We start from the raw sequence: 57671 nt of genomic DNA on the forward strand, positions 1-57671 counted from the left end.
CGCCTCGGTCTCCAGCTGGCGGAACGCCTGCTCGCCCTCGAGCTCGAAGATTCGGGAGACCGACAGTCCTCGCCGCCGCTCGACAAGCCGATCGGTATCGACGTAGCGTCGATTGAACAGCATGCCGAGATTCCGCGCGAGGGTCGATTTTCCCGCGCCGAGGAATCCGACGAAGAAGATGTGGTCACACCCCCGTTTCATCGTGCCCGTCATGACCGCCTACTCCTCGCACGTAAGATCGCGCAGCGCGCGACGCTCGAAGATGCGGAAGATCTGCGTGTACCACAGGTCGACCTCGGTTTGCGGCTTCACGAGAATCGTGTCCACGCCGGCGAAGTTGCCGGCCCAGACATCGGTATACAGCTGATCGCCGATGAGCACGGCCTCCTCGGCGGTGCGGCCCATGCGCCTGAGCGCCGCACGCAACGCGAAGGGGGCGGGCTTCATGGCATGGCTGATGGCATCCAAGCCGAGCTCGGACGCAGACCGCATGACCTGATCGCGATGCCAGTTGTTGGAAACCATGTAGAGCGCGAACCCCTTGTCGCGAGCACGATCGAGCCATGCGCATATCTCCGCAGGAGCCGTCTTGCGGTCTCGGGGAACCAGCGTGTTGTCGCGATCGAGCATGATGGCCCGCTTGCCCTGAGCCCAGAGCTCATCCAGGTCGATGCGGTCGACAGAGGCTACGTAGCGTTTCGGTGAAAAGATCCTCATTGCAGCGACTCCGCGTATTCCTCGCTGTCGGCCTCGAACTGCTCGTAGTCGGAGCTGAACTTATGGGACCCGTCGCCTGCGGCCGAGGCCACGTAGTACAGGTAGTCGGTGTCATCGGGGTTCAGCGCAGCCGAGATGGAGGAGATGCTCGGGCTGCAGATGGGACCAGGGGTCAGGCCGTAATTCGTATAGACGTTGTAGGGGGAATCGATCTCAAGGTCGCTGTAGGTGACCGGATCGCTGCCGCCCCCGCGCGCATAGACGATGGCCGCATCGATCTGAAGCGGCATATCGATGGCGAGACGGTTGTAGATGACGCTCGCGACCGTGGGGCGCTCGGACTCCACGGCGGTCTCGCGCTCGATCAGAGACGCCATCGTGACGATCTGCTGCGCAGTCAGGCCCGAGGGGCCCGCGTTCAGATCCAACGACGAGGTCTCGGTCACGAACTGATCGAGCTGCGCCCGGATGATCTCATCGGCGGTCGGGACATCCGTGAAGGAATAGGTCTTGGGATACAGGTACCCTTCGAGCGAGTCGTCGTACGCGCCCTCCAAAAACGGGTAGTCAGCCGCGTAGTTGGACGCCTTAGCCTGAGCGATGAACTCGTCGGCGGGGATGCCGAACGTCTCCTCGACGCGCGCCGCCGTCTGCGCGACGGTCAGGCCCTCCTGGATAGTGATCTTGTTGCCCTCGACGTTGGGTCCGTCGACAAGCTGCTGGACGACCTCTTCGGGATCCTGGCCGGTATACAGGATGTAATCGCCCGGTTTGAGCGACATCGATGCATCGAGCCGGTTCACGGCGGCGTAATAATCCTTCGGGTTGTCGATGATGTGGTTCTGGGCGAGGATGGCGGCGATGTCGTCTCCCGATGCGCCCTCAGGGATCGTGAGCTGCACCTCCTGCCCGGCCTCGACGGCAGGCTGCCCGCCCCCGAGAAGCTCGGAAACACGGGGGACGACCACGAACACGAGGGCGGCGACCGCGGCCAGGGCGACGACGATGCCGACGATGACCTTGATCGGCGATCCGCCTCGGCGCGCAGAGGACGACTGAGCGGCGTATCGGGAACGCGTCGCAGGCTGCACGGGACGCGGATTCGGCCGCGCCTGAGTCGGGGACGTGCGGAACCTAGTTCCAGACGCCTGCTGGCGATTGGCGGCGGCAGGCTGGGCGCCCGCAGAGCGGAACCGCGTACCGCCCGAGGCGGGACGGGCCGCTCGAGGGGAGCCCGGCTGAGTATGCGTGCGACGACGCGAATCGCCGGAATTCTCGTTAGGCACAGTCGTCCTTTCCGTTCTGGGCATCGAGCCACGCCTGCAGGATCAGCGAGGCGGCGACCATGTCAACCTTGCCGCGCATCTTTCGCTCCGAAAGGCCGTTTTCACGCAAGATGCGCTTGGCCTCGCGCGAGCTCAACCGCTCGTCGGCAAAGACGAGGGGCAGGTCCAGGGCATCGGCGATCTGGCGACCGACCGAGATAACGCGCTCGGCTTGGGGTCCGTCCTCCCCCGCCATCGTCTGCGGACGGCCGCAGACGATGATATCGGGTTCGTGATCCTCGACGATCTGCCTGAAGCTCCGGGCCATCGAGGTGACCTCGATGGCCGGAAGGACCTTGACGGGCAGCGCCACGCGACCGCTCCGGTCGGACACGGCGATGCCGATACGGACCTGCCCTATGTCGAGCGCGAGCGCGACCATGGTCTACAGGCCGAGCTGGGCGCGAGCCGCATCGAGCGCGGCCTGGATGCCGGATGCGTCCTTGCCGCCGGCCTGGGCCATGGTCGGACGACCGCCGCCGCGTCCGTCGACGCACGGAGCGATCGCCTTGATGACGTCGCCCGCCTTGAACCCGGCGGCGACAGCCTCGTCGGTGGCGGCGGCGAGAAGCGCGGGCGTGCCCTTCTCGGTGACCGTCGCGAGCACGCATGCGGCAGGGCCGGCGACCTTCTGGCGGATGGTGTCCCACACGTTGCGGAGCTCAGCGCCCTCAAGGCCGCTCAGCTGGGCGATCACGAGCTTGTAGGAGCCCATGTCCTGCGCGTTGTCCACCGCGGAGCCGATCGCATCGGAGGCGCCGCCGGTCAGCGCGGCTTTGAGCTTCTGGTTGGCGTCGTGCAGGCTCTGCTGCAGCGCGGCGACGCGATCGACGACCTCGTCGTCACGGCACTTGAGCGCAGAGGCCGCCTGCGAGAGCATCCGCTCCTTCTCCTCGAGATACTTCATGGCGCCCATGCTCGTCACCGCCTCGATGCGACGGACGTTGCTTCCCGTCGAGGACTCGGAGACGATGCGGAACAGGCCGATTTCCGCGGTGTTGCGGGCATGCGTGCCGCCGCACAGCTCGCGGGAGAAGGGACGCTCCTCCTCGCCCACGGACACGACGCGGACGACGTCGCCGTACTTCTCGCCGAACAGCGCGACGGCACCGGAGGCGCGCGCCTCGTCGATGCTCATGACGCGCGTGACGACCGGCTTGGCGGCGAAGATCTCGCGGTTGACAATATCCTCGATGCGGGCGAGCTCGTCGGTGGAGACGGCCTCGAAGTGCGTGAAGTCGAAACGCAGACGGTGGTCGTCGAGCTGGGATCCCGCCTGGTTGACGTGATCGCCGAGCACCTGCTTGAGCGCAGCATCAAGCAGGTGAGTCGCGGTGTGGTTGCGGCGGATGAGCTCACGGCGGTCAACGTCGATGGCGGCAAGGACGCCGTCGCCCACCGAGATGGTGCCCTCGCCGACGACGCCGTGGTGGGCGTACAGGCCGTGATGGGCACGGGTATCGGAAACCGCGAGCGCGCACGCGTCGGAGGCGATGTGGCCAGAATCGCCGACCTGACCGCCCATCTCGGCGTAGAACGGCGTGCGGTCGAGCACGACGTCGACCTCCTGGCCGGCGTCCGCATGGGCCACGGACTCGCCGCCGGAAACGATCGCGACGACGCGCGCGTCCTCGATGCGGTCCGCGTCGTAGCCGACGAACTCGGTCTCGGCGATCTCATCGGTGAGCTCGGTCCAGACGTCGTTGAACGTGCCCCACGCGTCGCCCTTGACGTTGGCGCGCGCACGCTCGCGCTGGGCCTCCATCTCGCGATTGAAGCCCTCGATGTCGACCGTATGGCCGGCGCCCTCAGCAATCTCCACCGTCAGGTCGATGGGGAATCCGAAGGTATCGTGCAGCATGAAGGCGGAGGCGCCGTCCAGCGTCTCGCCCTCACCCAGCTTGGCGAGAGCGTCGTCGAGGTAGACGCGGCCGTTGTCGAGCGTCGTGGAGAAACGCTCCTCCTCGGCGTTGACGATGCCCTTGACGAGCGTGACGTTCTTCAGCAACTCGGGATAGGCATCGCCCATGAGCTCGTTCACGCGGTCGATGAAGCGCGCGAGGAACGGCTCGGTCACGCCGAGCAGGCGGCCGTGGAAGACAGCGCGACGGAGCAGGCGGCGCAGCACGTAGCCGCGGCCCTCGTTGCCCGGCAGGATGCCGTCGGAGATCATGAAGTCGACGGAGCGCGCATGGTCGGCGATGATGCGCAGGGAGCGGCTCGCGCCGACATAGTCGTCGCTCACATAAGTCGCGCCGGAGATCTCCTCGCCCAGCTTGATGAGACCCTGCATGATGTCGCCGTCGAAGAAGGAGGTCTTGCCCTGCATGATGGCGCTCATGCGCTCCAGGCCCATGCCGGTGTCGAGGTTGCGGTGGGGCAGCTCGGGCATGGAGCCGTCCTCCTGGCGATCGAACTGCGTGAACACGAGGTTCCAGTACTCGAGGAAGCGATCGCAGTCGCAGCCGGGCGCGCAGTCCGGACGACCGCAGCCCACGTCCTCGCCCATGTCGTAGTAGATCTCGGAGCACGGGCCGCAGGGGCCGGTGGGACCGGCCGCCCAGAAGTTATCGTCCTCGCCGAGTCGGGAGATATGGCTCTCCTCGACGCCCAAGGAGCGCCAGATGTCATAGGTCTCGTCGTCGTCGGTGAAGACGGTGAAGTACAGGCGCTCGATGGGAAGGTGGAACACCTCCGTGGAGAGCTCGAGGGCCCACGCGCAGGCCTGTTGCTTGCTGACGCCACCGAAGGAGAAGTTGCCGAGCATCTCGAAGAAGGACGCGTGGCGGCCATCGCACCCGATGATGTCGATGTCGTTGGTGCGCACGCACTTCTGGCACGACGTGGCGCCGATCTCGTGCATGGTCTTCTTGCCCTGGTAGTACTGCTTGAACTGGTTCATGCCCGCGTTGACGAGCAGCAGGGAGGGATCATCGGGGATCAGCGAAGAGCTGGGGAACAGCTTGCAGCCGCGATCCTCGAAGAACTTGAGGAACGCAGAGCGAATCTCCGCGGTAGTCATGGTGGGAACAGCAGCGGTCATGTCGCATTCTCCTTGGTTCATATGCGTCAGATAGGCGTAAACGCACATAGCTTAGCAGACATTGCACGCATCGGATAAGCTTGGGCCGCAGGGAACAAAAGCACCATGACGGACGGGCGATGGGAACAGGGCGGATCCAAGAAGCTTAGCCCCAGGCATCGATAGCGCCGGCAACTTCGCAGAACGCAATGAGCCCTTGGTATGCAAGCTACCAAGGGCTCATGCTGATACCGCATTCATCCGAAAGCACCCAAGAGGGTCGAAGCCTAATGCTGCGGCCGGTCCTCCTTGTGTTCGGAGTCTTTCTTGTCCGCCAGGTCGTCCGGCATGCCGAAGGGCACGAGCTCAGAGAGCTTGGCCCACGGGTTGTCGAGCTCGGGCTTGGGCAGCGCCGTCGCGTCGGAGATGACGTCGTCGGGAAGCAGCTCGGAATCGGCGACGAAGCTGTCGTCGCCCAGGGCGTCGAAGGCGGGGACGGGATTCCCCTGCTCATCGCGATACGGCGTGCCCTGGAAGATGGCGCCATCGTAATTAACGAGCTGCCGCTTCGTGTTCTTCTCGAAGTAGAAGATGAACAGACCCTTGAGCGCCGCGCACAGAGGAATGGCGATGACCATGCCGAGCGGCCCCATCAGGGCCGAGCCGATCACGATGGCGGACAAGCTCATGGCGGGATGCACCTGGACGGTCGACTGCATGATCTTCGGGCTGAGCACGTTATCGGTGACGTTCTGCGCGATGACGACGAGCACGAGCGTCCACAGGGCCTTCGCCGGACCGTAGAAAAACGCGATCAGCACGGCGATGAACGCCGAGAACACGGGGCCGACGACGGGTATCAGGTGGAACAGCGCCGTCAGCACGCCCATCAACCCCGCGTACGGGTGCCCGATCACGAGCAGCCCCACGAACACGATAACGCCGTTGATGATCGAGGTGATGACCTGCGAGCGCATGTAGCCGCCGACCGAGCGGGACAGGATCGCCACGATGAACCGGTAGTCGTCCTCCTTGCTGTCGCCGAGCGCAAAACCGATCTCGCCGTGGATCTTGGGGTAGTCGCGCGCGAGCCAGTACGCGAGCACCAGCCCGAGGAACACCGTGAACAGCGTGTTGGCGAAGCCGCCGATCGCGGGCATCACGCCGCGACCGAGCTCCGCCGCAAGGTCCGTCACGAAGCTGGTGGCGGTGCTTTGCAGCGAGGAGAGCAGGTCGTTCAGCCCGCTGAACATATCGGAGGACGTGAGCGAGCGGAAGTTGCTGATCAGATCCTGAATCCATGCGGACAGCGAGGAGAAATACCGCGGCATCTGGTTGAGCACGTCGACGAGCTGCTCCACGAGCATGGGCAGAAGCAGCGTGAACATCAAGATGACCGCGGCTATGACGACGAGCAGGCCGATGAGCGCCCCGAAGCCGCGAGGGATCCCGCGGTGCTCAAGGGTGTTCACGATGGGCGATGCCACGAACGCGATCAGGGAGCCGATCGCCAGAAACTCGACGACGGGCCCGAGCACGCCGATGACGTTCAGCAGCATGGCTCCGATAACGAGCAGACCGACCACGGCCCAGATTCTCAGGGCGGCCAGACGGGTGTCGCGCAGGACGCGATCGTCTTGCCCGGGCATGTCGACGTGGGAACTCATCGCTTACCCATGACTCCTTCGGGATCGATCTTGTCCTGGATCTTCTTGAGCGTGCGGCGAAGCAGGCGCGACACCTGGACCTGGGACACGCCGAGCTTCTCGGCGATCTCGATCTGGGTCATGCCCTTCAAGAAGCGCATCTCGATGACCTCGCGCTCGCGCGGCGAGAAGGACTTGAGCGCCTCCTCGATGACCAGGCGGTCGTCGGTAAAGGTCAGCGCGCTATCCTCGGAGGCGTAGCGGTCGAGGACGGACGGCGTGTCTTCGGAATCGGAGCTGCCGGGAGCCTCGAGCGGCACCGAGGTGTAGGCGGAAGAGGACTCCATGGCCTCCAGCACCTCGTCTGCCGACGCACCGAGATAGTCGGCGATCTCGTCGACCGTCGGGGAGCGCTGCAGCTGGGTGGTGAGCGTATCGGTCGCCTGGTTCACTTTCGCGGAAAGCTCCTGCAGGCGGCGCGGGACACGGACGCTCCAACCCTTGTCGCGGAAGTGGCGCTTGATCTCACCCAGGATGGTCGGGGTCGCATACGTCGTGAACTCGAGGCCGCGATCGGGATCGAAGCGGTCGATGGCCTTGAGCAGGCCGAGGTACCCGACCTGCATGAGGTCGTCGAGCGGCTCGCCGCGGTTTTTGAACTTGTTCGCAAGGAACCGCACCAGGTTGAGATGGGACATCACGAGCTTTTCACGGGCGTCCATGTCGCCGTTCTCTTTGTAACGGCGGAAGAGCTCGTGCGTCTTCTCCTTATCCCATGCGGCCTTGCCCGAAGGGGTCTTATCGGCCATTACACATCTGCTTTCAACATCAGGTGTAGCGCGGAGGGGTTCTCGCGCTTCTCGTAGGAATCGCACACCGCGCCCAGGATCAGATCCGCGTACACGGAGGTCTCGGTGTCGACGGAGATCTCATCGAAGGCGACGTCACCGAGCTCGAAGGTCATGGCGACGTGCTCGTCGTCGACCTCGAACGAGATGGGGAGCTCCCCCATGGGCTTCGCCGCGCACGCGTAGATGAATGCCTCCTCGGCGGCCATGCGGATGTCTTCGACCCGGTCGACCGACATGGAGCTGAGCATAGCGACGTTTGCCGCCGTCATGCGTACGAGCCGTGCGAGATGCGGATCGGCGGAGACGGTCAAACGAATAGGCGCTGGCGCATTATTCATTGGTGTCCTCCTGAGTGGATGGGGCGGACGCCGGGGCGGAGCCGTCCGAATAGGTGTAATACTGGGGCACGGCGCGCTTCGGCGACTCATCGTCGACAGCATCACGCTGCTCGTCTGCGCTCGAGACCGCTGCCGGCTCCCCCGTCTGCTCGGTCAAGGTGCGCTCCCCCGTTGCGGGCGGCTCGGCGTTCTTGCCGAAGAACTTGTGGACGCGCTCGGTTGCGGCGGTGGCCACGCTCGACACCGCGTTGGACGCGCTCGACATCCCCGCCGTCACATCGGAGATGTCGCGCAGCACGCCGTTGACCTCGATCAGGTCCGCCGACAGCGCCTCGACCGCGATGCTGCCCTGCTTGAGCAGCGGCTCGATCTGGGAAATGGCGGGCTGGGCCCCATCGAGCGTCTCGTTGACACGATCGAGCACGGGCTTGATCTCGTCAACCGTCACCTCGAGCTTCTTGACGAGCGGCGCCGCGCTTTCAACAGTCGAATCGATATGCTGAATGACGGGCTGCACGTCGCCAAGCGTCTTATCGATGGCCGACACGGTGGAGCGTGCGCGCCTCAACGTCAGCGCAAGCTCGATGACGGCCCAGACTCCCACCAGGGCGAGCACGATCAACACGATCTGCAGAGGTTCCATGATGCCTCCTGTACATAGCGACAAGGTGCCTCGGCCGAGGCACCTTACCTGATACTACCCGACCACGCCGAATCCATGCGCAAGAAGTCGGGGAACCGTCGCGCGACCGGCACAACAACAGACCGGCTCAGTCGACCAGGGGGCCCTTGCCGCTCCGGTCGCGCGCGGACTGCTCGAAGCGGTACTGCTCCCATCCGCGTCCCGCCGGCTTCCAGAACGCGCCGCGCTCAAGGCCCTCGGGAAGATAGCGCTGCTCGACCCAGCCCGCGGGATAATCGTGCGGATACAGATAGGGGCCGTAGGAGTCGGATCCCGGACGGTGCCGATCGCGCAGGTGGCTGGGGACCTCCCGCTGCCCGCTCGTGCGAACGTCCTCCAGGGCCGCGTCGATCGCCGCCTCGCATGCATTGCTTTTCGGGGCGAGCGCGTTGTAGAGGGCGGCCTGGGCCAAGTTGATGCGGCACTCGGGATACCCGATGACCTCGGCCGCCTTGAAGGCCGCCTCCGCGATAAGGAACGCCTGGGGGTCCGCATTGCCGATATCCTCGGATGCCTGGATCATGATGCGGCGCGCGATGAACTTCGGGTCCTCGCCTGCGTCGATCATACGGGCGAGCCAGTAGATCGTGGCATCCGGGTCGCTGCCGCGCATGGACTTGATGAACGCGGAGATGATGTCGTAATGCATGTCCCCGCTCTTATCGTACGAAAGGCCACGGCGAGGGTTGGCCATGCGCACGTCATCGAGCGTGATGGGCACCGGGACCCCGTCCGATGTGGCGGCGTCGGATTCCGGCCTGGTCACGGCGATCTCGCTTGCGAGCTCGAGCGTCGTCAACGCGCTGCGGGCATCCCCCGCGGCAAGCGTGCAGATGGCCGAGACGACCTCGTCGTCGAGCGAGAACCTGCCCGCAAGCCCGCGTTCGTCCTCGCACGCGCGGCGGACGAGCACCGCGACGTCATCGTCGGAAAGATGCTCGAGCTCCACGACGCGGCTGCGGGAGAGCAGGGCCGAGTTGACCTCGAAATACGGGTTCTCCGTCGTGGCGCCGATCATGATCACCGTTCGGTTTTCCACCGCGTGCAGCAGGGCATCCTGCTGGGAGCGGGAGAACCGGTGGATCTCATCGATGAACAGGATCGTGCGACGGCCGAACGCCATGAGACGGCGCTGCGCCTCCTCGATCTCTCGGCGCAAGTCCTTCACGGTGCCGGTGACGGCGGACACCTCGACGAACTCGCTGCGCGTGTGCGCGGCGATGATGTGCGCCAGGGTCGTTTTGCCCGTGCCCGCGGGACCATAGAGAATGACGCTCGACAGCACGTCGTGCTCGATGGCGCGGCGCAGCCACGAGTCGGGACCGACCGCCTTCTGCTGGCCGACGTACTCGTCAAGCGACGACGGCCGCATACGGACCGCCAGCGGCGCATACCTGATCTGCTGCGTGCGCTCTTGTTGCGAAAATAAGGTTTCCATAGCGTCCTAGTCTAGCATGGCATGAACCGGCCGGGACAACCCTACCGTTCGTTGATGTACGTGCGCTGGGGAAATTGGATCTCCGGGAACAGCTTGGAGGCGAGCTCGGCAAAATACCCGTCGGTCATGCTGGCGATATAGTCTACAACCGTCTGATCCAGATCCTTCTCCCACTCGTAGGTGCGGCCGTAATGCGCGAGCGCCGCCTGGATGCGCGCGATATGGTGGCGGAAGATGTAGCTCGACTCGTCACGCGCGCGCAAATCGCCCAGACAGTGCTCGTACATGAGCGAGAAGGCACGTGACAGCACCTCGGCGCGCTCCCCCTCGATGCCGCTTGAACGGTAGATCTTCTCGTAGTTCTCCGCCTTTGCGCGCCGGATCTCCGCGAACAGCTCCTCGCTCATCTCGATGCGGTCCTTGCCGTAGCTGTGTTGGATGATGTCGGCCGAGGCATGGCTCAAGATCCAGGAGTTGTACGCCCCTCCGAGCCCGTCATCGAACGCGTCCTCCGACAGCAGACCGGCCTCGATCGCGTCCTGACGGTCGCGGCCGACATACGCGATGATGTCCGAGATGCGCACGACGCAGCCCTCGAGCGTCATGGGACGCAGATGGCCGATCGCGATATCGCCCGTCTCGTAGCATGATTCGACGATACGGTCGAACTCCTCGAAATCCGAAAGCCCCGACAGCTCGAACACGCGCTGCTCGTACTCGCCGTTATGGCACAGCACGCCGTCGAGCGTCTGAAGCGTGAGATTTCGACCGTACAGCACGTCGAGCACGCGGACCGAATGGACGTTGTGGAAAAACCAGCGGCCGGTGCGCGCATGATACACCTCGTTGAGCGCGCGCTCGCCCGCATGGCCGAACGGCGTATGCCCCAGATCATGGCCGAGCCCGATGGCCTCGATCAGATCGCAGTTGAGACCCAGGGCGTACCCGATATCCCGGGCGATACGGCTTACCAGCTGCACATGGATCCCGCGACGGGAGAGGTCGTCGTTGCTGCGGAAGCTGAAGACCTGGGTCTTGCCGGCATACCTGGTGTAGGCGGGCGTGTGGATGATCTTCTCGACATCTCGGACGAACGCAGGGCGCCAGATGTTGGCGTCGTCAGCGGGACGGGGATCGCGGCGCAGCGCGGACGCGTTATCGCACCGGTACGGGTTGACCCACCCCCGATCACGATCGGACTGGATGCGACGGACAAGATCGTCGCTTAAGGTATTGGGGATTGCATCCATGCGGGCGCGCACGACTTCTCGATCCTGCTGAATATGCTTAAACGCTGACACGACCACGCTCCTTTCTCGGATGTTCTACCCGTATCTTCGCATATCGCGCGGACACCTCGGCAGATGCCGAGGCGTCTGTAAGAATACGTCCGGCAATCGGTAAGGCCGCAGCGGGTTTTCTCGATGCGCGCGCAAGGTGGGCTTGCTCAGCCGATAGCATGGGAGGCGCATCGAGATCGCGATGGAAGGGAGGCGGAATGGATGCGTTGCCCGGTATCGTACATGCGTGCTTCCTGGTGCTTGTCGGGGCACTCATGCTCGTCGCCGCCTTCATCGACGCCAAGACCCGCACCTATCCGAACGGGCTGGCCGCAGCACTCATCTTGGTTGCGTTCATCGGAACGCTCGCTGGCAAAGGCCCTGGAACCGCCATGCACCATGCGCTGATCGCCCTGGTGATCGGCGTGGGCTTTTTGATATTCGAGCTGATCTGGAGATGGCTTCGCGCCTCTCCAGGTCTAGGGATAGGCGACATCAAGTTCATTGCCACCGCAGCCATCATCTCTCCGGTCGGTGCGCTCGCGGGGTGCGCGCTTGGCCTCGCCTGCATGGCGCTCGCGGCCATGGCGAGCCGAGCACGAACGATGCCCCTTCTCCCCTTTCTGGCACCGAGCTGCATGTTGAGTTTTTTGATGCTGTATACCGGTTGACATTGTCAGTGACGATCAGGCATGCATATTGTTACATCCAGCCGTCACCGACCACATGAGGGCGCATGCGGCCTATAATGAACCGACTTGACCACAACGAGAGGCACCTATGAACGAGCCCGATTTCTCTACCGCCTACACGTCGTCGAATCTCGCTCCCACCGATGGGCCCCAACCGGTGGAAAGCGCGAGCGCATCCACTGCGTGCCAGACGAACAGCTCTCGCTTCGCATACGTCCTGACCTTTGGCATTCTAGGCGTCATCTCGCTGATTATCATCGCCATCTCCCTGCTGCTGTTCGCCGCGTTCACGACCTACACCACCGAGGCGCAGAACATAGATGTGTACTCATGGGGCTATGAGAGCGGTGCGGATTCTCATGAATCCCTCGATGACTACGGCTGGTACGGACTGTCGGCCGACTCCCATATGCTCTAACTTCCGCTAGACCACCGCGGATGGGTTGGTTGGGGACGGGTTCGTTTCAACCCATCCCGTCGCCCCGGCCCGGCACGTACTCATGATGAAACCCCCGACATTACACCGTCAATACGGTGAAATGTCGGGGGTTTACTCTAAAAGCCGCTACTTCGCACCGTCCATAACCTGCTCGAGCGTCACTGACACGCCGTGCGGCGTCGGGACCCAGTCGACCTTCAGGAACAGGGCCGCCGCGGTGATAGGGATATAGGTGAACATGAACAGCGGGAACGTGAACAGGTTGGTGAACACCCGCAACTTGCTGGTGCAATGGATATGCTTGCGCTCAAAGACCGTGGTGAACAGCCCGGCGACAAAGAAGGTCATGTACATCGACACCAGGGTCATCATGAGCGAACCGAAGCACATCGCGAGCTCGCGATCGGTAGCCAAAAACCCATGGCTTAAGGAGCCGACGATGATGAACGTGAGGTTCACGAGCACCGAGATGAGGGACAGCAGGTTGCCCGGCGCGATCGTCATGAACAGATCGTAGGCGGCAAATCGCCTGAAAAATGCAATGGACTTGACCAGGTGGGACCCGTACGTGAAGAATACCTGGTAAAAGCCCTTGGTCCAGCGCATACGCTGCTTCCAGGATGCCGGGAAGTCGACGGGCTGCTCATCGTAGAACTCGGCAGGCGCGTACCCGATGCGCACCCCGTGAATCGCGCAGAACGTTGAGAACTGGATGTCCTCGGTGAGCGTATGGAAATCCCAGCCGTGCATGCCCTCGATGATCTTCGCGGAGACCAGATACCCCGAGCCCGAGACCGCGCACGAGGTACCGCAGATCATACGCGCGTTGTTCAGAAACCGCGCTTCGCGCAAAAACCAGGTCGCATATGCGGCGGAGATCCACGAGCTTCCGAAGTTCTTGGAGTTGCGGTAGCTGGTCAGCGCAAGATAGCCCTGGTCAAAGGCATCGTTCATGATGGACACGTAGCTCCGCGAGAGCAGGTTGTCGGCATCGAAGATGAAGAACGCCTCGTACTTCCCGGGATACTCGTTGAGAATCCGGTCGAAGCCGTAGTCCATGACCCAGCTTTTGCCCTTGCGAGCAAGGTCGTTGCGCTCATAGACGATGGCGCCCGCCTCACGTGCGACGCGCGCCGTATCGTCTGTGCACGCGTCGGCGACAACGAAGATATCGATGAGCTCAGACGGGTAGTCCTGGTCCTTGATGGACTTGATGAGATTGGCGATAACGGCTTCCTCGTTATGGGCGGCGATAAAGAAGGCATAGCGATGGTTGCGCTTGGCCTTGGGAATCTTCACCTCGCCGTAGAATATCCCGACGAGGAAGAAGACGACCTGATAGAGGAAGCACAGGACGAACAGCGCCCCGATCACGAAGTTGAAGATGACGATGGGCGTCAAATGCGAGAGATCTGGAAGCATGCGAACACCTTCGGATGCAGGATAAACGACATCCGAAAAGTGTAGCGCAGCATCGCGGGTCGACTCGGAACTGCGCAGTATTTACGTCAATGTCAGCGTGTTCCACACGGGACACGCGGCGAGAGGGCCACGGGGATGTACGCCGTGGCATGCCATTCGCAGCCACGCAAGCCCAAAGGCAGCATTTCCCTATTCGTTCAGGATGAGCGGGATGATCTCGTCGCCAGCCTCGGTGCGACCCATGGAACGCTCCGCGATCTCGTCGTAGGCGGCGGCAAGATCCCAAGGCAGCTCATCGTGCAGCTCGATATCGCGGCCCGTCACCGGGTGGGTGAACTTCACGCGCCACGAGTGGAGAAACTGCCGTGTGAGCCCGAGGTTCGCGCGCTCGCTCCCCTTGCCGTACAGCGGGTCTCCCACAAGCGCGTGGTTGATGTGGCGCATATGAACGCGGATCTGATGCGTGCGCCCGGTATACAGATGGCACTCGACCAGGGTGTAGCCCTCATCGCCACGCTCGGCCTCGAACCGCTCCAGCACCTTGAACGTCGTGATGGCCTGGCGCGCAAAGGGATCGTCGGAGACCGCCATCTTCACACGGTCGCGCGTCGAGCGCGCGATACCCGTGTTGATGGTACCGGAGTCCATAGCGATGTAGCCATGGCACAGCGCGACGTACCGGCGGTCGAGCGTGCGCAGGCGGATCAGGTCCTGCAATGCGCGCTGCGTGTTGTCATCCTTCGCCGCAAGCATGAGCCCTGACGTATCGCGGTCAAGACGATGCACGATACCGGGCCGGTCCTCACCCTGCAGCGTGCCCAAGTGGTCGATGCCGCAGTGATATACCAACGCGTTGGCAAGCGTGCCCGACTCGTGCCCATGCGCGGGATGGCACACCAGGCCGCGCTGCTTGGAGAGCACGATCAGATAGTCATCTTCATATCGGATATCGAGCGGGATGGCCTGCGGCTCGAGCGCACCGGGATCGCGGACCTCGGGAAGATCGACTTCGATGCGATCGCCCTCTGCAACCACCTGCTTTTTGGAATAGCACGTCTCCCCGTTCACGTCGACAGCGCCCGATTCGATGAGCTTGGCGCATGCCGAGCGAGACGGGCACGCATCCTGGTTGCCCAGGAACTGGTCGAGACGCACACCCGCATCAAGCGAGGTCACGAGAAACCGAACGTCGCTCATCGCGAATCACCGCCTCGCGGGGCCTTCTCAGCCCTTTCATCCGCGCCTTCCCTGTTTGCCGGGCTCAGCAAAAAGCCGACAAACGCGATGACGGCACCGCAGGTGATGCCGATGTCAGCAACGTTGAACACGGGAAAGCTGATGAACGTCGTGGCGAAGAAATCCGTGACGAAACCGAACAGCATGCGGTCGATAGCGTTTCCCACAGCCCCTCCGGCGAGCATGCCGAGACCGATGACCTCGAGCCTGCTCACAATCGGGGCGCGCCACAGATACACGACGGTGAAGACGACGACCGCCAGCGCCAGGATCACGAACACGAAGCCGAAACCCTCGCCCAGGCTGAACGCGGCCCCCGTGTTCATGGCAAAACGAAGCTCAAGGATGCCGGGAATGAAGTCGGCCGACGTGAACCCGGCGCTCACCGCATCGCGCATCATGACCTTCGTGACCTGATCGACGATTAAAAACGCGACGAACAGGATGCCCGCGACAGCCGCGCGCCATGCGCGTTCAGGCACAAAGGGCTTGATCTTGTTGTCTGCCACGGGCGACCCCTTTCAAAAGACTGCGGAGACGGGCGTCCGTCCCCTCATGAAGATGCCGCGCGACTTCAGGTTCGCGCGGCATCTCGCTTCAGGTGAGGTGCGACCTTACGCGCCGATCGCCTCGGCGCAGCGGTCGCAGATGTGAGCGTGCTCGCCGTGCACGCCGGTGGACTCGCGGAAGTTCCAGCAGCGATCGCAGCACTCGCCGTGAGCGGCCTCGACGCGGGCGGAGAACTCCTCGCCGGAGGAAAGCTCGAGCTCGGAGACGATGAAGAACTCGGCGAGGTCGCAGGCCTTGTCCCCGGTCAGGAGGGCGTATGCCTCCGCAGGGGCGGTCGCGACCACGCGCGTGGCCTGGCTCTTGGTGAACGTGCCGGCGGCACGGGCATCCTCGAGCGCCTTGGTGACCACACCGCGCAGCTCGAGCGCGGCCTCGAGCACCGGCTTGTACTCGTTGGCGACCTCGAGCGAGATCGGCGCCTGGTACCAATCGAGCAAGGCCGCGTACTCCTGATGGTCGCGGCAGCCGGCGGGCGCGAACGCCATGACCTCGTCGCAGGTGAATGCGAGGATGGGCTGCAGGTCGCGCAGAAGCATGGACAGCAGCTCCGCCGTCACCGTCTGGGCGCTGCGACGAGCCAGCGAACCGACCTTCTCGCAGTACAGGCGGTCCTTCAGGGCGTCGAGGTACACGTTGGAGAGCTCGGTCACCACGAAGTCGTAGAGCGTGCGGTACACGCGGTTGAACTCGTAGTTGGCATACGCGGCGTCGACCTCGGCCTGCACCTGGGTCAGGCGGGCGAGCATCAGCTTGTCGAGCGGCAGCAGATCGTCGAACGCCACGCCATCGGTCTCGGGGTCGAACTGGTCCTCGAGCTCGGACAGCAGGAAGCGGAAGGTGTTGCGGAAGCGACGGTAGGCATCCGAGGTGCGCGCGAGGATCTCATGGTCGATGGCGACATCGGTCGACGTGTCGACCGATGCGACCCACAGGCGCAGGATGTCGGCGCCCATCTCGTCGCAGACCTTGTTGGGGTCGATCACGTTGCCGAGCGACTTGGACATCTTGCGGCCCTGGCCGTCCAGCGTGAAGCCCTGGGAGACGACGGCCTTGTAAGGCGCGACGCCGTTGGCGCCCACGCTCGTCAGCAGCGAGCTCTGGAACCATCCACGGTGCTGGTCGGAGCCCTCGAGGTACACGTCCGCCGGGTACTCGAGCTCCTCGCGGCCCTCGCACACGGCGCGCCAGGACACGCCGGAGTCCCACCACACGTCGAGGATGTCGCGGTCGGCCTTGAGGTGATGGCCGCCGCACTTGGGGCACACGCAGGCGTCGCCGAGATAGCTCTCGGGAGCGTCGGTGAACCATGCGTCGGAGCCCTTCTCGTGGAAGAGCTTGATCACGGCGTCGAGGGTGTCGTCGTTCATGATCTTCTCGCCGCAGTCGGCGCAGGTGTAGCTCGGGATGGGCACGCCCCAGTTGCGCTGGCGCGAGATGCACCAGTCGGGACGCTGCTCCACCATGGCGCCGATACGGTTGGCGGCATGCTCGGGATACCAGCGCACGTGGTTCTGGATGGCGTCGAGCGCCTCTTCGCGCAGACCGGTCTTGTCCATGGAGACGAACCACTGGTCCGTGGCGCGGAACAGCACCGGGTTCTTGCAGCGCCAGCAATGGGGGTAGCTGTGCGTGATCTTCACCTCGGCGACAAGGGTGCCGTGGTCGCGCAGGTACTGGATGATGTGCGGGTTGGCCTCGTCGGTGTCCATGCCGGAGAACGGGCCGCCCGTGCCGAACGTGTCGCCGACATAGAACTTGCCGTCGTCGTCGACGGGCATGCAGATGTCCATGCCCTCCTTCAGGCAGACGTAGTAGTCGTCGACGCCGTGACCGGGAGAGTTGTGGACGATACCGGTACCGTCCTCGGTGCCCACGTAGTCGGCAAGCAGGGCCACGCCCTCGATGTCGTCGAAGATAGGCTGACGATAGTGCAGGTGGTCGAACGTCTCGGCCGGCACCTCGTAGGGCTTGCCGTCGACCATGACCGGCGTGCACTCCCAGCCGGCGATGTCGCACACCTTGGCTGCGAGCTCCTTCAGCATGATCTCGGCGCGGCCATCATGCTCGATGGCGGTGTAGATGGCGCCCGGCTTGAGAGAGACCGCCTGGTCGGACGGGATGGTCCAGGGGGTCGTGGTCCAGATCACGAAGTCCACCGGACCGTCGAAGCCCTCGAGACCCGCCGGCTTGCTCAAAAGCTCGAAGCGCACGTAGATGGACGGCGAGGTCTCGTCGCCGTACTCGATCTCGGCCTCCGCGAGCGCGGTGTGGCAGTGCTTGCACCAGTGAACGGGCTTGTGGCCGCGATAGATCATGCCCTTGTCGAACATGGCCTTGAAGACCTCGATATCGGCGGCGTCGTGCTGATGGTAGAGCGTCAGGTACGGATTGTCCCAATCGCCCAGCACGCCGAGGCGCTTGAAGCCCTCGCGCTGCAGATCGATGTTCTCGACCGCGAACTTCCGGCAGAGCTCACGGATCTTGTCGGTCGGGGTCGCGTTGAACTTCTCGGTGCCGAGCATCTCCTCGACCTTGTGCTCGATCGGCTGGCCGTGGCAGTCCCATCCGGGGACATACGGCGTCTCGTAGCCCTGCATGGCCTGATAGCGCTCGATGATGTCCTTCGAGATCTTGTTCATCGCGTGGCCGACATGGATGGGGCCGTTCGCGTACGGAGGACCGTCATGGAGGATGAACTTGCCATGGCCCTCGTTCTTCTTGAGCATCTGCTCGTAGACATGGTTTGCCTGCCAGCGCTTCAGGCGCTCAGGCTCGCGCTGCGCCAAGGCCGCCCGCATGGGGAACTTGGTCTTGGGCAGGTTCATGCTGCTCTTGTACTCGTTTGCCACGAATACTCCCTTCCCGTCGAATGGGCGCTCGCGTGCATGAAAAAAGCGCCCGTCCCTGCAAGCTGGGACGAAGCGCTCACGGAACGCGGCGATACCGCCGCGATCAAGCTCCTCGCTATACCACCCAGCTTAGGCATGATGCCCGTACTCGGCCGACCACATGACGACGGTCGTCCCGGCGACGTCTACTGAGCGGAACCTTTTGGGACGGGATCGCTTTCCCATACCCGGCTCCACCGTTCGGGTCGCAGCTCCGGGGTGATATTCGCACGGTCGCGCACGCAGGCTTTTCAGCTGCCGCCTGCTCTCTTGAGGTGCACGGTGGTCGGCTACTCGTCCCCTTCACAGCCATTGGGAGGCATGGTACCACGATTACGTGATACTTTGGAGAGGCGAATAAAACCACCATGCGAAGGAAGGCAACAGCAATGAGGATCGGATATCTCGGTGCGGGAAACATCTCAAGCCAGATGGCGGCGACCGTCGCGCGGATGGACGAGGCGGAAAACTACGCGGTCGCCGCGCGGGACGCCGACCGGGCGCGGGCGTTCGCGGACACATGGGGCTTCGAGCGCGCCTACGGATCGTACGAGGAGCTGCTGGCGGACCCCGCGGTCGACCTGGTCTACGTGGCGCTCCCCCATTCCCACCATCATCGTTGGACCATAGCGGCGCTTGAGGCGGGCCATCACGTCCTGTGCGAGAAGGCCTTCGCCGCGAATGCCGCGCAGGCGAAAGAGATGATCGAGTGCGCCCGCTCCCGCAACCTGCTGCTGGCCGAGGCGATCTGGACGCGGTACATGCCCTCCCGGACGATGATCGACGACATCATCGCGAGCGGCGCCATCGGCCGCGTGCTCAACGTCGACGCGAACCTCGGCTACAAGGTCGACATGAACGAGCGCATGGTCAAACCCGAGCTGTGCGGCGGGGCCCTGCTGGACCTCACCGTCTACCCGCTGAACTTCGCGAGCATGGTGATGGGCGACGGCATCAAGGGCATCGACGCGCACATGGTGCCCATCGCCACGGGCGTCGACGGACAGGACTCCATCATGCTCACCTACCGCGACGGCCGCATGGCCACGATGTTCACGACCATGCACTGCATGACCGACCGCCGCGGCCTCATCTGCGGAACCGACGGCTTCATCATGGTGGAGAACATCAACAACCCCCAGAAGCTCTACGTCTACGCGGCAGACGGGCTGAGCTGCGAGCTCAAAGAGGAGATCTCGGTGCCCGACCAGATCTCGGGCTACGAGTACGAGGTACTCGCCTGCAAGCGGGCCATCGAGAGCGGTCAGGTCGAGTGCCCCGAGATGCCTCACGCCGAAACACTGGAGATCATGCACCAGCTCGACGAGATCCGCGCCCAGTTCGGCATCGTGTTCCCCTTTGAACAGGTGTAGGCTTTCCGCGATATGAACGCGACGTCTGCGGCCGACCCTGAAGCTTCACAGGGCTACAATGTGACGCTGACCGCACGTTCCTCACGCCACAGAAGAAAGAAGGCATCATGCGCACGATAGAGATGAGCGACTACACCGTCGGCGAGGATTGCTTCGAGGCGATACCGGAAACGCTGGCCTCCTATGGAGCGTCAAGCGTCGTTCTTGTCGGCGGCGAGCGGGCCCTGGCGGCTGCGGCGCCGGGTATCAAGGCCGTGCTCGAATCGACGGATATCGAGGTACTCGACACGATCGTCTACGGCAAGGACGCCACGCGCACCAACGTGAACAGGCTTCTTGCGAACGAGGGCTTCGCGGCGGCCGACGTCGCCTTCGCGATCGGCGGCGGCAAGGCCATCGACACGGTGAAGACGGCGGCGCTGGAGCTGGACAAGACCGTGTTCTCGGTGCCGACCATCTGCTCCAACTGCTCTGCCGCCACGGCGATCGCCGTCATCTACCATGACGACGGCTCGCTTGAGGGCTATGCCTATCCTCCCTGCCCCAAGCACATCTTCATCAACCCTTGCATCATCGCCGAGGCGCCTGCGGAGTATTTCTGGGCGGGCGTGGGCGACGCGCTCTCCAAGCAGCCGGAGGTCGAATGGGCCACGAGCACGCGCGAGCTCGGCCACACCGCGAGCCTGGGCCTCGCGCTCGCCCATACCTGCACCGAGCCGCTCATGACCTGGGGTGTGCAGGGACTTGAGGACGTGCGCGCCGACCGTTCGACCGAGGCCGTCCGCCAGATCGCGCTCGATATCGTCGTGAACACGGGCTACGTGTCCAATCTCACCAACCAGCCCGACTTCTACTACAACTCGACGCTCGCGCATGCGTTCTACAACGGCTCGACTGGCATCCACCGTCCCGGCCGCACGCACCTGCACGGCGAGGTCGTGTCGTTCGGCGTCCTCGTCATGCTCGCGTATGCGGGCGACACGGAGCAGCTCGAGCGCTATGCGAGGTTCAACAAGCAGATGGGCCTTCCCGTCACGCTCGCCGAGATCGACCTGGACGAGAGTCATCTGGATCGGCTGACCGAGCTCGCGCACAACACGAACGAGTGGAAGCAGGCCAACCCGGTCGCCTTCGACGACGAGCAGTTCATCGCCGCCATCAAGGCAGCCGACGCCTACGGCCGCTCTCTCTCCTAGTGCAAATCGGGGACGAATGCAAATCGGGGACGTACCTTTTCCATGCATGTTTGCACGAAGGGGGCAGGCCTTACCGCCTGCCCCCTTCGTCTTATAGCGAGATGCCGAGCGAAGCCTCTACCAGGACACCCGCTAACAAGACCCCGAACATGTACCCAGAACTGAGAGTGCGGGCCCCGAACAGGGGCCTCACCCGCGTTACTGGGTAGCGTTGCCGGGTGTTCGACACCTCCCGTAAGCGCTCGCCCCGCCTGCCGCGTCGGCAATCCCTATGCAGCGCGACCGTCACGGAGCGACCGAACGCAAAGGGCGGCGGATCCGCACCTCGCTAGTGCTCCTTGACGCGAAGGTAGATCTGCCGCTGTCCGTTCGCACTCGTCGGCTCATCGAATTCATACGCGCCGAGCGACTTCATGAACGGGCTGAGCTTGCGATACCCGTAATTGCGAACGTCGAAATCGGGCAGGCGCTTGGAGAGCTCGTTGCCCATCTGGGCGAGCGAGACCCATCCGTCGTCGTCGGAAAACTTGTCGCAGATGGCGTTCACCGTCTTGCGGATCTTCTTGAGGTGGCGGCGCCGGTCGGCCTTGCTCATCTCGCCGAAGGGAACCTCACCGGAATCCGGCGCATCAGCGAGCTCGGCCAGCTCCGCCTCCTCCTTGCGCCCAGAGCCCTTGCTCGGCTGCTTCCTGCGCGATGACGCCTTTGCGCGCGCCGCGGGTGGCTCGGCGTCCTCCTCATCCTCCGCCTCCTCCTCGGCAACATGGGCCGCATACAGCAGGTCGAGGTACTTGAACGAGTTGCATGCCGAGATGAACGGCTGGGGCGTCTTCTGCTCCCCCATGCCGATGACGACCATGCCGCTCTCGCGCAAGCGCGCCGCCAAACGCGTGAAATCCGAATCAGAGCTCACGATGGCGAATCCGTCGACCGTGCCCGAATACAGGATGTCCATCGCGTCGATAATCATCGCGGAATCGGTCGAGTTCTTGCCATAGGTGTAGCTGTACTGCTGCATGGGGATGATCGAGTTGTCGAGCAGGCAGCTCTTCCAGCTGCCGAGGCGCGGGCTCGTCCAGTCGCCGTAGATGCGCTTGTAGGTGGCGATTCCCGAGTTCGCCACCTCTTCGAGGATGATCTTGATGTACTTCTCCGCAACGTTGTCCGCGTCGATCAGAATCGCGAACCGGAGATCCGAATCCAGCGTATCGCTCATGCTTTTGTCCTTTTCATTCGTACGTGTTCAGTCGTATTGTCGCATGGTTTTCCGTACTCGATAGCTTTTCCAGCTCTCGAACGCGAACACGCTCCCCCGTCCTTTCCGCAATTCATGAAAAACTCCCTCGTCGGGAGTTGCTATCCTGCGGAAACGCGAAAACAAGGCGTGCAAATTCATGAATAACCAGCATGCGACACGAGGAGTCCCGAGACAACACCGCCCCGTTCTCAAGAAAAAGCGGCGGCCCTGCCATTATCGACAGGGCCGCCGCCAAGCGCATATCGTGCGTGCGCGCTACGCCTGAGGCTTGTTCGCGCCGGGCATAAACGGGTTCTCGCGGCGCATGAGCGTCATGAACTCCTCGCCCGTGATGGTCTCCTTCTTGTAGAGATAGCGAGCCAGCTCGTGCAGCTTGAACTTGTTCTCGCGCAGAATCTGCAGCGCACGGGCGTGGGCGTCGGCGATGACCTTCTGGACCGCCTCGTCCACGCGCTCGGCCGTACCCGGGGCGCAGGTGAGCGACGTGTCCTGGTTGAGGTAAGCGTTCTGCACGGTGCCGAGCGCCATCATGCCGAACTCCTCGGACATGCCGAAGCGGGTGATCATGTTGCGCGCAAGCTTGGTCGCCTGCTCGATGTCGTTGGCGGCTCCCGTCGTCATCTCGCCGAAGATCAGCTCCTCGGCAGCGCGGCCACCGCAGTAGACCGCGAGCTTGTCGAGCACCTCCTGCTTGGTGGTCAGGAACTTCTCGTCCTGCTCGACCTGCATGGTGTAGCCGAGCGCACCGCTCGTACGCGGGACGATGGTGATCTTGGTGACCGGCGCGCCCTCCTTCTGGCTCGCCGCCACGATAGCGTGACCGATCTCGTGATAGGACACGACCTGCTTCTCATGATCGGATAGCACCGTGGACTTACGCTGCTGACCTGCGATGACAACCTCGACGGACTCCTCGAAGTCCTCCTGGGTCGCGAGCTTGCGGCCCATGCGCACGGCGCGCAGCGCGCCCTCGTTGATGATGTTCGCGAGGTCAGCACCCGAGGCGCCGGGCGTCGCGCGCGCGATCGCCGTCAGGTCGATGGGCGGCTGGGTCTTGACGTCCCTGAGATGGATCTCGAGGATCGCCTTGCGGCCGGTCAGGTCGGGAAGCTCCATGGGAACGCGGCGATCGAAGCGGCCTGGGCGCAGCAGAGCGGGGTCGAGGCTGTCGGGACGGTTCGTCGCCGCGACGACGACGATGCCCTTCGCGTTGTCGAAGCCGTCCATCTCGGTCAGCAGCTGGTTCAGCGTCTGCTCGCGCTCGTCGTTGCCCGAGAAGCCGCCGCCGTCGCGCTTCTTGCCGATGGTGTCGATCTCGTCGATGAAGACGATGCAGGGCGCCTTCTCCTTGGCCTGCTTGAACAAGTCGCGGACCTTGGCGGCACCGCGGCCGACGAACATCTCGACGAACTCGGAGCCCGAGATCGAGAAGAACGGGACGCCCGCCTCGCCGGCGACGGCCTTGGCGATCAGCGTCTTACCGGTGCCCGGAGGGCCCACGAGCAGGACGCCGCGCGGTAGCTTGGCGCCGATGGCCTCGTAGCGCTCGGGCTTCTCCAGAAAGTCGACGACCTCCTTGAGCGACTCCTTGGCCTCTTCCTGGCCGGCGACGTCCTTGAAGGTCACGCCCACGTCCTTAGAGGCAACGATACGGGCGCCGGACTTGCCCAGTCCGCCACCGCCGAAGCCGCCAAAGCCGCCCGAGAAGTCCATCGAGGGGTTGTCATCGCCCATCGCCTTCTTCATGCGGCGGTTCAGCCACCAGCCGAACAGGAAGAAGATGATGATCGGCGCGAATGTAATCAACAGGTAGAGCCACGTGCCCGAGTCGTTGCTCGGAATGATGACGTTGACATTGGCGTCGGATTCATCGATCTTCTGCGCAAGATAGTTCTCGGAACCCGGCATGACGGTCGCGCGATACGCCACGTCTTCCGAGTCGTTCTTAAGCGTGTACAAGGCCTGCGTGTCCGTGCCTGCTGTGTAGTCCATGTCCTCGACCTTGTTCTCGTCCAGGTCGTCGAGCATGGTCGAGAAGCTCACGCCCGTGATCTGCTGCCTGGTGGTCAGCTGCGGGAACAGCACCTGATTGAGCACCAGGTACAGAGCAAAGGCGATGAGCACGTAGAGGATCATATTTCGTCTACGTTTGTGATCATCCATCTCCATTGGTAACTCCGTCTCGTAAGGTTGCAATGGTACAAGGATACCCAAGTGCGGAAGCGATAGACAAAAAATCGCAGCGAGTAACCTGCAAACACAATCGCCAAGGCGGATTCGCCCGACACGGCATGATTCCACGAATGATGGCACCCGCCGCTCGGCAATCCCCTATCATAGGTGGGCCGCGATTGAAGAAGTGGGTAAGGGGGAATCGATGGCATTCGGAAGAAGATCAGCTCGTCACGCCGGGGCGGCATCCCTGGACGTCACGCAAGGCGTCATCTGGAAGCAGCTACTGCTTTTGTGCGTCCCGATCTTCTTCAGCTCGTTTTTCCAGCAGGCGCACGCCCTGATCAATACCTTCATCCTCGGGCAGTTCGGCGGGAAGCTCGCGCTCGGCGGCGTGCAGGCCACCGCATCGCTCTTCGAGCTTGCCGTCGGGTTCTCCGTCGGTCTCGGTGCCGGATGCGCGGTCATCTCCGGCCAGTTCTTCGGGAGCCATGACGACGAGCGGCTCTCGCGCTCCATCCATACCGCCATGACAATCGCCCTGGTGCTCGGACTCACGATCTCGGCTGCCGGCATCATCTTCATCCCGCACATCCTCGAGTTCATGGGCACTCCCCAAGACCTCATGGGCGAGGCGGTTCCCTATTCGCGCTTCTACGCCGCAGCCATGGTCTGCTCGCTCGTGCTCAACATGGGCTCGGCGCTGCTTCGTTCCGTAGGCGACACGCGCACGCCTGCGCTCATCATCGCGAGCGGATGCTTCATCAACGCCGTGCTCGACGTGCTGTTCGTCGCCGTGCTCGGCCTCGAGGCGATGGGGTGCGGCATGGCGACTGCCATCACCCTCACGATCAACGCGACCTTCATGACGCGCCGCCTCATGAAAGCCGACGGCGCCTGGAGGCTCGACCTGAAGAAGCTCGGCATCGACGGAAAGATCTGCAAGCGCATGATCTCGACCGGCCTGCCGCTTGGCATCCAGTCGTCGCTCTACTCGATCTCGAACATCATCCTGCAGTCAACCGTCAACACGTTCGGGACCGACGCAGTCACCGGTTGGGGCCTGTCGGGACGACTCGACGCCTTCGTGTGGATGGTGACCGAGGCGCTCGGCGTGTCCATGACCACCTTTGCCGCGCAGAACTTTGGCGCTCGCAACTACGAGCGCATGCGCCGCGGCTACCACACGTCCCTTGTGATCACCGTCGCGCTGATCGGCAGCATGTCGGCGCTGCTCGTCGCCTTCGTGGGACCGCTCTCGCGCATCTTTATCGACGATCCCGCGGTCACGAACTACACGACGATCATGATCCACTTTATCGCGCCGTTCTACGCGTTCTACTCGATCGTCGACAACACCTCAGGCGCCATTCGCGGTTCCGGCGAAAGCCTGCGCCCGATGCTGTTGACCATCCTGGGCACCGTCGTGTTCCGCGTGATCTGGCTGCTTGTCGTGGTGCCCGCCCATCATGCGATCGAGACTATGCTCATGGTCTACCCGGTGACCTGGTTCCTGACGGCCGTGCTGTTTGTTGCCTACCACCACTGGGGCCACTGGCTGCGCCACGCCGAGGCGAAAGCGGTCGCATAGCTGAGCGGCAGGTCCTACCCCTTCCTCGCCTTTACGCGCATTCGCCTCACCACGGTACCGCCCGGCGCGAAAGCAATTGATCAATATGCCCCAGGGAACCACCGATCAACGGTGCCGTCCTCCCCTCAGTCGCGTCAGAGGGCCCCAGGGAAGCGCCCTCCGGGAAAGGTGGCTAGAAATTTCTGTTTTGCTGTCGCTGGGTCGGAACGAAGGGATAGGAAGCCCGCCAGGTGGCATCGATGTATCCCGGCAACGCCAAAATCGAGGATTTGAGGCCTCAAAATCCGACTTCGTAACCAGCCAATAACGTCAAGACAGTAATATCAGACATTTCCGTGCGTGCGTCTGACAGCAAAACAGAAATTTCTAGCCACTTTCCCTTGCCGAGCATTTATTTCCGGCGTCATTCATTGATTTTTCGCTTATGCTGTATATGTATTCCGATATGCCCAATTCCCAAAATAACCGCCGAAAGAATCAGCCATAGTACCTTGCCGTAAATACCCAGCAGAATGAAAGCGGCGACTGGCAGTGTTGCGCCTGCAAGAGGTATACCGAGAAATCCACTGTAAAAATCGCTGAGTTTTCGGTTACTGCGAAAATAGTGAGTATTCGTCCGCAGAGAAGCCACTAAATATTGCCAACTGGAGCCGGGGGTATTGCGCGTGAGAGCCGGGCGCGGTGCCGCAGGGAGCCGCGCCCGGCATCAGCTCGTCAGCCGGATCCGCTGCCGAGCTTCCTCCTCATGTTGAGCTCGCCCATCTCGACCCACGCGGTGCCGTGCACGATGCGGTCCATGATCGCGTCGGCGTGCACGCCGCCCCCGAGCCGCGCGTGCCAGTCCTTCTGCCTGAACTGGGTGCAGAGAACCGTCGAGCACGAGCCGTAGCCCGCCTCCATGAGCTCGAGCAGGAAGCCCCGGAACAGCTCGCCGGGGCGGTCGAGCAGCCACTCGTCCAGCACGAGCACCTGGAAGGCGGCGTACTTGCGGGTGAGCTTGCGCTCGCCGCCCGTTCGCTCGCGCGCCTCGCGCCACGCCTCCTCGAGGTCGGGGCAGCGTATGTAGCAGGCGCGCATCCGTCGCTGGCAGGCGGCCTTCGCGAGCGCGCAGGCCAGGTAGGTCTTCCCCGTGCCCGTCGGCCCCTGGAGCACGACGTTCTGGCCGCGCTCGGCGAACCCGCAGGTCGAAAGCTCGGTGACGAGCAGCCGGTCGAGCCCGCGCTCCTCCGAGAAGTCTATGGAGCGCACGTCCGCCTCGGGATAGCGCAGGCCCGCGCGCTTGGTGAGGTTGCGCACCTTGGACGTCAAGAAGGACGAGGGGGTCGTCGTTCATGATCTGCTCGCCGCAGTCGGCGCAGGTCATGCCCATGCACATGCCCTCGTCCTGCGCCGCGAAGGCGTCGAGCAGGTCGGATGCGCCCATGTCGCGCAGCTTGCGCCTGGTCTCCACGGAGAGGTCCATCTCCCTACACCTCCCCGTAGAAGTCCGCGCCCCGGACGTATCCGGCTCGTCCACGCGGTCGGCCGTACCCGGGGCGCAGGTGAGCGACGTGTCCTGGTTGCTCCTGAGTATCGGCTCCACATCCCGGTAGCGCGGTGAGCGCCTCCCCGTCGCCAGCGCCATCTCGCACGCCCTCTCGAGCCGCGGGGCGGAGTACTTGTGCGAGAGCCTCAGCACCGCGAGCGCGGCGTTGAACCCCTGCTCCTCGAACTCCACGGACTGGAATATCCGCTCGACGACGCCGGCGCACGACGGGCCGACCCTCTCCGCCCAGCGCCGGATTCGCCCGGCGTCCCAGTCCGAGTACGACCCCCCGTCCGGCAGGTCGGCCTCGTGCGTCGAGTACCTGTTGCGCGCGTATGCCGGGAACAGCGGGTGGGTCGCGAGCCGCTCTCCGCCCAGGAAGACCTCGACGGTGGACTCAGTGACGCGCAGGTCGACCGTCCTGCCGACGGCGAGATGGGTCACCGAGTAGAAGTTGCGCTTGTACGACACGTGGCAGTTGCGCTGGACCTTGCGCCCGTACACCCACTCGCAGACCTCGTAGGGGACGGCCGGCAGCGGCCTCAGGAGCGGGCGTTCCTGCTCCTCGAAGACCTGCCTCCGCGTGCCCTCCCGTTTGGAGAAGGGGCGGGAGTTGTGCTCGTCGACCTTCTTCCTGACGGCCTCCTTGAGCGCGCCGAAGTCCGTGAAGACCGTTTCGCGCAGCGCCGCTATCACCTCGGTGGCCGCCTGCCACACCTCGTTCTCCACGCTGGGCTTGTCGCGCGGCCTCCTCACGCGCGCGGGCATCACCGCCGCCCCGTAATGGGCTGCCATCTCCCGGTATGCGTCGTTGATGACGACCTCGCCCTCGCGGGGATGGCGCTTGACGCCCGTCTTGAGGTTGTCCGGCACGATGCAGGGAGCCGCGCCGCCGAAGTAGCCGAATGCGTGCACGTGGCAGCGAAGCCATGTATCCTGCTTCATGTCGAGCGTCGGCTCGACCCACGACATGCGGCTGAAGGGCAGGCAGGCCACGAACAGGTAGAACTCGGAGATCTTGGACGTCGCCGCGTCGACTGCCGCCATCGTCGGCCCGGCCCAGTCGACCTCCATGATCCTTCCCGCCTTGTGCCCGACGCGGCTCACGACGCTTTTCCTCACGGTGAACTCGCGGTAGCGCTTGCAGAAGCGGTCGTAACCCATCGACGCCTCGCCCCTCGCGGAGCACGCGTCCCGGTACTCGGCGTGCAGGCGCTTGAGCGTCACCCCGTCGCGGGCGAGCTCCCTGTGGATGCGCCCCCAGTCGGGATCGGGGTAGACGGTGGCCTCGTGCGCCCTCTCGGGGAAAAGGCGGTCGTAGACCTCGCGGTCCGAGAGCGGGCGGGCGTCCTCCCACCCGAAGCCCTCCCGCTTGGCCGCGGCGAGCACCGCGGTCACGCTGTTGCGCGACACGCCGAGGGACGCTGCGATGGTGCGCCCCGACAGCCCGGACCCGTCGAGCCTCAAGATGTCCTTGGCCCTGATTCTATTCGCCATGCTGAAAACCTCCTTCGTCTTGACTCCGACATGGCAAGACGAAGGTAGCAGCAGGCGGCTCCCTTGCGAAATATCGATGGCTCTCTATGCCAATATCTGACGTTGGCCACCAGCGGCTCCCATTCGCAATATCGCATGCTCTGAAGCGGGCGATTACTCAAATAGCGTATCCACCATAGCTCATACAAAACTATCATAAGTGCAGCGGCAATCAACCACCACGACCATACCGTCCATTTATGCAGATTAAAATCAGAAAAAATTAACGCACAGCAACAGGTCAGCACCTCTCCGAGACGTTCAAATGCCAGTAAAATTTTGTTCTCATTCTCCGAAGTATATCCTTGCGGCAGGTTTTTCGTCCAAATAATATTTGGGATCAAGAGCGCCGACAGAAAGAGTAACCCTACATAAGAAAATCCAAGATGACCGTTCATCGGCGTTCCTCCCCGAGAACAAAATCAGCAAGCGGCTCAATATATTCTTTTGAGGTATGGTCATAAGATGTATTCAGAGCTTTCAGCATTTCTTTCTCGTATTCGCTTTTCTCTTTTTTTCGTTTTACCATAGCGGCAAACACCTTCATCATCAGCTTGTCACCGAAAGGCATATTTTCATAGCGCAGTCCGCCCTGCATATAAAAATGGGGAACTTTATCCATCTCTTCTGTTGTAAGATTATTTTTCCAAGCTTCTTCTATCATCTCTGTTGCCGAATTAGGCGTAGCTCCGGTAGCGAAAACAATCAGCTTTTCCGCCGTACTTTTCTCGAAAAGAGCTTTTGCATTTTTCAGTCCGTCCACAAATCCGGCATGAAACCGTCCGCCGAAAATAATGGTTTTGTATTCCGACATTGTCTCTGCGGAAACTTTTTTCAACTCCACGGCGGAGCAGTTCAGCTTTTCGGCAATCCATTCGGCATATTGCTTGGTAAAGCCCGTGACGCTCTTATAAACTACTAAGATCTGCTTATTCATTTCTATTGTCCTCCAATGCTTGTTTCAAAAATGCTTCATAAGCCAGCTCCTGCTGGTTGAAAATTTCAGCTTCGGAAATTGAGGAAGAGGTGACGGAGTAAATTGTTCCGGTACCAATGGTATAAATCAGCATATTCAGGTGCAGCCGCTTTGCCGCAGAAATGGAAATATTTAGATTTTCTGCAATTATTTTTGAAACATTCGGATTGGTTTCCGAACAGTAAATGTCATCAAGAGAGGAAACATTTTTTCGTTCCTGAAACAGATACATTCTGAAAATATGAGGTTCATTTTTTGCAATCTGAATATATGCGTGTCCGGTGCTGCGGAACAGGTCGTTTCTGTCAACGGTTTTTCCGACTTCCGCCAGAATAAAGGTCCTTGCTTTTTCTGCAACGTCATTCTTCAGTCCGTCCATATTTTTGCAGTAGCTGTAAATCGGCTGTACGGAACAGCCCAATTTCTCCGCAATGGTTTTTACAGTCGCTTTTTCAATTCCGTCCTTTCGGGCTATCTCAAAGGCGGCGTCCACTACCATTTCTTTTGTTATCCTTTGCTTTGGCATTGCCGTCCCTCCATAAAAAATAGAGTTATATAAACTTATTATATAACTCTATTTTACATAGACACAGGATAAAAGTCAAGGAAGTTTTTTCAATCTTGCATTAGTACGGTCGCTTTTTGTCCAGCCAGCCTTGCTCTGCCCAATATTTGCCGTCGAGGTATTCGGGATCAGCTTTATGTAAGGACTTTTGCATTTTACGACAGAAAGAAAACTTAAGTTTTGTAATCAAATTTGTATGTGCAGGTTTGGTATAGTCGATGCGTGAAAATTCCCGTGAAAGCTTTTCTATCTTTTTTGTCAGTTCCGTTTGCTTCTTTTGGGAAAGCTTATCCCAGATAATATTACCCATTAAAGCTCCGGTAAAAATACCGATTTTAGAAATGCCCCACCAAGATAAGCTGTGCTTTATATCTTTTGCCGCAGATTTTGCACCGGCACCTAAACACTGTGTAATGATGACCGCACGTTTCCCGAACATTTCAGGAGCAGGGCGGTGCGGCAGCCAGCGGTAAGCAAAATGGTCGAGGAGATTTTTAATTGCGCCGGTTGCGTGAAACACATAAGCAGGAGAGGTCATTACAATTAAGTCTGCTTCCAAGAGCGATCTATCAATTCTTTCGATGTATTCTGCGTCTTTACAAGCCTTTTCGCCCTTTAAGATGCAGTTTGTGCAGCCGACACAGAAATTGGGGCAATCCTTTGGGAGATAGTATTCCGTAATGTTTGCCTTATTTTTAAACTCCGCTAAAAACATCTCTTTCAAGCGGTAGGTTACACCTCGTTTTTCCGTTGCGTTTATAACCGTTATTTTCATTCTGATACCTCCAAAATATCGTGCAGAATTTGCGTGTGCCACGCCTTGCGGTTTTCCTTTTTACTTAAATCAATATCAAGTATTGTCGAGGTCGTTTCATACCGAAGAAATGTCTGCTGCATAACCGAAATCAAGCAAAAAGTCTTTCTTTTTACGGTGCTTTCGTCCCAATCAGGACGGCAGGCAGCGACAAGAGGAAGATATGCGGCATAAGTTCTGTGTGTGTTATCATTTGGTTTTGGATTTTTCATATCGGTAAGCACCGATATTTTTGAAACGGCATAATGCTCAAATAAAAAGTCAAGAGTCATATTGCCGAGATATTCCAGTTTTTCAAAAGGTGGTAAGTCCTTTGTCTTTTCTCGAATACTCTGAAAGTTCTCGACAATTCCGTTTATAATGCGCTCGACGCATAGTTCAATCAGGTTATCCTTGTTTCCAAAATGATAATTGACAAGCCCTAATCCAACGCCTGCTCTTTTGCATATCTCACGGACTGTAACTTCTTCTAAATGTTCCCCTTTTTCCTCAATGAGTTTAATCGTTGCCTGTATGATTGCTTCTTTATTATCCACACTATACCTCCTATTGAACACTGTTCAGTAACATTATACTGAACGCAGTTCAAAAGTCAAGCGATTGCGAAAACAAGTGGAATATGCAACGATTTTCGGTGTCAAAACGCCCTGTTCAAGCGGCTAAGAGAGCAAAAAGCGGCGGGTAACCGCAACAGTTGTTGGTGATAGAAGTGTTGAATATAATGGGGAGATTATGTCGCTGACCGCCCTTGCAAAACTTCTGACCGGCAAGCAGTACTCCATTGCCGGATCAAAATACTTCAAATACAAGGGCGAATGGCTCAACGATATCCGTCATCGGCTTGGCGTTTAAGAATAAACGATAGCCCACAAATTAAACGGTAGTCATAAAAACAAACAATAACCTACTGCCATCCGGTACCTTTGCGGACTGGATTGGCGGTGGGCTATCGTTCTACCGGGGAGCAGCAGACATCTCAAAAGTCGGAAAGCCCTTGAAATAAGCCCATTCAGGCAAAAAGAAAGCACCGCAATCCTGATACCCATTGTATCAAAATTGAGGTGCTTTTTTGGAGAAGCCGAATGTATGGGGAGGAGAGGGCGGTGCGGAACCAGCAGGCTCCCGCATGGCCCCGACCGAGCCACGGGCAGGGGCAATGCGGGAGCTCCCGATCGAAATATATCAACGTTTCTTTAGGCGAACATCCCGGGTCGGTAATGATAGCCGTTGTCCGCATGGGGGCAGAGCTGCCAAAAGGCCACCGCGCTCGCCGCGGCGACGTTCAAAGAATCAACGCCGTGCGCCATGGGGATGCGGATCGTGAGGTCCGACCCGTCGATCGTCTTCGCCTGCAGGCCGGCCCCTTCCGTCCCCATAAACAGCGCAAGACGGGGAATCCCAAGCAGCGCCGGATCGTCGAGCGAGACGGAATCGTCCTCGAGCGCCATCGAGGCGCAGGTGAATCCGGCCTCGCGCAGCTCGCGCAGGCCGTCATGAGGCCAGAAGCGCGCCTCCGTGCCGATGCGGCACCACGGCACTTGGAACACGGTGCCCATGCTCACGCGCACCGCACGGCGGTACAGAGGATCGCAGCACGTGGGGCTCACGAGGATGCCGTCGACGTTCAGCGCCGCCGCGCTGCGGAAGATCGCACCGACGTTCGTATGGTCGACGATGCCCTCGAGCACGCAGACGCGCACCGGACGTTCCTGTGCGCGCTCGACAAGTCCGCGCAGGAAATCGGGGGCAGCGGCAAGGCGCGGGCGGCGAAACGCCGCCAGGGCCCCACGCGTCACGGTGAAGCCGGTCAGCTGCTCCATGAGCTCCATCGAGCCGACGAATACCGGGATATCCCCCGTCCACGCCTCCGCGACGCGCTCAAGCAAAGGCATGAGCTGGTCGAGCCAGCGCTCTCCCATAAGGAAACTCACCGGCTCGAGCCCCGCATCGACCGCGCGCTCGATGACCTTGGCGCTCTCGGCGATGAAGATGCCCTTCTCCGGCTCGAGCACGGACCTCAGCTCGCGCTCCGTCAGGCGCGTGTAGGCCGAAAGGCGCTCGTCGTCAAGCGAGTCGATAAGGATGATCTGCGGTGCCATACCCATGGGCTCACTGCTTCTTCTTGCGGCCGAACAGGTGGCGCCCGGTGTTCTTGAGCTTATCCATCATGGTCGGGTCGGGATGCTCGGCCTCCCATGCGGCACGGCGACGGCGCTTCTCGTACTCGTTGATCAAGGGGTCGCCGTAACCCTGAACCAGGTTGTCGTACCACGCGATCATATCGGCGATGTCCTCGTCGTTGGGGCGGCCCTTGTTCATGCCGCCCATCAGCTTGTAGGGACCCCACGTGTCGAAGCCGGGACACCCGTGCCCCGCGAGGAAGTTGGCGTGCGTCGCACGGCAGATGCCGTCGATATCCTTGCCGTACCACTTGCTCGCACCGCCGTAGGTGAGCAGGCTGAACACGAAGTCGCCTGTACCGACGGAGGCCTGCATGACGCGCGCGAGGTCTTTGTCGATCTCACCCATGTAGATACCGCTCGCGATGCCGATCAGATGATACGGGGACAGGTCGACCTTGGGATTCTTCTTGTCGACGGTCGCGACGTCCAGCGTATCGATCTCGCCGGGAAACGCCTTCGCGAGCGCGTCGACGACCTTCTTCGTGTTGCCGTGGTGCTTGGAGCGGTACAGGATCATCGTCCTGATCTGGGGCCGTTTAGGGGATTCGGTCGCCTGCTGGCCATCGGATGCGGGCTCTGCGTCCTCTTTCTCGTCGGTCGCGGCGGGACGACGATAGGTCACGAACCGGTATTCGATGCCATGGTCCTCCTCGTCGGCCCCGATGAGGGCGGGTTCGGATTCCGATACGACTTCCCAGGCGTCATCTTCATCGAGATTCGGGAAGTGCGTATCGGCCAGGCGCAGGCAATGGGTGCGGGTCACCTCGGCGACCGTGCAGAACGGAAGCAGCTGGCGGTAGACCTCTTCCCCGCCGATGACCCAGGCCTCGTCCTCGTCTGCGATCGCATCCAGAGCCTCGTCGACGCTATGGACGACCTCCACGCCTTCGCGCTCGAACGATGCGTCCCGCGTCAGCACGATGTTGCGGCGGTTCTTCAGCGGGCGGCCGCCCGGGAAGCTGTCGAGGGTCCTGCGGCCCATGATCACCGTATGGCCGGTCGTCAGCTCGACGAAGCGGCGCATGTCGGCCTTGTTGGAAACGATCATGTCCCCCTCGTAACCGATGCCCCAGTCGTCACTCACGGCAACGATAGCGGAAAGCTTGCAGCTCATGGATGCTCCTTAGATTGCGATGGGAATGTTCTTGATCTGAGGGCCGTGCTCATAGCCCTCGACGATCAGGTCATCGGTCGTGAAGTCGTAGAAATCGCGAACCTCGGGGTTGAGGCTCACCTTGGGCGCGGGGTGCTGCGGCCGCGCGATGAGCTCGCGGATGATGTCGACATGGCGGTCGTAGATATGCGCGTCGACGATCACGTGGAGCAGCTCGCCCGCGACCATATCCGAAACCTGCGCCACCATCATGAGCAGGATCGCGTACTGGCACACGTTCCAGTTGTTTGCGGCGAGGATGTCCTGGCTGCGCTGCATGAGGACCATGTTGAGCACGGGCTTGTCGTAGCCCGGCTCATGCGTGACGTTATACGTCACGCTGTAGGCGCACGGGTACAGGTGCATCTCGGACAGGTCGGCGAACGTGTACATGTTGGTCATGATGCGACGGGAGAAGGGCGTGTGCTTCAGGTCGTAAAGCACGCGGTCCATCTGGTCGAAGTCGCCTTCGGGATAATGGGACTTCTGCGCGATCTGATAGCCGTATGCCTTGCCGATGGACCCGGTCTCGTCGGCCCATTCATCCCAGATATGGGAGTTGAGATCATGGATGTTGTTCGACTTGCGCTGGTAGATCCAAAGGATCTCGTCCATCGCGGACTTGAGCGCCGTGCGGCGCAGCGTCAGCGCGGGAAACTCCTCGCGCAGGTCGTACCGGTTCGTGACGCCGAACGATTTGATGGTGTACGCAGGCGTTCCGTCCTCCCAATGCGGCCTGACCTTCTCGCCTTCCGTCGTGGTGCCGCGCTCCAGAATATCCGAGCACATGGAAACGAACAGTTCATCGGCTTTGCTCATGGGCGCTCCTCGAGGGTAGACAGCATCGACTACCCATTGTACCCCGCAGCCAGCGTGGGAAACATGGGCTCGCGCGAGTCGCGACCCAAAGAACGGACGGGAGGGACGCGTCTAGGGAAACACCGACCAATTGCTTTCGCGCAGGGCGTCTCCGCGGCGAGGCGGATGCGGGCGAAGGCGAGAAAGGCGCAGTAGCGCTGCGCCGACGCAGCCTGAGCGCGCAGGCGCCCGATACGGGGGCAAGCGGCGCGAAAGCAATTGGTCGGTGTTTCCCTAAGCCACCTGCGGCTCGTTTGCCGGCTCATCAGAGCCCATGCCCACGATGACATCGATCAGCGGCGAGGAGATGAACACCGTGATCAGCGAATACACGATATTCGTCACGGGGATGTAGCTCAGCGAGAGCAGCAGGACGCTCAGATCGGTGACCAGGTAGCAGCGGGACAGGCGCCAGCCGCTCACCTTCTGGATGGACAGGGCGAGGGCGTCGTCGCCACCGGCAGACGCGCCCCCTCGCACCACCAGCCCGGCTCCCACTCCGACAAACAGGCCGCCGGCGACGGCCGCCACGAGCGGCCAGGCGGAAAGATCGGGCAACAGGTGCGGAAGCTGCTCCCAGATTGCGTAGAACCCCGCTATGAACGCGCTCGAGACCGCAGACCAGCCCAAAAAGCCCGCACCGAGCAGGCGAAGCGCCACGGCATAGCAGAGGATGTCGAGGACGGGAGACACGATCGAGGACGGGATGCCCAGCCAGTGGTTGGCCAAAAGTAGGGCTCCGATCACGCCGCCCTCGGTTATCCCCACCACATGATGGATATTATGGATGCCGAAGGTAAGGATTCCGGAACCGACCACGATCAGGACGAAACGGCGCAGCAGGTCGTGCCAATCAAGCGAAGCCAAACGGGTGCGCAACACGGATATCAGCCTTTCCATCTTCAAGCAAACGGTGCAGCGCTAGACTAAACCTTGGTAACATACCAAGGTCAACTGCGCATGGAGGAATCATGGACGGCACGCCCCTCAAACAGACCTACCGGATCGGCGAGACGTCGGGGCTGTTCGGCATCGGGGCGGACTCCTTGCGCTACTACGAGCGACTGGGGATCGTCGTCCCCCGCCGAGAACCCAACGGATACCGCGTCTACGACCTCTCGGACATGTACAAGCTGACGATCATCAAGGAGCTCCGCGGACTCGGTTTCAGCATGAAGCAGATCGCGGAGTACCTCGAGGGGCAAAACGTCGACAAGACCATCGCCATGCTGGAGGACGAGCAGGCCATCATCGAGCGCAAGCTCGACGAGCTGAAGCGGCGGCAGGTGACGCTCGCCCGACGCGTGGACACCATCCGCAAGACCAAGGAGGCGCGCATCGGCGCCATCGAGATCGTCGACCGCCCGCGGCGCCGCTGCATGAAGATGGCCGGACACCTCGAGCGCGACGAGGAGATGGACCTGCTGATACAGGAGCTGCACCGAAGGTCCGGATCGACGATGCCGCATCTGCTGACGGTGCCCATAGGGGCCTTCCTCGCCCAGGACGCGATCATGCAGGGAGCAACCAACGTGTACGACGGCATCTTCTTCATCGTAGAGGATGAAAAGGCGCCCGCGAACTTCGAACTCCCCGCCGGGCAGTATCTCACCACCCGCTACCAGGGCGGCTACGAGCAGAACGGACGTTTGCTCATCAAACTGCTCGACTTTGCGCACGAGCACGCGCTTCCGCTGGCGGGACAACCGTTCGAGCTCTACGAGATCGACAATCGCGATACAGCAGACGAGCGGGAGTTCATCACCACGATGGAACTCCCGCTCGACGCGAAGCACGCTGATTGACCGCCATGCGGCGCGGCGCCTACTTGCGGCGCATCTGGCGCTCCATCTCGCGCAGCATATCCATCTCGGAGCCGCCGCCCGACCCCAGGCCGCCCATGCCGCCCAGGTTGCCAAGGCCGCCCATGCCGCCCATATTGCCCATTCCGGGGATGCCGGGCATGCGCATCTTCTTGCCCTTCTTGCCCTTCTTCCCCTTCTTGCCGGCCCCGGCCTGCTGAGCCATGGTGCGCATGCGGCTCATCATCTTGTTCATCTCGCCCCATTGCTTCATGAGCTGGTTCACATCGGCGGGCGTCGTGCCGGAACCGCGCGCGATGCGGGCGCGGCGCTGGCCGTTGATGATGGAGGGGCGGTTGCGTTCCTCGGCGGTCATGGACATGATCATGGCCTCATTCTTCGCGAAGACCGACTCGTCGAGGTTGCCCCCCATCTGGTTGAGCAGCTTCTGACCGCCCGGGAGCATGCCGAGGATGCCCTTCATGCCGCCCATCTTCTTGACGGCCTTCATCTGCTCGAGCATGTCGTTCATCGTGAAGCCCTCGCGCAGCATGCGCTCGGCGGACGCGACGGTCTCGGCGTCGGCGGCCTCCTGAGCCTTCTCGATGATACCGATGACGTCGCCCATGCCGAGGATGCGCTTGGCCATGCGGTCGGGATAGAACGGCTCGAGCGAATCGGGCTTCTCGCCCATGGAGACGAACTTGATGGGCTTGCCGGTCACGGCGCGGACCGACAGCGCGCCGCCGCCGCGGGCGTCGCCGTCGAGCTTGGAGATGATGACGCCGTCGAAGTCGGTGCGCTCGGCGAAGGTGGACACCACGTTCACGATATCCTGGCCGGTCATGGCGTCGACGACCATGAGCACCTGATCGGGCTTGACCGCGCGCTTGATGTCGACGGCCTCCTGCATCATCTGCTCGTCGATCTGCAGGCGGCCGGCGGTGTCGACGATGACCACGTCGCGCAGCTTGTCGATGGCCTCGCGGACGGCGTCCTGGGCGATCTGCACGGGATGCGCGCCGTCTCCGCGAAACACCGGCACGCCGATCTCGCCGCCCAGCGTGGCGAGCTGGTCGGCTGCCGCGGGACGGTAGACGTCGCAGGCGGCGAGCAGCGGCGAGCGGCCCTGCTTCTTGAGCAGGTAGGCGAGCTTGACGGCGGCCGTCGTCTTACCGGAGCCCTGCAGGCCCACGAGCATGATCACGTTCGGGATGCGGTTCGAGAACACGAGCTTGCTCTCGGTCGTGCCCAGCAGCTCGGTCAGCTCGTCGAGCACGATCTTGACGACGTTTTGCGCAGGGGTCAGCGACTCCATGACGTCGGCGGTCATGCAGCGCTCCTTCGTCTTGGCGACGAAGTCCTTCACGACCTTGAAGTTGACGTCGGCCTCGAGCAGCGCCATGCGAATGTCGCGCATGGCGCTCGTGATATCGGCCTCGGTCAGCTTGCCCTTGCCGCGCAGGCGGTCAAAGGTGTTGTTGAGGCGATCGGAAAGGCTTTCGAACATGAATCTCTCCCGGATGGATCGAAATGGTGGTTATTCGGCCAGGGCTACTCGGCGCCCACGAGGGCGCGGCAGAACGCGTGCGCGTCGAACGGCTGCAGGTCCTCGACCTGCTCGCCCACGCCGATGCGCAGGATCGGCAGCTTGAGCTTGGAAGCGACCGCCATGGCGATACCGCCCTTCGCGGTACCGTCGAGCTTGGTCATGACGATGCCGTCGACGCCGAGCGACTCGTTGAACTCAAGCGCCTGGGAAAGGCCGTTTTGCCCCGTCGCTGCATCGATGACGAGCACAACGTAGACGGGCATGGGCCCGCCGGCGCACTTGGCGGCGCGCTTGCGGGTGACGTTTACGACCTTGGCGAGCTCCCGCATGAGCTCGGCGGAGGTGTGCAGACGGCCCGCCGTGTCGATCAGGACGAGCTGGCTGCCCTCGCGCTCGGCCACATCGAGGACGTCGTAGCACACGCTCGCGGGGTCGCTTCCGCGCTCGCGCTTGACGACGGGCACGCCGGCGCGCTGGCCCCACACGTCGAGCTGCTCGATGGCGGCGGCGCGGAACGTGTCGGCGCTGCCGATGACCGTCTTGATGCCCGACTTGGCGGCAGCGCTCGCGATCTTGCCGACCGTCGTCGTCTTGCCGGCACCGTTGATGCCCACGAACAGGACGACCGAGGGCGTCGTGGTGAAGGGGTCGACCTTCGGCGTCGTGAAGGTCTCCTCAAGGCGGTCGGCCAGCGCGTCGCGCAGCTGGCGCGCGCTCGTCAGGTTCTTGCGCGCGGCGAGGTCGCGCAGGTCATCGGTCACGTCCATGGCGATATCAGCGCCCATATCGCCCATGACGAGCGTGTCCTCGAGGTCCTCCCAGAACGACTCGTCGACGTCGCCGCCGAAGTAGAAGATCTCGTTGATGGCCTCGCGGCTGCGCTCGAGACCGCGCTTCAGAGAATCGAACAGGCCCATTTATGCATTCACAACCTTTCCCGTCTTGCGATCAAGTCGCTGGCTCACCACGCGGCTGACGCCGTCGGCTTGCATGGATACACCATACAGCACATCGGCGTCCTCCATCGTGCGGCGCTGGTGCGAAATGACCAGCAGCTGCGTGGTCTTGCGCAGATAGTCGATGGCGCCGATCAGCTTGCTCAGGTTCGAGTCGTCGAGGGCGGCCTCGACCTCGTCGAGCACGTAGAACGGCACCGTGCGCGTACGGTATACCGCGAAGAGCAGCGCGAGCGCCGTCAGGCTCTTCTCGCCGCCGCTCATGAGCATCATCTTGGTGATCTTCTTGCCGCGCGGTTGCGCCACGACCTCGATGCCGGTCTCCGCCGGGTGGTCAGGGTCGGTCATCTCAAGGTGGGCCGAACCACCCGGGAAGAGCATCGAGAACACCTCGCGGAAGTTCTCGTCGACCTTCTCGAAGGTGACGAGGAACTGCCGACGCATCTTGCGGTCGATGGCGGCGGAGATCTTGGTGAGCGCGGACCGGGCGCTCTCGAGGTCGGCGAGCTGCGCGGAGATGTAGTCGGCGCGCTCGCGCAGGCGCTCGTACTCCTCGAACGCCACCTGGTTGACCGGCCCCAGGTTGTTGATCTGCCGCACCAGATCGGCGAGCTCGCGCTCGCATGCGGCGCGATCGTCGGGCGCCGGCAGCGACAGGGCCTCCTCGAGCACGGTCTTGCCGTCCGCGGTGATGGCGGCGATGGCGTTTTCGACCTGGACCTCGAGCTTGCCGCGCTGGACCTTGAACTCGGAGATCTTGGACGTCGCCGCGTCGACTGCCGCCTGGGCGGCATCGACCTCGCCGCGCGCGTCCTCGATCGTCTTCTTGAGCGAGGCGGAATCCGCCTCCTCCAGCCGCGCCTGGTCGCGCAGGCGGGCGGCCCAATCGAGCGCGCGCTCCGACAGCGCCTGGTAACGGTCGTGCAGGGGGTCCACGCGGAGCCGAAGCACCTCGAGCGAGCGGGACGCCTGCCTGGTGGCACGGATGCGCCGATCGATGTTGTCGAGGCGCCGGGCGAGCTCGGGCTCGCGCGCCTCAAGGCTGCGCAGGCGCTCCGCCGCCTGGGCCGCGCGGACCTTGGCGTCGGCGAGCTTGCCCGCAGCCTCGGAATCCTCGATGCGGAGCTGCTCGAGGTCGTCGTTGGCGTCCTCGATCTGCGCGGTGAGCTCCTCCGCGAGCGCACGCGCGTCGTCACGGGACTGCGCGAGCTCATCGAGCTTGGGCTGGACCGCGCGAACGGCGGCAGCGGCCTGCTCCCGGCGACGCTCCACCTGCGAGCGCTCGGACAGCGATGCCGAGAGGCTCTGCTCCAGGCGACCGATCTCGGAGAGCAGGGAGGTCCGCTCGCCGTCCAGGCGCGCGATCTCGCCGGCGAGGTCGCCGTCGGCGGCACGGGCCTCCGCCAGCGCGGCCGACGCCTCGGCGACCTGCGACGTGGCGTGCTCGAGCGTGGCCGAGAGCTCGGGCTCGAGGTCTTCGAGCTCGCGGATGCGGCGCTTGCGCTCGAGCGTGCCCGCCTGGGCGTCCCCGGCGGAGCCGACGCGAACCAGCCCGCCGGAGCTGACGCGGACCCCCTCACGGGTCACGTACGTGACGCCCAGCTCCGCGGGCGCCGCCAGGGCCTCGGAGACGGAATCGACGACGTAGACGCCGCCGAGCAGCGCCGCCACGACGTTGCCGTACCCCTCGCGCACGCGAAGGCGCTCGACGAGCCTGAAGCCCGCGGCACGACCGTCGCCCTCCCCTGCCGCGACCTCGCGGGACAGCAAGGTGGCCTCGCCTCTCGAGCGGTTCTGGTCCAGGGCGTACGCGGCAAGCGAGGACAGCGCCGCGGCGTTGTCGACGACGAGCGCGTCGATGTCGGACGCGAGCAGCTGCTCGACGAGCTCCTCGAGGTCCTGGGGCGCCTCGATGAGATCGCCCACGTGCGCGCGCACGGTCCCCGCATGGGCATGGGCGAGCTTCGCGGTCAGCGGCGAGGCGTCGGACATCTTCTCGTCGACCTTACGGAGGCTGGAGAGCTCGGAGACGACCTCCGAGTGGCGCGTGCGCGCCTGGGCCTCCTTGGCGCGGCGGTCGTCGACGGCCGCGCGCGCCTCGTCTGCGGCGACCTTCGCCTCTTCGCGCCTGGAGCGGGCGTCTGCGAGCGTGGCATCGAGCTCCTCGGCGCGCGACCTGCGGCTCTCGAGCGAGGAGCGAAGCTCCTCCACCTGCGTATCGATCTGCTCCAACCTCGAGGCGTACATGGAGTCCTCGAGCTCGGCGTTGGAGACGGTCTCCTTCGATTTCACGTACTCAAGCGCAGCATCGTCGGCCGTGCGCTGCGCCTCGCGCCGCTGACGGTTCAGCGCGTTCAGAAGCGTATCGAGCTCCATGCGACGGGCATGGAGCCTGTCGGCGGCCGGGCCGAGCTCGGCCACATCCGCCTGCGCCACCTCAGCCGCGGCACGAACCTCGTCGAGCTGCGAGCGCACCTGCTCGAGATCCTCGACGACGCGCGTCCGCTGATGCTCGGACCCCGACAGGGTCCCGCGCATCTCCGAGAGCCGGGCCACCATGTTGCGGCCCTTTTCCTCGAGCAGGCGCATGTCCGACCCGATGCGGCCGACGATATCCTGCATATGGCGGCGCTGCTCGCCCAGATCGCCGACGAACAGCCCCTTCTCCTCGAGCATGACCTGCAGCTTCTCGAGCTCCCGCTGCTTCTCGCCCAGGCGGTAGCGCGCAAGCTCGAGCTCCGCGTCGGCCTCTTTGCCCTGCGACTCGAGATCGGCCCAGTTCGCCTGCAGGCCGCGCAGCTCGTCGACGGCGAGGATCTGCGTGAGCTCATGGGCTCGCTCGGTCAGGTCGCGGTGCTTGCGCGCGCGGTCCACCTGGCGCTCCAAGGGCTTGAGCTGGCGGTTCACCTCGCGGCTGATGTCCCGTGCGCGCTTGAGGTGCTCGTCCATCGAGGCGATCTTGCGCGCGGCGCGCTCCTTGCGGCGCTTGTGCTTGGAGATGCCCGCGGCCTCCTCGATCAGGCTGCGGCGCTCCTCGGGACGGCTCTGGAGGATGCCGTCGAGCTTGCCCTGGCTGATGATCGAATGGGTGTCCTTGCCCAAGCCCGAATCATGCAGGATGTCCTGGATGTCCATCAGGCGGCACGGGCTGGAGTTGATGAGGTACTCGCTCTCGCCCGACCGGTACATGCGGCGCGTGACGGCGACCTCGTTGAAGTCGACCGGCAGCACGTGGTCGGAGTTGTCGAGCACAAGCGTGACCTCGGCGACGCCGACCGCCTTACGGGCGGAAGACCCCGAAAAGATGACATCCTCCATGGCCTGGCCGCGAAGCTGCTTGGCGCTCTGCTCGCCGAGGACCCAGAGGATGGCGTCGGAGATATTCGATTTGCCCGAACCGTTGGGACCCACGATCACCGTGAGCCCCGGTTCAAAGGTCATGTGCGCCCGGTCGGCAAAGGATTTGAACCCTTTGAGGGTCAGCGACTTGAGATACACGCGCGCACCCCGCTATCCGAGCTTGCGCTGCAAGATGACCCCGTTGTGCGTATAGCCCATGCGCTCGAGGGCGTCGAGGGCGGCTGCGGCCTCCGCCTCCTTCTTGGAGGAGCCGGTGCCCCGACCGCGGCGGACGCCGTCCACGAGCGTGATGGCCGTGAACGTCGGCTCATGGGCGGGACCGCTGTTGCCGATAACCTTGTATGCGGGCGGCTCGAAGTGATCGCGCTGCACGCACTCCTGCAGAAACGACTTGGGGTTCGTCGGGTGCTCGGCGCGCTCCGTCGCGAGATGCGGCTTGAGCGTGCGCATGATGAACGCCTCGGCAGCCTCCCAGCCGCCATCGAGGTACAGCGCGCCGACAAGGGCCTCGTAGACGTTCTCGAGCGCCGAATGCATGCCGCGGGCGCCCGTGCCCGTCTCGGAGGCACCGAAGATGATGCACTCGTCGATGCCGAGCTCCTGACCGACCTGGGACAGGGTCATGCCGCTCACCAGGGAGACCTTGAGGCGCGTGAGCTTGCCCTCGTCGAAATCGGGATACGTCTTGAACAGCGCGAGCGCCACGACGGACCCCAAGATCGAGTCGCCGAGAAACTCAAGGCGCTCGTAGGAGGCGTCGACGGGCTCGCCCTCGACCGCCGAGGGATGGGTGATGGCGGAACGCAGCAGCTTGTGATCGGAAAACTCGTGGCCGCAGATCTCCTCGATCCGAGCCAGCCTTGCGGATAGGGTCACTGACTTAGTCCTCCTGAGCGGACTCGATGGCCTCGATAGCATCGGAAACCGAGGCGATGGTCATAAGCTTCTCATCGTCGATCTCGAGCTCGAACTCATCCTCCATGGCCGTCACCAGCTGGAGACGGTCCAGGGAATCGGCGTTCAAGTCATCGAACGTCGTCTTCTCGGTGATGCTCGACGCGTCGACGCCGAGGACGTCGGAGGCGATATCGACGATCTTGTCAAAAATCTCAGAACGCTCCATGGGGCAGCTCCTTTCTACACGCGTGCGCGACGCACCGTCGCACACGGCTGATTCTACCCGCTTTGCGCGCACGGCCGCGCGGCGATGCCGATTACCGGACGATATTGTCCATGGAGGCGGCGAGCATCTCCACGAGATTGCTGCGCACCGCCTGCGCGGTGGCGAGCGTGCCGTTCTTGACGGCCTCCACGCTCGTGGCGCCATGGCCGATCAAGACCACGCCGCGCAATCCGAGCAGGACCGCGCCTCCGCGCGAGTCGCCGGAGAGCTTGGCCTGAAGGCCCTTCAGGCTCTTCTTGATGAGGAGCGCGGCGACCTTTCCCCCCATGGAGCCCAAAAGCACGCCCTTCAGCTCATGCAGCAGCAGCTTGGCGGTGCCCTCGATGGCCTTGAGCGCCACGTTGCCGGAGAAGCCGTCGCAGACGACGACGTCGAAGTTCCCGGACGTGAAGTCGCTTCCCTCGCAGTTTCCCGCGAACCCCTTGACCTTCTGCTTCATGAGGGGGAAGCAGGACTTCGTGAAGTGAGAACCCTTCGTATCCTCCGTGCCGTTGGACAGAAGGCCGATACGGGGGTTGGCGATGCCGCAGACGATTCGGGCGTACGTGGCACCCATCTGCGCAAAGCGCACCATGTCCTCGGGCTCGACATCCGGGTTGGCGCCGAGATCGCAAAACACCGTCTCGCCGCCGGCGCGATTGGGGATCGTGCTCACGATGCAGGGACGGATGGGGCGCTTCTCGCCGGTATCGGTCAGGTACTTGAACGGCGTGACGTACGCGGTGGCGGCAGCCGTCATGGCGCCCGTGGCGCCCGCCGAGAAGAAGCCCGCGGCCTCCCCCTTCTTGACCGCGCGGCACGCCAGCACGATGGAGGACTTGCGCTTGTGCATGACCGCCTCGATGGGATCATCCTCCATGGTGATGACATCGGGGGCGACCAGCGCGCTCACGCGCTCGCGCTCCTCGGCAAACGGCTCGACGATATCGGCGGGACCGACCGCGAGCACCTCGAGATCGGCGTCGGCCGCAAGCGCGGCGTCGATGCCGTCGAGCACGACCTGCGGCTCCTCGTCTCCACCCATTACGTCGACAGCGATGCGAACCTTGTTCATGGAAACTCCCCCTACGTAGCGAAATGGCCGACTCCAAGAGCCGGCCATGCACATTCAATATCTCACACGTTGCCCAAAGACACGTGACCGAGACGTCGCACCGAGTTACTCGGTGATGATGACCTCACGATCCTTATAATAGCCGCAGTTGGGGCAAACGTGATGAGGAAGCTTGACGGCGCCGCAACGAGGGCAGACGGAGCGGGAGGGGGCGTCAATCTTCATGTTGGCGGAACGACGAGAGTGAGTGGCTCCGCGGCCCTTTTTTTGCTTAGGTACTGGCATGATGACCTTCCTTAATTACTTATCCCTGGGCACGAATATGCGCAAGTAGCGATATTAGCACAGACGGCCGCATTGTACAGCCCTTTATAATCTCCACATCAGACTTGCGGCACGCCGCCGCCCGAAGAGCTTCCGCCATCTTCGCCCGTCCCCCCATGGCGGAAGAGATGCGATCGAGCGAGGCCTACTCGTCGAACTTAAGGTTCTTGAGCGCGGCGAAAGGGTTCTCGTCGCTATCGATCCAGGCCTGCTCGGCCTTCTCCTCGCAGCCGCAGGGGCCATCGTTGAGATTCGCGCCGCACGTCGGGCACAGGCCGGCGCAATCGGGGCGGCACAGCACCACGAACGGCGTGTCCATGACCATGGCGTCCCAGATGGCACCCGACAGGTCGACGGTCCGCTCGGGACCGACGAGCTCGAAGCCGTCTTCGTAGGCCTCGGCGTCCTCGGGCTCGTGGAACAGGTAGTACTCCTCGATCTCGCCCGCGATGTCGAAGTGGGCGGGGTCCAGGCAGCGATCGCACTGCCCGTCGACGGCCGCGCGGACGAGCCCGGTCACGAGGATGCCGTCACCGGCGTTCGTGAGCACCACGTCGTACGAGACGCCCCCGGGAAGGGAGAACTCCTTCTCGCCCGTCGTGTATCCGGGGATATCGAGATGGCCGTTTAAGGAGAACGACTCGCCGGGATTCTCCAGGCGGTCGGCGAGGTCGACGACGACCGGCTTCATCGCGTCCATGCTACCAGGCACCGTTCTGGCCGTTCGCGCCCTCGTTGAGCTGCTGGCGGCAGCGGGCGACCGTCGACGTCAGGGACTTGAGGTTCTCCTCGAGGTGCGTGAACACCTGCTCGGCATAGTCCTCGGCGGCATAGCGGGTCTCGCGCTCGTACTGCTGGGCGCGCTCGCGGATATCATCGGCCTGCTGCTGGGCAAGGCGGACGATCTCCTGCTCGCCCGCGATGGTCAGCGCCTGCTGCTGCGCGTCGGCGATGATCGAGTCGGCCTGCGCCGTGGCGCTCGCCATGAGCTCGTCGCGCTCCTTCAGGATGCGGCGGGACTTCTGCCACTCCTCGGGATAGCTCATGCGAATCTCATCAAGGATGTTGAAGAACACCTCGGTCTCGATGACCTTGAACTGGGCGGACTTGCCAAAAGGAGGCTTGGCTTCCTCGATGATACCTTCAAGCTCATCGACAAGGCTCTCGATCCTCTCGCCGGGAAAGTTGTCGCCAGCCATCAAGTCTCCTTCCTACGGTTGCTATCAACCGAATATACTACCACACACGATGCTTTACGCAGTTGTACCCACGCATCGCACACGCATCTGGGAAACCCCGGCCGCCCGCTTATCGCGCGCGGCCGTTCGGCACGCAGTGAATTCGCCGGCCGTCTCCTATGAATAGTGGATGCGCAGCGCTTCCACCACGTTGGGGGGAACGAGGCTCGACACGTCGCCTCCGAACGACGAGATCTGCCGCACCACTGACGAGGAGATGTAGCCGTACTGCGGGGCGCTCATGACGAATATGGACTCGAGCTCGGAATCCAACCGATAGTTGAGGTCCGCCTGCTGCAGCTCGTACTCGAAGTCCGTCATGGCGCGCAGGCCCTTCACGAGCGCGCGGGCGCCGACCTCGCGGGCGAAGTCGACCAGCAGGCCGCAAAACGGCCTGACCTCGACGCCGTCGATGTCGGCAAGCGCCTCGCGCGCGAGCGCGACGCGCTCCTCCAGGGTGAACGTGGGTCCGCTCCCGTTCTTGCCGATGGACTCGGCCACCGCGACCGTCACGTAGGGGAACAGGCGGCGTGCGCGGCGCACGACATCGATATGCCCGTACGTGATGGGATCGAAGGTTCCGGGGACGAGCGCATGCTCGATGTTGCTAATCATGAGCTTCAATGCTTTCTTCGAGGGGCAGATGGTGAGGGGCGCCGGTCGGCTGCCTTCGAGCCCGGCGTAGCGCCGCGGCACACCAGGCGATCGATCGGTGCTTTTCTAGCTTACCAAAACCTGACGGGCACAGCCGCGCTTGATTGACCCCACAGGTGACGAGGTGGGCAGGCTATCCCTGGAATCGGAGCAGGTCGACGGCCGTGATGCCGTAACGCTTCTCGCGCTCGACCCCGAAGCGACCGGGCCTCGGGCCCTCATCGGATGCCGCGTGCTCGCAGAGCGCGACCGCGCGCGGGGCGAGCATGCCCGCATCCGCGAGCGCGTCGAGCAGCCGGACGGCGGGGTCCGCCCCCAGCGCGTACGGGGCGTCGATCACGACCAGGTCGAACGGACCGCCCGAGATGCGACCCCGACCGGCATGGGCGAGCACGTCGCCGCAGGTCACCCGGTAGCGCTCGCGACCGCAGCGCAGCGACTCCAGATTCTTGCGGACGAGCGCCGCGGCGCCCCGGTCGATATCGAAGAAGGCCACGAACGCGGCGCCTCGCGACAGCATCTCTATGCCGAGCGCGCCGGAACCGGCGAACGCATCGAGGACGCGCGCCCCCTCGATGCCGTCGTCGAGCGCCGACTCGGCCATGGAGACGCACGCCTCGCGCACGCGATCGGTAGTCGGGCGCGTCACATCGCGCCCCTGGGGCTCTGACAGCTTCCGCCCGCGCCATTCTCCTGATACGATCCTCATCCGCCGCTAACCTCCTTGAACACGTCGCCGTATCGGTCGACGACGCTAAAGCGTAGCGGAAGCGTGGCCGGAGCGGAAAGCGTCGGCGCGAAGCGCAAAAGTTCCACGCCATCATCATGAGCGCATTCGATGAGATCGGCATCGGCGTCAAGGTCTATGAAGCGCAGCGTGACGCCGCCGTGCTGCCGAAGTCCGAGGATCTCGCCCTCATGGCGAAGGCGCAGGTCCATCTCGGCGAGCGAGAAGCCGTCGTCGGTCTTCTCGAGCGCCTCGAGGCGCTGCATGGACGGCGAGACGCCCCGCTTGCGTCCCGCGCCCTGCGCGATCACGAAGCAGCGCCCGGCGAGCTCGCCGCGCCCCACGCGGCCCCGAAGCTGGTGAAGCGTCGCCAAGCCGAAGCGCTCGCCGTTCTCGATGATCATGACGGTAGCGTTGGGCACGTCGACGCCGACCTCGACGACCGTCGTCGAGACGAGCACCTGGATCTGACCGGAGCGGAATCGATCGATGACGTCATCTTTATCGTGCGCGCCCATGCGGCCGTGCAGCATGTCGACCGTCGCGTCGCAAAAGACGTGGCGCAGATGCTCCACCTCGGTCTCCACGGCGTGCAAGGGAGCCTGAGACCGGGGCCTGCCCTCATCGTCGATCTCGAGCCCCGGCACGTCCTCCAGATCATCCGTGCCGTCGCGCTCCGCGACGAGCGGGCAGATGACATAGGCCTGCTGCCCGGAACCCAGCGCCTCGCGCACGGCGCCGTAAGCGATGTCGCGGTTGGCGTCGTCGAGCACCTTCGTGGCGACGCCGGCGCCGGCCACGGGCCGCTTGCGGATGATGCTCGTCTCGAGGTCGCCGTAGACCGACAACGCGAGCGTGCGCGGAATGGGCGTCGCCGTCATGACGAGAAGGTCCGCGCCGGGACCCTTAGCGCGCAGCGCGTTGCGCTGCCCCACGCCGAAGCGATGCTGCTCGTCGATGACCACCAGCGAGAGGCGCCGGAACGCGACGTCGTCGGAAAGCACCGCATGGGTGCCGAACAGCACGTCGATGGAGCCGCAGCGCACCCCGTCGACGATCTTCGCGCGCTCGCCCGCCGGGGTGGCGCCGGTCAGGAGCGCGGAACGGACGCCCGCGCGCTCAAGGACGGGCGCGCATTTGACGGCGTACTGCTGCGCCAGGACACCGGTCGGGGCCATGACGCACGCCTGCGTCCCCGTATCGGCGACCGCCGCGAGCACCACCATGGCGACCGCGGTCTTGCCCGTTCCGACGTCTCCGAGCAGCAGCCGGTTCATCACGCGGTCCGCTCGGGCCATATCCGCGAGGATCTCGTCGACCGCCGTCGCCTGCTCATCGGTGAGCGCGAAGGGGAGCTCTGCGCGCACGCGCGCGACATGCTCGCCCACGCGGTGCGCGATCGGCTCGATATCGAGCAGGTTGGCGTCGTTGCGCAGCCGAAGCGCGAGCTGCAGCAGCAGGACCTCGTCGTAGGCGAGCCTTTTGCGCGCGAGGTCGCGCTCCCCCATCGAGGAGGGGAAATGGATGCTGCGCAGCGCCCGCGAGAGGCTCATGAGGCCGCGGCGCGTCCTCAATCGCGCGGGAAGCGGGTCGGGTATGTCCGCCACCGCCTCGAGCGCGGTGGAGACGATGCGCCGCATCCAAGCCTGCGACACGCCCTCGCCCACCGCGTGGACGGGCACGATCGTGCCGGATGCCGACTGCGCATCGAGTTTTTCGTAATGGGGAGAGCTCATCTGCTTGAAGCCGTAGGCGAACTCGACCTTGCCCATCACGGCGAGCCGGTCGCCCGCCTTCAGGTCGCGCGACAACCACGGCTGCTTGAAGAAGGCGACCTGGAGCACCGACGTGGCGTCGACGAGGTAGACCTCGGTGACCGTCATGCGCGGGCGCGGGCGCTTCTCGACCACGCGGTCGACCGTCGCCACGATCGTGCAGACCTGCCCGAGCGGCGCGGACTCGATCGTGTACGCATGCGAGAAATCGAGGTATCGGCGCGGAATATGGGAGAGGAGGTCCCCCACCGACTCGATCCCGAGTCGACGAAGGGCCTCCTCCCGTGCACCGGAAACATACTTCAGCCGGGAGACGTCCTGCTCGAGCGCGGCGACGCGCGCCATGCGCGACGACTCCACGGGCGCCGTGATCCCGCTTGCCATGCGCCTCCTATTCGATGGAGAAGATCACCGGGTAGAGCGGCTGCTCGCCACGATGGGGGTCGACCTCGAGATCGGGGTGGGCCTCCTCGATGGCGGAGACGAGCTCGTCGAAATCGTCGTCGTCCATATCGGCGCCGGCGAGGATCGTGAGCGTATCGCCCTCCTCCTCGTCCTGCATGCGCGCGATGCAATCGAGGGTGACCTGCTTCACGTCGCTTCCGACGACATCGATGGAATCGCAGATGATGCCCATGACGTCGCCCGCATGGATGGGCGTGCCGTCGGCGGCCTGCGAGTCGCGTACCGCCGTGGTGACCTCGCCGTCGCGGACCTCGGAGATGGCGTCGGTCATCGCCTCGACGACCTCGTCGAGCGGCGTGTCGGGCATGACCGCGAACAGCGCGGAGAACGCCTGGGGGACCGTCTTGGTGGGAACGACGGCGACCTTCTTGTCCTCGCACGCGGAAGCGGCGGCCTCGGCCGCCATGCGGATGTTGCCGTTGTTCGGAAGGATGATGACGGCCTCGGCGTTGACGCGGTTGACCGCGTCGAGCAGGTCGGCGGTGGAGGGGTTCATGGTCTGGCCGCCGGAAACGGTCACGTCAACGCCCATCGACTGGAGAATCTCAGCCTCACCGGAACCTGCGGCGACCGCCACGAAGCCGAGCGGCTTGGCGGGCTCGGAGGATGCGGCGGGCGCGGCGGAAGGAGTCGTGTCGCCGGCGTCCTGATCGGCGTGGATCTTCGCCGTGCGCTCGTGGGACTCCATGTCCATGTTGTGGATGAACACCTCGTAGATCTGGCCGAACTGGAGCATGTGCTCGAGCACGAGGTTCGGGGTGTTGGAGTGGACGTGGATCTTGTAGTCGGGATAGGAGCCGACCAGAAGCTCACAGTCGCCCATGGACGCGAGGAACTTCAGGCACTCCTCCTCGTCGAAGCGGCGCTCCGCCTTGAAGAGGAACTCGTTGCAGTAGCGGTACTCAGAGCCCTCCCAGTCGTCGTTGGCCTCGATCTCGACGCGCCCGAGCGCGCTTTCGCGCGCGGAGCTCGCATCGAAGGTGGTCGAGAAGTCCTCGATCTGCGCCGTGCGCCCCTGCGCCGCGGCGACGAAGTTCTCCAGGAAGATGGCGAAACCGAACGCGCCGGAATCGACCACGCCGTTCTCCTTGAGGACGGGAAGCAAATCGGGCGTGCGGGCGACGGACTGATAGGCCTCGACGACGATGGCGTCGAGCGCCTCCTCGACGCTCATCTTCTTTTTCTCGCACTCGTCAGCCTTGGTGGAGATGTCGCGAAGCACGGTGAGGATGGTGCCCTCGACCGGCTTGCGCACGGCCTGGAACGCGACCTTCACCGCACGGCGGAGGGCGGCGGCCACGTCTGCGCTCGAGGCGGGATCGGTGGCGGGGATGAGGCCCTCGGCGACGCCGCGCAGGATCTGGGAGGTGATGACGCCGGAGTTGCCGCGCGCGCCCATGAGCGATCCGTGCGTGATGGCGCCGGCGATGGCCTCCATGTCGGCATCGGCGGGAAGGGCGGTGAGTTCCTTGACCACCGACGCGAGCGTCAGCGACATGTTGGTTCCGGTGTCGCCGTCGGGCACCGGGAACACGTTGAGTTTGTTGATATCCTCCGCCTTGTCGGCCACAGCCTTAGCCGCGATCGGGAAGCACGTGCGGATAGTTTTCGCGATCATGTTGGTGTACTCCGTAAGACTCGAAACGGTGATTAACCACGCGACTTCAGCGCGTCGATGTGGATGGCGATCTTGAGGTTCGCGGGGTTGATCTGCGCGATCTCGGAAAGCGTGAACGAAACGGAGCTCGCGAGGTTCTGGCAGACGGACTTCATGTTCACGCCGCTCTCGAGCACGATATGAAGGTCGAGCTGCAGTCCGTTTTCGGTCGCGGAAACGAGCACGCCCTTGCGCAGGCGCTGTCCGGGAAGCAGGCGCATGGACTCGACGCCCTGCTGCTGTTCGGCCATGCCGACCACGCCGTAACAGGACATGGCGGCGTAGCCTGCGATATCGGCGATAACGTCGTTGGAGACGCTCAGGCTGCCGGGGATGATGTCAGACACGGTAATCTCCTTCCTGGATGCGCGAGCCGCATCGGCCATGGGAGCAATCAATCTAATATTCTACAACGTCGTGGGGGCTCGCGGCGCTCAAACTCGATGCTCCATATGTGCGGTTATACCCGGCGGGCAGACGGCAAGATCGCGCATGAGGGCGATGCGGGCGCTCGGGACGGGTAGAATTGAACGAGGATGTACAGCTCGAGGGAACGGCGGTCTCACATGATCAAGAAACTCATCCTCGTCAGACACGGCAAGGCGACGCCCACGGCTCCCGGGCAAGCGGATTTCGACCGCGAGCTCACCGACGCCGGACGCGCGGCGCTCGCGTCGGTCGATGGCTTCATGCGGACGTTTTACCTGCTTGATGCCCACAGCGCCTCGCATGCGACGCTGTGGTCGAGCCCGGCCGCGCGCGCCATGCAGACGGCGGCGGAGGTGAATCGCGCCCTCGGGGGCGAGATCGATACCGTTCCGGTCGACACCCTGTGGGAGCAAGACGAAAACGCCTTCCTGCAGCAGCTTGCCGAGACGGACGCCGACTGCCTGATCGCCGTCGGACACATCCCCTTCATGAACAACATGGTCGAGCGCCTGACCGGCATCACGCTCTCCTTGAAGCCGGGCGGCATGGCGACCATCGATCTGGAAGAAGACGGCGCGAGCGGCGCGCTCGATTGGTTCGTGCAGGGCCCGCCCGTCAAGGAAAGCCGCTGATCGACGCGAAGACAGGAGCCCCACATGGATGAGATTCTGGACTACCTCAAGAAGAACCCGACCTACTTTCTCGCCACCGTCGATGGAGACGGCGATCCGCAGGTTCGCCCCTTCGGCACCATCGCGAAATTCGAGGGCAGGCTCTATATCCAGACGGGCAAGGTGAAGCCGGTCTCCGATCAGATGCTCGCCCATCCCCGTATCGCGATCTGCGCGACCGACGACACGGGAGGCTGGCTCCGCCTCGAGGCGGACGCGCTGCTCGACGACCGGCTCGAGGCGCGCCAGGCGGTCCTCGACGAGTACCCCGAGCTTCAGGGCATGTACGCCGCCGACGACGGCAATTGCGAGGTGTTCGCCCTGCACAACGTGCACGCGACGTTCTGCTTGTTTACTGCAGAGCCCCGAACGCTCGAGTTCTAGGGAAACACTGATTACTTGCTTTCGCGGCGGTCGGTTCCGTGGCGAGGCGGATGGGTCATTTGGGGACGGGTTCGTTTCAACCCATTGACAGCGGCGCAAAGCGCCGATGGGTTGGAACGAACCCGTCCACAGATGACCCATGCTAACTATGAGAAGGACCCACCTTATGCCAACGATCGATCTTGACTCCGACCTGACCGTGTTCGAATACCCCTACCACGTGCGGTACAGCGAGGTCGGGCACCGCGGGCTCATGACCGCGCCGGCGCTCATCAACGCCTTTCAGGACTGCAGCACGTTCCAGTCGGAGGCGCTCGGCGTCGGCATGGCCTGGCTCAGAAACGAGCAGCGCGCCTGGGTGCTCACCCACTGGCAGATCGTCGTGGACCGCTATCCGTCCCTCTGCGAGGAGATTGCGGTCGGAACCTTCGCCAACTCCTTCAAGGGCTTCACCGCGAAACGCAACTTCTACATCAAGGACAACGCGGGCAAGTACATCGCGCGAGCGCAGTCCAGCTGGGCGTTTATCGACCTGTCCACCGGACGGCCCACCCGTCCCACGCCCGCGCACATCGACCCCTACGGCAGCCATGACCCGCTGGAGTTGCCCGCCGAGGACCGGCGCGTCAAGCTGCCCGACGTCCTCGAGCAGCGTGAGCCCATCATCGTCCGCCGCGGGCTGATCGACACCAACGAGCACGTCAACAACTGCCAGTACGTGCAGATGGCGCTCGAGCTGCTCCCCCGCGAGACGGCCCCGACGAGCATCCGCGTGGATTACCGACGCGCCGCCGTGCTGGGCGACACCATCTGCCCGAGCATCGGCCAGATAGGGCATCGCGCCGTCGTCGCGCTGAACGACAGCGCGGGCGCGCCCTTCGCCGTCGTCGAGCTCGCATAGGGGGCGGCTCCGATGGCCTCTGCAATCGAGAACGTCGTGTTCGACATGGGCAACGTCCTGATGACCTTCGACGGGAGGTCGTTCTCGCGCAGCTTCACCGACACCGAGGACGACGCGGCGCTGCTGCACGCAGCGCTTTTCGGACGCACCGAGTGGGCCCTGCTCGACGCGGGGGCGATCAGCCATGACACGATGCGCAGGGTTGCCGAAAACCACCTTCCCGAGCGCCTGATCCCCAATCTGCATGCATGCCTGGAAGGATGGCCGCATCAGTCCCGTCCGATCGACGGCGTCTGCGACCTCGTGCCCAGGCTCAAGGACGCGGGCTATGGGCTCTATCTGCTCTCCAATGCATCGACGTCGATCGACCGGCAGCTCGCGCACTGCCCCGCCTACCCCCTTATGGACGGGCGCGTGGTGTCCGGTTTCGAGCGGATGATGAAGCCCGACCCCGCAATCTACCTGCTGTTGTGCTCCCGATACGGCTTGGCGCCGGCCTCGTGCCTGTTCATCGATGACAACGAGGACAACTGCCGTGGAGCGGAGGCGGCCGGCATGCAGGCGTTCCACTTCACCGGCGACGCCGCGCCGCTTGAGCGCATGCTTCTTGAGGCGTAAGGGGGCCTGCCGTCACGGACGGGCGATCCTGCGGATGTCAGCGGCCCTGCAGCTCGTGCCCAAGCCACTGTTCGATCATGTGGCGCGCGATGGATGCGCGTCCGGGCGGCTCGACGGCACCGGTCCCGACCTCATGCTCGAGCTCCTCGCGCGTGAACCAGCGAGCCTCGCCGACCTCCTCGTGATCGACGCGTACCTCTGCGCTCAGGGCATGGGCACGGAACCCAAGCATGATGGAGGCGGGAAACGGCCAGGCCTGCGAGCCGAGGTAGCGCACCTCCCCGATCTCGATTCCGACCTCTTCCATGGCCTCCCGCCGCACCGCGTGCTCCAGGCTCTCCCCCGCCTCGACGAACCCAGCGGACACCGAGTGGAACCGTGGCCGCCACGCACGGTTGTGCTGGAGCAGGATCCGGTCCTCATCGTCGACGATGGCGGTGATGACCGCCGGCTCGATACGCGGGAACAGCAGGCGCTTTTCATCGTGGGGATTGGTGCACGTCTGGGCCCATCCGGACAGGATCGGCCGCACCGGAGCGCCGCAGGCGGGGCAGAACCGCTGCGAGCGCTGCCAGGTGCACACGGCGACCGCGCTGGTGGCAAGGCCCACGTCCCGTGCAGAGGCGCAGGGCGCAAACGACCTCAGCTCGATCCAATCGAACCTCTCGCGCAGCGACTGCAAGCGATCGTCGCATGCGGGCTCATGCCCTGCCGCCGGAACATCATCGCGCGGGATGGTCGTCCGCGGCGTCACGTCGATGCCGAGATAGGAGACAGCGGGCATCTCGGTGCGATCGATCCCGAGGTAGACCATCAGCAAGCCGTTCGCCCCGGCGAGCTCGCCGATATCTGGCGCGGAAAGGAGCGCGAGCTCGAGCTCGCCTGTTGGCGCCTGGGCATCGGGGCGCGGAGCCGCCGGGTCCTCGGTGCAGGACAGCTCGCCCGTGCCGCATGACGCATGCTGCTTGGGCACGGCGACGCATGCCCCGTCGACGAGCACGACGCGCGTCGCTGCATCCCGGACGAGCCGGTCGAGCAGGCCCTCGTCGCCTCGACGGTCGACATCGAGGTCGACGACCGTCTGCGACAGCGGCAGCGAGGTCAGAGCGCCCACATGGGCGAACATCGATGGCGCGGAATCAGCGGACATCGGGTGAGCTCCTTTCTCGAACGTGCATAGGGGGGACGTACCTTATTCATGCAAGTATGCATGAATAAGGTACGTCCCCCCTATGCACTTCTGATGGAGGGATGACGGACGCGCCCGGGGTTCGAGAACCGCTATCATAGAAACGGTCACATGACCCACATCACCTCTTCTCATGATGAGATTGGAAGACCTTGGCTATCTCCCCTTTATTCCGATATGGCGCAACCGCCTGCTGCCTCGGCATAGCCCTGATGGCAGGGCTCTCCGGATGCGGGCGCTCTCCGGTTGCCGACAGCGGGTCCACCGCCTCGGCCCTCGAAGGGTCCGCGCAGGCCTCAGGGCGATGCGCCCGCGCGGCCGCCTCCTCGTTCCGCGACACCGACCTCGGCTGCGACCTGCGCCACACCGACACCCTCGAGCTCGCGTATGCGCGAAACTTCACCGTCGATGAATACGAGGGCGGATACCGCCTGGTGTGCATCTCGAACGGCGAGCGGTTCCTTATCATCCCCGAGGGCGCATCCGTCCCGGAAGGCCTCGCCGCCGACATCGCGACCATCCGACAGCCCGCACGCACGTATCTCGTCTCGACGGGCATGATCTGCCTGCTCGACGAGATCGATGCGCTCGATGAGGTGTCCGTCTCCTCGGTCACCGCCGAAGACAGCCCGAGCGAGCGCCTGTCGCAGGCGATCGAAGACGGAGCTGTCTCGTACGGCGGAAAGTACAGCGCGCCCGATTTCGAGCTCATCGCAGAGACGGGCTGCACGCTCGCCATCGAGAACACCAAGATCAACCACGCGCCCGACATCAAACAGAAGCTGCAGGACCTCGGCGTCACAGTCCTCACCGAGCAGTCCTCGAACGAACCGGAGGTCCTGGGCCGCCTCGAATGGATCAAGCTCATGGGCGTGGTGTTCGGCCGCGAGGACGAGGCGAACGAGGCGTTCGCGCGCATCACGCAACGGGTCGAGGACACCGCCGCGCAGGAACCCACCGGGAAAACCGTCGCCTTCTTCTACATC

The 57671-nt window shown here is 63.2% G+C and carries 52 protein-coding genes and 1 pseudogene (2 of these 53 cut by a window edge); 11 read left to right on the plus strand and 42 right to left on the minus strand.

Annotated features, from left to right (window positions below; genetic code table 11):
* From BN3789_RS07480 to BN3789_RS07530, 11 genes are all read right to left on the minus strand, one after another.
* Positions 1-213: the beginning of a shikimate kinase gene (locus BN3789_RS07480; protein ID WP_066832301.1), read on the minus strand. The gene continues 321 nt to the left of window position 1, outside the view; 213 of the gene's 534 nt are visible here — the first part of the coding sequence; it begins with the start codon at positions 211-213; its stop codon lies beyond the left edge, outside the window.
* A gap of 6 nt (positions 214-219) precedes the next feature.
* Positions 220-717: a YqeG family HAD IIIA-type phosphatase gene (locus BN3789_RS07485; RefSeq protein ID WP_066832304.1), complete on the minus strand. Its 498-nt coding sequence runs from the start codon at positions 715-717 to the stop codon at positions 220-222.
* Positions 714-2003 (minus strand): endolytic transglycosylase MltG, encoded by a 1290-nt coding sequence (gene mltG, locus BN3789_RS07490; RefSeq protein WP_229254257.1) that lies wholly within the window; start codon positions 2001-2003, stop codon positions 714-716. The genes BN3789_RS07485 and mltG overlap by 4 nt, the downstream gene beginning before the upstream one ends.
* Positions 1996-2424 carry a Holliday junction resolvase RuvX gene (gene ruvX, locus BN3789_RS07495; protein WP_066832307.1) on the minus strand — a complete coding sequence of 143 codons (429 nt, stop codon included), beginning with the start codon at positions 2422-2424 and terminating at the stop codon, positions 1996-1998. Before ruvX ends, mltG begins: the two co-directional genes overlap by 8 nt.
* Before the next feature lie 3 nt (positions 2425-2427).
* Positions 2428-5085 (minus strand): alanine--tRNA ligase, encoded by a 2658-nt coding sequence (alaS, locus tag BN3789_RS07500; RefSeq protein ID WP_066832310.1) that lies wholly within the window; start codon positions 5083-5085, stop codon positions 2428-2430.
* Between the two features lie 266 nt (positions 5086-5351).
* On the minus strand, positions 5352-6731 hold the full coding sequence (locus BN3789_RS07505; protein WP_229254258.1) for an AI-2E family transporter: 1380 nt from the start codon (positions 6729-6731) through the stop codon (positions 5352-5354).
* Positions 6728-7519, minus strand: a complete 792-nt coding sequence (locus BN3789_RS07510; RefSeq protein ID WP_066832313.1) for an RNA polymerase sigma factor SigF — start codon at positions 7517-7519, stop codon at positions 6728-6730. Before BN3789_RS07510 ends, BN3789_RS07505 begins: the two co-directional genes overlap by 4 nt.
* Entirely contained in the window at positions 7519-7899 is a 381-nt protein-coding gene (locus BN3789_RS07515; protein WP_066832316.1) for an ATP-binding protein, read from the minus strand. The genes BN3789_RS07510 and BN3789_RS07515 overlap by 1 nt, the downstream gene beginning before the upstream one ends.
* A complete protein-coding gene (locus BN3789_RS07520; protein ID WP_066832318.1) occupies positions 7892-8542 on the minus strand; it encodes a hypothetical protein in 651 nt (216 codons plus the stop codon). The genes BN3789_RS07515 and BN3789_RS07520 overlap by 8 nt, the downstream gene beginning before the upstream one ends.
* A 127-nt stretch (positions 8543-8669) precedes the next feature.
* Entirely contained in the window at positions 8670-10019 is a 1350-nt protein-coding gene (locus BN3789_RS07525) for a replication-associated recombination protein A (protein ID WP_079989175.1), read from the minus strand.
* Positions 10020-10060: 41 nt separating this feature from the next.
* Positions 10061-11269 (minus strand): deoxyguanosinetriphosphate triphosphohydrolase family protein, encoded by a 1209-nt coding sequence (locus tag BN3789_RS07530; RefSeq protein WP_066832607.1) that lies wholly within the window; start codon positions 11267-11269, stop codon positions 10061-10063.
* A 305-nt stretch (positions 11270-11574) separates the two neighbouring features.
* Here BN3789_RS07530 and BN3789_RS07535 point away from each other — a divergent pair, with 305 nt between their 5' ends.
* Positions 11575-11970 carry a prepilin peptidase gene (locus BN3789_RS07535; protein WP_161938988.1) on the plus strand — a complete coding sequence of 132 codons (396 nt, stop codon included), beginning with the start codon at positions 11575-11577 and terminating at the stop codon, positions 11968-11970.
* A gap of 109 nt (positions 11971-12079) precedes the next feature.
* Positions 12080-12409, plus strand: a complete 330-nt coding sequence (locus BN3789_RS07540; protein WP_066832323.1) for a hypothetical protein — start codon at positions 12080-12082, stop codon at positions 12407-12409.
* A gap of 147 nt (positions 12410-12556) precedes the next feature.
* Here BN3789_RS07540 and BN3789_RS07545 read toward each other — a convergent pair whose 3' ends face one another.
* The 4 genes from BN3789_RS07545 to ileS all read right to left on the minus strand — a co-directional run bounded on the left by BN3789_RS07545 (position 12557) and on the right by ileS (position 18507).
* Positions 12557-13852 carry a glycosyltransferase family 2 protein gene (locus BN3789_RS07545; RefSeq protein ID WP_187119128.1) on the minus strand — a complete coding sequence of 432 codons (1296 nt, stop codon included), beginning with the start codon at positions 13850-13852 and terminating at the stop codon, positions 12557-12559.
* 189 nt (positions 13853-14041) lie between these two features.
* Positions 14042-15049 carry an RluA family pseudouridine synthase gene (locus BN3789_RS07550; RefSeq protein ID WP_066832326.1) on the minus strand — a complete coding sequence of 336 codons (1008 nt, stop codon included), beginning with the start codon at positions 15047-15049 and terminating at the stop codon, positions 14042-14044.
* On the minus strand, positions 15046-15597 hold the full coding sequence (gene lspA / locus BN3789_RS07555) for a signal peptidase II (RefSeq protein WP_079989177.1): 552 nt from the start codon (positions 15595-15597) through the stop codon (positions 15046-15048). The genes BN3789_RS07550 and lspA overlap by 4 nt, the downstream gene beginning before the upstream one ends.
* A gap of 105 nt (positions 15598-15702) precedes the next feature.
* Complete coding sequence (ileS, locus tag BN3789_RS07560; protein ID WP_066832329.1) at positions 15703-18507, minus strand: isoleucine--tRNA ligase; 2805 nt, start codon at positions 18505-18507, stop codon at positions 15703-15705.
* A 428-nt stretch (positions 18508-18935) separates the two neighbouring features.
* Here ileS and BN3789_RS07565 point away from each other — a divergent pair, with 428 nt between their 5' ends.
* Both BN3789_RS07565 and BN3789_RS07570 read left to right on the plus strand, forming a co-directional pair.
* Positions 18936-19919 (plus strand): Gfo/Idh/MocA family protein, encoded by a 984-nt coding sequence (locus tag BN3789_RS07565; RefSeq protein WP_066832332.1) that lies wholly within the window; start codon positions 18936-18938, stop codon positions 19917-19919.
* Positions 19920-20026: 107 nt separating this feature from the next.
* Positions 20027-21115 carry an iron-containing alcohol dehydrogenase family protein gene (locus BN3789_RS07570; RefSeq protein ID WP_066832335.1) on the plus strand — a complete coding sequence of 363 codons (1089 nt, stop codon included), beginning with the start codon at positions 20027-20029 and terminating at the stop codon, positions 21113-21115.
* A 328-nt stretch (positions 21116-21443) separates the two neighbouring features.
* On the opposite strand, the gene BN3789_RS07575 is transcribed toward BN3789_RS07570, so the two are convergent.
* Together BN3789_RS07575 and ftsH are read right to left on the minus strand one after the other, a co-directional pair.
* Positions 21444-22331, minus strand: a complete 888-nt coding sequence (locus tag BN3789_RS07575; RefSeq protein ID WP_066832337.1) for an NYN domain-containing protein — start codon at positions 22329-22331, stop codon at positions 21444-21446.
* Positions 22332-22628: 297 nt separating this feature from the next.
* Entirely contained in the window at positions 22629-24542 is a 1914-nt protein-coding gene (gene ftsH / locus BN3789_RS07580) for an ATP-dependent zinc metalloprotease FtsH (protein ID WP_187119129.1), read from the minus strand.
* 208 nt (positions 24543-24750) lie between these two features.
* Between ftsH and BN3789_RS07585 the strand changes: the two genes are divergently transcribed.
* A complete protein-coding gene (locus BN3789_RS07585) occupies positions 24751-26136 on the plus strand; it encodes an MATE family efflux transporter (RefSeq protein WP_066832343.1) in 1386 nt (461 codons plus the stop codon).
* Positions 26137-26850: 714 nt separating this feature from the next.
* Here BN3789_RS07585 and BN3789_RS13495 read toward each other — a convergent pair.
* The 10 genes and pseudogenes from BN3789_RS13495 to BN3789_RS07625 all read right to left on the minus strand — a co-directional run bounded on the left by BN3789_RS13495 (position 26851) and on the right by BN3789_RS07625 (position 36628).
* Entirely contained in the window at positions 26851-27432 is a 582-nt protein-coding gene (locus BN3789_RS13495) for an ATP-binding protein (RefSeq protein ID WP_411431532.1), read from the minus strand.
* 170 nt (positions 27433-27602) lie between these two features.
* A pseudogene (gene istA, locus BN3789_RS13425) lies at positions 27603-29158 on the minus strand (IS21 family transposase).
* A 433-nt stretch (positions 29159-29591) separates the two neighbouring features.
* Positions 29592-30134, minus strand: a complete 543-nt coding sequence (locus BN3789_RS07595; protein WP_066832346.1) for a flavodoxin domain-containing protein — start codon at positions 30132-30134, stop codon at positions 29592-29594.
* Positions 30127-30699, minus strand: coding sequence for a TetR/AcrR family transcriptional regulator (locus BN3789_RS07600; RefSeq protein ID WP_066832348.1), 573 nt, complete (start codon positions 30697-30699; stop codon positions 30127-30129). Before BN3789_RS07600 ends, BN3789_RS07595 begins: the two co-directional genes overlap by 8 nt.
* A gap of 100 nt (positions 30700-30799) precedes the next feature.
* A complete protein-coding gene (locus BN3789_RS12390; protein ID WP_079989178.1) occupies positions 30800-31513 on the minus strand; it encodes a flavodoxin family protein in 714 nt (237 codons plus the stop codon).
* On the minus strand, positions 31510-32088 hold the full coding sequence (locus tag BN3789_RS12395) for a TetR/AcrR family transcriptional regulator (protein WP_161938989.1): 579 nt from the start codon (positions 32086-32088) through the stop codon (positions 31510-31512). The genes BN3789_RS12390 and BN3789_RS12395 overlap by 4 nt, the downstream gene beginning before the upstream one ends.
* Positions 32089-32745: 657 nt before the next feature.
* Positions 32746-33651, minus strand: a complete 906-nt coding sequence (locus BN3789_RS07605) for a TrmH family RNA methyltransferase (RefSeq protein WP_066832616.1) — start codon at positions 33649-33651, stop codon at positions 32746-32748.
* A gap of 10 nt (positions 33652-33661) precedes the next feature.
* Positions 33662-34849 carry a dihydrofolate reductase gene (locus BN3789_RS13430; RefSeq protein ID WP_324608431.1) on the minus strand — a complete coding sequence of 396 codons (1188 nt, stop codon included), beginning with the start codon at positions 34847-34849 and terminating at the stop codon, positions 33662-33664.
* 9 nt (positions 34850-34858) lie between these two features.
* The gene (gene thyA, locus BN3789_RS07620) at positions 34859-35707 is read right to left on the minus strand and encodes a thymidylate synthase (protein ID WP_066832350.1); all 849 of its coding nucleotides are present in this window, start codon (positions 35705-35707) and stop codon (positions 34859-34861) included.
* A 273-nt stretch (positions 35708-35980) separates the two neighbouring features.
* Entirely contained in the window at positions 35981-36628 is a 648-nt protein-coding gene (locus BN3789_RS07625) for a YitT family protein (RefSeq protein WP_229254259.1), read from the minus strand.
* A gap of 89 nt (positions 36629-36717) precedes the next feature.
* Here BN3789_RS07625 and BN3789_RS07630 point away from each other — a divergent pair, with 89 nt between their 5' ends.
* On the plus strand, positions 36718-37551 hold the full coding sequence (locus tag BN3789_RS07630; RefSeq protein WP_066832354.1) for a MerR family transcriptional regulator: 834 nt from the start codon (positions 36718-36720) through the stop codon (positions 37549-37551).
* A gap of 19 nt (positions 37552-37570) precedes the next feature.
* Here the strand turns inward: BN3789_RS07630 and ffh are convergent, their stop codons facing one another.
* The 14 genes from ffh to BN3789_RS07695 form a co-directional block, all read right to left on the minus strand.
* Positions 37571-39058 carry a signal recognition particle protein gene (ffh, locus tag BN3789_RS07635; RefSeq protein ID WP_066832357.1) on the minus strand — a complete coding sequence of 496 codons (1488 nt, stop codon included), beginning with the start codon at positions 39056-39058 and terminating at the stop codon, positions 37571-37573.
* Positions 39059-39102: 44 nt separating this feature from the next.
* On the minus strand, positions 39103-40017 hold the full coding sequence (gene ftsY / locus BN3789_RS07640) for a signal recognition particle-docking protein FtsY (protein ID WP_066832359.1): 915 nt from the start codon (positions 40015-40017) through the stop codon (positions 39103-39105).
* Positions 40018-43554: a chromosome segregation protein SMC gene (gene smc / locus BN3789_RS07645; protein WP_066832363.1), complete on the minus strand. Its 3537-nt coding sequence runs from the start codon at positions 43552-43554 to the stop codon at positions 40018-40020.
* Positions 43555-43566: 12 nt separating this feature from the next.
* Positions 43567-44292 (minus strand): ribonuclease III, encoded by a 726-nt coding sequence (gene rnc / locus BN3789_RS07650; RefSeq protein WP_066832365.1) that lies wholly within the window; start codon positions 44290-44292, stop codon positions 43567-43569.
* A 4-nt stretch (positions 44293-44296) separates the two neighbouring features.
* The gene (locus tag BN3789_RS07655; protein ID WP_066832368.1) at positions 44297-44539 is read right to left on the minus strand and encodes an acyl carrier protein; all 243 of its coding nucleotides are present in this window, start codon (positions 44537-44539) and stop codon (positions 44297-44299) included.
* Positions 44540-44630: 91 nt separating this feature from the next.
* Positions 44631-45653: a phosphate acyltransferase PlsX gene (gene plsX, locus BN3789_RS07660; RefSeq protein ID WP_066832371.1), complete on the minus strand. Its 1023-nt coding sequence runs from the start codon at positions 45651-45653 to the stop codon at positions 44631-44633.
* A gap of 105 nt (positions 45654-45758) precedes the next feature.
* Complete coding sequence (rpmF, locus tag BN3789_RS12400; protein WP_079989180.1) at positions 45759-45938, minus strand: 50S ribosomal protein L32; 180 nt, start codon at positions 45936-45938, stop codon at positions 45759-45761.
* Between the two features lie 184 nt (positions 45939-46122).
* On the minus strand, positions 46123-46677 hold the full coding sequence (locus tag BN3789_RS07665) for a YceD family protein (protein WP_066832374.1): 555 nt from the start codon (positions 46675-46677) through the stop codon (positions 46123-46125).
* A gap of 1 nt (position 46678) precedes the next feature.
* Positions 46679-47176: an ATP synthase subunit B family protein gene (locus tag BN3789_RS07670; RefSeq protein WP_066832377.1), complete on the minus strand. Its 498-nt coding sequence runs from the start codon at positions 47174-47176 to the stop codon at positions 46679-46681.
* A gap of 156 nt (positions 47177-47332) precedes the next feature.
* On the minus strand, positions 47333-47830 hold the full coding sequence (gene coaD / locus BN3789_RS07675; protein ID WP_066832623.1) for a pantetheine-phosphate adenylyltransferase: 498 nt from the start codon (positions 47828-47830) through the stop codon (positions 47333-47335).
* A 172-nt stretch (positions 47831-48002) separates the two neighbouring features.
* A complete protein-coding gene (locus BN3789_RS07680; RefSeq protein WP_229254260.1) occupies positions 48003-48518 on the minus strand; it encodes an RsmD family RNA methyltransferase in 516 nt (171 codons plus the stop codon).
* Between the two features lie 56 nt (positions 48519-48574).
* Positions 48575-50755, minus strand: coding sequence for an ATP-dependent DNA helicase RecG (gene recG, locus BN3789_RS07685; protein ID WP_066832383.1), 2181 nt, complete (start codon positions 50753-50755; stop codon positions 48575-48577).
* A 7-nt stretch (positions 50756-50762) separates the two neighbouring features.
* Positions 50763-52454, minus strand: a complete 1692-nt coding sequence (locus tag BN3789_RS07690) for a DAK2 domain-containing protein (protein WP_066832386.1) — start codon at positions 52452-52454, stop codon at positions 50763-50765.
* Between the two features lie 32 nt (positions 52455-52486).
* On the minus strand, positions 52487-52840 hold the full coding sequence (locus BN3789_RS07695; RefSeq protein ID WP_229254261.1) for an Asp23/Gls24 family envelope stress response protein: 354 nt from the start codon (positions 52838-52840) through the stop codon (positions 52487-52489).
* A gap of 219 nt (positions 52841-53059) precedes the next feature.
* Here BN3789_RS07695 and BN3789_RS07700 point away from each other — a divergent pair, with 219 nt between their 5' ends.
* The 4 genes from BN3789_RS07700 to BN3789_RS07715 all read left to right on the plus strand — a co-directional run bounded on the left by BN3789_RS07700 (position 53060) and on the right by BN3789_RS07715 (position 55496).
* Positions 53060-53554: a SixA phosphatase family protein gene (locus BN3789_RS07700; protein ID WP_066832390.1), complete on the plus strand. Its 495-nt coding sequence runs from the start codon at positions 53060-53062 to the stop codon at positions 53552-53554.
* Between the two features lie 24 nt (positions 53555-53578).
* Positions 53579-53977, plus strand: a complete 399-nt coding sequence (locus tag BN3789_RS07705) for a pyridoxamine 5'-phosphate oxidase family protein (protein ID WP_066832393.1) — start codon at positions 53579-53581, stop codon at positions 53975-53977.
* 166 nt (positions 53978-54143) lie between these two features.
* Positions 54144-54878, plus strand: coding sequence for an acyl-[acyl-carrier-protein] thioesterase (locus BN3789_RS07710; RefSeq protein WP_066832396.1), 735 nt, complete (start codon positions 54144-54146; stop codon positions 54876-54878).
* 12 nt (positions 54879-54890) lie between these two features.
* Positions 54891-55496 (plus strand): HAD family hydrolase, encoded by a 606-nt coding sequence (locus BN3789_RS07715; RefSeq protein WP_066832401.1) that lies wholly within the window; start codon positions 54891-54893, stop codon positions 55494-55496.
* A 37-nt stretch (positions 55497-55533) separates the two neighbouring features.
* Here the strand turns inward: BN3789_RS07715 and nudC are convergent, their stop codons facing one another.
* Positions 55534-56646 (minus strand): NAD(+) diphosphatase, encoded by a 1113-nt coding sequence (nudC, locus tag BN3789_RS07720; protein ID WP_079989181.1) that lies wholly within the window; start codon positions 56644-56646, stop codon positions 55534-55536.
* Positions 56647-56897: 251 nt separating this feature from the next.
* Between nudC and BN3789_RS07725 the strand changes: the two genes are divergently transcribed.
* Positions 56898-57671 carry the 5' portion of an ABC transporter substrate-binding protein gene (locus BN3789_RS07725; RefSeq protein ID WP_066832408.1) on the plus strand. 402 nt of this gene lie beyond the right edge of the window, so the window shows 774 of its 1176 coding nt (coding positions 1-774); its start codon is at positions 56898-56900; its stop codon lies off the right edge, out of view.

Origin of the sequence: Collinsella ihumii (genome assembly GCF_900046475.1) — a bacterium.
GTDB classification, from domain to species: domain Bacteria; phylum Actinomycetota; class Coriobacteriia; order Coriobacteriales; family Coriobacteriaceae; genus Collinsella; species Collinsella ihumii.

What these genes read in the sequence shown, in the direction of transcription:
- BN3789_RS07705 (WP_066832393.1), top strand. Translation starts at nt 53,579, where the DNA reads ATGGATGAGATTCTGGACTACCTCAAGAAGAACCCGACCTACTTTCTC.
- alaS (WP_066832310.1), bottom strand. Translation starts at nt 5,085, where the DNA reads ATGACCGCTGCTGTTCCCACCATGACTACCGCGGAGATTCGCTCTGCG.
- BN3789_RS07545 (WP_187119128.1), bottom strand. Translation starts at nt 13,852, where the DNA reads ATGCTTCCAGATCTCTCGCATTTGACGCCCATCGTCATCTTCAACTTC.
- BN3789_RS07600 (WP_066832348.1), bottom strand. Translation starts at nt 30,699, where the DNA reads ATGCCAAAGCAAAGGATAACAAAAGAAATGGTAGTGGACGCCGCCTTT.
- BN3789_RS07530 (WP_066832607.1), bottom strand. Translation starts at nt 11,269, where the DNA reads ATGGATGCAATCCCCAATACCTTAAGCGACGATCTTGTCCGTCGCATC.
- BN3789_RS07505 (WP_229254258.1), bottom strand. Translation starts at nt 6,731, where the DNA reads ATGAGTTCCCACGTCGACATGCCCGGGCAAGACGATCGCGTCCTGCGC.
- thyA (WP_066832350.1), bottom strand. Translation starts at nt 35,707, where the DNA reads ATGAGCAAAGCCGATGAACTGTTCGTTTCCATGTGCTCGGATATTCTG.
- ruvX (WP_066832307.1), bottom strand. Translation starts at nt 2,424, where the DNA reads ATGGTCGCGCTCGCGCTCGACATAGGGCAGGTCCGTATCGGCATCGCC.
- BN3789_RS07515 (WP_066832316.1), bottom strand. Translation starts at nt 7,899, where the DNA reads ATGAATAATGCGCCAGCGCCTATTCGTTTGACCGTCTCCGCCGATCCG.
- BN3789_RS07595 (WP_066832346.1), bottom strand. Translation starts at nt 30,134, where the DNA reads ATGAATAAGCAGATCTTAGTAGTTTATAAGAGCGTCACGGGCTTTACC.
- BN3789_RS07710 (WP_066832396.1), top strand. Translation starts at nt 54,144, where the DNA reads ATGCCAACGATCGATCTTGACTCCGACCTGACCGTGTTCGAATACCCC.
- BN3789_RS12390 (WP_079989178.1), bottom strand. Translation starts at nt 31,513, where the DNA reads ATGAAAATAACGGTTATAAACGCAACGGAAAAACGAGGTGTAACCTAC.
- BN3789_RS07540 (WP_066832323.1), top strand. Translation starts at nt 12,080, where the DNA reads ATGAACGAGCCCGATTTCTCTACCGCCTACACGTCGTCGAATCTCGCT.
- BN3789_RS07535 (WP_161938988.1), top strand. Translation starts at nt 11,575, where the DNA reads ATGCTCGTCGCCGCCTTCATCGACGCCAAGACCCGCACCTATCCGAAC.
- BN3789_RS07605 (WP_066832616.1), bottom strand. Translation starts at nt 33,651, where the DNA reads ATGGCACCGCAGATCATCCTTATCGACTCGCTTGACGACGAGCGCCTT.
- ftsY (WP_066832359.1), bottom strand. Translation starts at nt 40,017, where the DNA reads ATGGGCCTGTTCGATTCTCTGAAGCGCGGTCTCGAGCGCAGCCGCGAG.
- BN3789_RS07670 (WP_066832377.1), bottom strand. Translation starts at nt 47,176, where the DNA reads ATGGCTGGCGACAACTTTCCCGGCGAGAGGATCGAGAGCCTTGTCGAT.
- BN3789_RS07525 (WP_079989175.1), bottom strand. Translation starts at nt 10,019, where the DNA reads ATGGAAACCTTATTTTCGCAACAAGAGCGCACGCAGCAGATCAGGTAT.
- BN3789_RS07585 (WP_066832343.1), top strand. Translation starts at nt 24,751, where the DNA reads ATGGCATTCGGAAGAAGATCAGCTCGTCACGCCGGGGCGGCATCCCTG.
- BN3789_RS07485 (WP_066832304.1), bottom strand. Translation starts at nt 717, where the DNA reads ATGAGGATCTTTTCACCGAAACGCTACGTAGCCTCTGTCGACCGCATC.
- BN3789_RS07570 (WP_066832335.1), top strand. Translation starts at nt 20,027, where the DNA reads ATGCGCACGATAGAGATGAGCGACTACACCGTCGGCGAGGATTGCTTC.
- BN3789_RS07550 (WP_066832326.1), bottom strand. Translation starts at nt 15,049, where the DNA reads ATGAGCGACGTTCGGTTTCTCGTGACCTCGCTTGATGCGGGTGTGCGT.
- ffh (WP_066832357.1), bottom strand. Translation starts at nt 39,058, where the DNA reads ATGTTCGAAAGCCTTTCCGATCGCCTCAACAACACCTTTGACCGCCTG.
- nudC (WP_079989181.1), bottom strand. Translation starts at nt 56,646, where the DNA reads ATGTCCGCTGATTCCGCGCCATCGATGTTCGCCCATGTGGGCGCTCTG.
- BN3789_RS07520 (WP_066832318.1), bottom strand. Translation starts at nt 8,542, where the DNA reads ATGGAACCTCTGCAGATCGTGTTGATCGTGCTCGCCCTGGTGGGAGTC.
- plsX (WP_066832371.1), bottom strand. Translation starts at nt 45,653, where the DNA reads ATGAACAAGGTTCGCATCGCTGTCGACGTAATGGGTGGAGACGAGGAG.
- ftsH (WP_187119129.1), bottom strand. Translation starts at nt 24,542, where the DNA reads ATGGAGATGGATGATCACAAACGTAGACGAAATATGATCCTCTACGTG.
- BN3789_RS07655 (WP_066832368.1), bottom strand. Translation starts at nt 44,539, where the DNA reads ATGGAGCGTTCTGAGATTTTTGACAAGATCGTCGATATCGCCTCCGAC.
- BN3789_RS07510 (WP_066832313.1), bottom strand. Translation starts at nt 7,519, where the DNA reads ATGGCCGATAAGACCCCTTCGGGCAAGGCCGCATGGGATAAGGAGAAG.
- BN3789_RS07630 (WP_066832354.1), top strand. Translation starts at nt 36,718, where the DNA reads ATGGACGGCACGCCCCTCAAACAGACCTACCGGATCGGCGAGACGTCG.
- BN3789_RS07575 (WP_066832337.1), bottom strand. Translation starts at nt 22,331, where the DNA reads ATGAGCGATACGCTGGATTCGGATCTCCGGTTCGCGATTCTGATCGAC.
- BN3789_RS07715 (WP_066832401.1), top strand. Translation starts at nt 54,891, where the DNA reads ATGGCCTCTGCAATCGAGAACGTCGTGTTCGACATGGGCAACGTCCTG.
- coaD (WP_066832623.1), bottom strand. Translation starts at nt 47,830, where the DNA reads ATGATTAGCAACATCGAGCATGCGCTCGTCCCCGGAACCTTCGATCCC.
- BN3789_RS07700 (WP_066832390.1), top strand. Translation starts at nt 53,060, where the DNA reads ATGATCAAGAAACTCATCCTCGTCAGACACGGCAAGGCGACGCCCACG.
- BN3789_RS07665 (WP_066832374.1), bottom strand. Translation starts at nt 46,677, where the DNA reads ATGGACGCGATGAAGCCGGTCGTCGTCGACCTCGCCGACCGCCTGGAG.
- BN3789_RS13430 (WP_324608431.1), bottom strand. Translation starts at nt 34,849, where the DNA reads ATGAGCTGCAAGCTTTCCGCTATCGTTGCCGTGAGTGACGACTGGGGC.
- BN3789_RS07690 (WP_066832386.1), bottom strand. Translation starts at nt 52,454, where the DNA reads ATGATCGCGAAAACTATCCGCACGTGCTTCCCGATCGCGGCTAAGGCT.
- recG (WP_066832383.1), bottom strand. Translation starts at nt 50,755, where the DNA reads ATGGCAAGCGGGATCACGGCGCCCGTGGAGTCGTCGCGCATGGCGCGC.
- rpmF (WP_079989180.1), bottom strand. Translation starts at nt 45,938, where the DNA reads ATGCCAGTACCTAAGCAAAAAAAGGGCCGCGGAGCCACTCACTCTCGT.
- BN3789_RS07565 (WP_066832332.1), top strand. Translation starts at nt 18,936, where the DNA reads ATGAGGATCGGATATCTCGGTGCGGGAAACATCTCAAGCCAGATGGCG.